Origin of the sequence: Carboxylicivirga taeanensis (assembly GCF_051851475.1) — a bacterium.
Lineage (GTDB): Bacteria > Bacteroidota > Bacteroidia > Bacteroidales > Marinilabiliaceae > Carboxylicivirga > Carboxylicivirga taeanensis.
Genome location: NZ_JBPUSJ010000015.1, coordinates 1 through 57671 on the forward strand (window position 1 = coordinate 1; position 57671 = coordinate 57671).

The 57671-nt window shown below is 39.1% G+C and carries 36 protein-coding genes (1 of these 36 running past the window's edge); all 36 read left to right on the forward strand.

The genetic code is table 11. The annotated features are described in order from the left end of the window. Positions 1–906 precede the first annotated feature (906 nt). Positions 907–1926, forward strand: a complete 1020-nt coding sequence (locus ACSX1H_RS16660) for a LacI family DNA-binding transcriptional regulator (RefSeq protein ID WP_439185368.1) — start codon at positions 907–909, stop codon at positions 1924–1926. A 35-nt stretch (positions 1927–1961) separates the two neighbouring features. Beyond that, positions 1962–3632, forward strand: coding sequence for a ribulokinase (locus ACSX1H_RS16665; protein WP_439185369.1), 1671 nt, complete (start codon positions 1962–1964; stop codon positions 3630–3632). Between the two features lie 11 nt (positions 3633–3643). After that, positions 3644–5431, forward strand: a complete 1788-nt coding sequence (locus ACSX1H_RS16670; protein WP_439185370.1) for an L-fucose isomerase — start codon at positions 3644–3646, stop codon at positions 5429–5431. 159 nt (positions 5432–5590) lie between these two features. Further along, positions 5591–6727, forward strand: a complete 1137-nt coding sequence (locus ACSX1H_RS16675; protein ID WP_439185371.1) for a DUF6786 family protein — start codon at positions 5591–5593, stop codon at positions 6725–6727. Between the two features lie 26 nt (positions 6728–6753). Then, on the forward strand, positions 6754–8049 hold the full coding sequence (fucP, locus tag ACSX1H_RS16680) for an L-fucose:H+ symporter permease (RefSeq protein WP_439185372.1): 1296 nt from the start codon (positions 6754–6756) through the stop codon (positions 8047–8049). Positions 8050–8065: 16 nt separating this feature from the next. Further along, positions 8066–10360, forward strand: coding sequence for a family 20 glycosylhydrolase (locus ACSX1H_RS16685; RefSeq protein WP_439185373.1), 2295 nt, complete (start codon positions 8066–8068; stop codon positions 10358–10360). 15 nt (positions 10361–10375) lie between these two features. After that, the gene (locus tag ACSX1H_RS16690) at positions 10376–12457 is read left to right on the forward strand and encodes an alpha-L-fucosidase (protein ID WP_439185374.1); all 2082 of its coding nucleotides are present in this window, start codon (positions 10376–10378) and stop codon (positions 12455–12457) included. A gap of 101 nt (positions 12458–12558) precedes the next feature. Beyond that, positions 12559–14622, forward strand: coding sequence for a transketolase family protein (locus ACSX1H_RS16695; RefSeq protein ID WP_439185375.1), 2064 nt, complete (start codon positions 12559–12561; stop codon positions 14620–14622). Between the two features lie 28 nt (positions 14623–14650). Then, complete coding sequence (locus ACSX1H_RS16700) at positions 14651–16711, forward strand: alpha-amylase family protein (protein ID WP_439185376.1); 2061 nt, start codon at positions 14651–14653, stop codon at positions 16709–16711. A 71-nt stretch (positions 16712–16782) separates the two neighbouring features. After that, positions 16783–18855, forward strand: a complete 2073-nt coding sequence (locus tag ACSX1H_RS16705) for a glycoside hydrolase family 172 protein (RefSeq protein ID WP_439185377.1) — start codon at positions 16783–16785, stop codon at positions 18853–18855. 420 nt (positions 18856–19275) lie between these two features. Continuing rightward, the gene (locus ACSX1H_RS16710; RefSeq protein WP_439185378.1) at positions 19276–20472 is read left to right on the forward strand and encodes a hypothetical protein; all 1197 of its coding nucleotides are present in this window, start codon (positions 19276–19278) and stop codon (positions 20470–20472) included. Between the two features lie 35 nt (positions 20473–20507). After that, the gene (locus ACSX1H_RS16715; protein ID WP_439185379.1) at positions 20508–21041 is read left to right on the forward strand and encodes an RNA polymerase sigma-70 factor; all 534 of its coding nucleotides are present in this window, start codon (positions 20508–20510) and stop codon (positions 21039–21041) included. Between the two features lie 212 nt (positions 21042–21253). Continuing rightward, positions 21254–22264: a hypothetical protein gene (locus tag ACSX1H_RS16720; protein ID WP_439185380.1), complete on the forward strand. Its 1011-nt coding sequence runs from the start codon at positions 21254–21256 to the stop codon at positions 22262–22264. 178 nt (positions 22265–22442) lie between these two features. After that, the gene (locus tag ACSX1H_RS16725) at positions 22443–23408 is read left to right on the forward strand and encodes a FecR family protein (RefSeq protein WP_439185381.1); all 966 of its coding nucleotides are present in this window, start codon (positions 22443–22445) and stop codon (positions 23406–23408) included. Positions 23409–23453: 45 nt separating this feature from the next. After that, on the forward strand, positions 23454–25970 hold the full coding sequence (locus ACSX1H_RS16730; RefSeq protein WP_439185382.1) for a TonB-dependent receptor domain-containing protein: 2517 nt from the start codon (positions 23454–23456) through the stop codon (positions 25968–25970). Positions 25971–25975: 5 nt separating this feature from the next. Next, complete coding sequence (locus ACSX1H_RS16735) at positions 25976–27217, forward strand: hypothetical protein (RefSeq protein ID WP_439185383.1); 1242 nt, start codon at positions 25976–25978, stop codon at positions 27215–27217. A 15-nt stretch (positions 27218–27232) separates the two neighbouring features. Next, a complete protein-coding gene (locus ACSX1H_RS16740) occupies positions 27233–27709 on the forward strand; it encodes a hypothetical protein (RefSeq protein WP_439185384.1) in 477 nt (158 codons plus the stop codon). 170 nt (positions 27710–27879) lie between these two features. After that, the gene (locus ACSX1H_RS16745; RefSeq protein WP_439185385.1) at positions 27880–28236 is read left to right on the forward strand and encodes a hypothetical protein; all 357 of its coding nucleotides are present in this window, start codon (positions 27880–27882) and stop codon (positions 28234–28236) included. A 9-nt stretch (positions 28237–28245) separates the two neighbouring features. Then, positions 28246–29727, forward strand: a complete 1482-nt coding sequence (locus ACSX1H_RS16750) for an alpha-L-fucosidase (protein ID WP_439185386.1) — start codon at positions 28246–28248, stop codon at positions 29725–29727. Positions 29728–29820: 93 nt separating this feature from the next. After that, complete coding sequence (locus ACSX1H_RS16755) at positions 29821–30150, forward strand: hypothetical protein (protein WP_439185387.1); 330 nt, start codon at positions 29821–29823, stop codon at positions 30148–30150. A 269-nt stretch (positions 30151–30419) separates the two neighbouring features. After that, the gene (locus ACSX1H_RS16760; protein WP_439185388.1) at positions 30420–30629 is read left to right on the forward strand and encodes a hypothetical protein; all 210 of its coding nucleotides are present in this window, start codon (positions 30420–30422) and stop codon (positions 30627–30629) included. A 13-nt stretch (positions 30630–30642) separates the two neighbouring features. Then, a complete protein-coding gene (locus ACSX1H_RS16765) occupies positions 30643–32274 on the forward strand; it encodes a beta-N-acetylhexosaminidase (RefSeq protein ID WP_439185389.1) in 1632 nt (543 codons plus the stop codon). Between the two features lie 173 nt (positions 32275–32447). After that, positions 32448–33416, forward strand: a complete 969-nt coding sequence (locus ACSX1H_RS16770) for a family 43 glycosylhydrolase (protein ID WP_439185390.1) — start codon at positions 32448–32450, stop codon at positions 33414–33416. A gap of 170 nt (positions 33417–33586) precedes the next feature. After that, entirely contained in the window at positions 33587–34492 is a 906-nt protein-coding gene (locus tag ACSX1H_RS16775; RefSeq protein WP_439185391.1) for a hypothetical protein, read from the forward strand. 511 nt (positions 34493–35003) lie between these two features. Further along, the gene (locus ACSX1H_RS16780; protein ID WP_439185392.1) at positions 35004–38180 is read left to right on the forward strand and encodes a SusC/RagA family TonB-linked outer membrane protein; all 3177 of its coding nucleotides are present in this window, start codon (positions 35004–35006) and stop codon (positions 38178–38180) included. An 18-nt stretch (positions 38181–38198) separates the two neighbouring features. After that, entirely contained in the window at positions 38199–39842 is a 1644-nt protein-coding gene (locus tag ACSX1H_RS16785; RefSeq protein ID WP_439185393.1) for a RagB/SusD family nutrient uptake outer membrane protein, read from the forward strand. A gap of 893 nt (positions 39843–40735) precedes the next feature. Beyond that, complete coding sequence (locus ACSX1H_RS16790) at positions 40736–41704, forward strand: hypothetical protein (protein ID WP_439185394.1); 969 nt, start codon at positions 40736–40738, stop codon at positions 41702–41704. Positions 41705–41722: 18 nt separating this feature from the next. Further along, a complete protein-coding gene (locus tag ACSX1H_RS16795; RefSeq protein WP_439185395.1) occupies positions 41723–44293 on the forward strand; it encodes a GH116 family glycosyl-hydrolase in 2571 nt (856 codons plus the stop codon). Positions 44294–44303: 10 nt separating this feature from the next. After that, positions 44304–45287 carry a glycoside hydrolase family protein gene (locus tag ACSX1H_RS16800; protein ID WP_439185396.1) on the forward strand — a complete coding sequence of 328 codons (984 nt, stop codon included), beginning with the start codon at positions 44304–44306 and terminating at the stop codon, positions 45285–45287. 508 nt (positions 45288–45795) lie between these two features. Beyond that, on the forward strand, positions 45796–46383 hold the full coding sequence (locus ACSX1H_RS16805; protein WP_439185397.1) for an RNA polymerase sigma-70 factor: 588 nt from the start codon (positions 45796–45798) through the stop codon (positions 46381–46383). A gap of 64 nt (positions 46384–46447) precedes the next feature. Beyond that, positions 46448–47443, forward strand: coding sequence for a FecR family protein (locus ACSX1H_RS16810; protein WP_439185398.1), 996 nt, complete (start codon positions 46448–46450; stop codon positions 47441–47443). Between the two features lie 188 nt (positions 47444–47631). Then, positions 47632–51057 (forward strand): SusC/RagA family TonB-linked outer membrane protein, encoded by a 3426-nt coding sequence (locus tag ACSX1H_RS16815; protein ID WP_439185399.1) that lies wholly within the window; start codon positions 47632–47634, stop codon positions 51055–51057. Positions 51058–51205: 148 nt separating this feature from the next. Continuing rightward, complete coding sequence (locus tag ACSX1H_RS16820) at positions 51206–52672, forward strand: SusD/RagB family nutrient-binding outer membrane lipoprotein (RefSeq protein ID WP_439185400.1); 1467 nt, start codon at positions 51206–51208, stop codon at positions 52670–52672. A gap of 57 nt (positions 52673–52729) precedes the next feature. Continuing rightward, positions 52730–53695: an IPT/TIG domain-containing protein gene (locus tag ACSX1H_RS16825; protein WP_439185401.1), complete on the forward strand. Its 966-nt coding sequence runs from the start codon at positions 52730–52732 to the stop codon at positions 53693–53695. Positions 53696–53882: 187 nt separating this feature from the next. Further along, positions 53883–56372 carry an RICIN domain-containing protein gene (locus ACSX1H_RS16830; protein WP_439185402.1) on the forward strand — a complete coding sequence of 830 codons (2490 nt, stop codon included), beginning with the start codon at positions 53883–53885 and terminating at the stop codon, positions 56370–56372. Positions 56373–56507: 135 nt separating this feature from the next. Continuing rightward, positions 56508–57671 carry the 5' end (the start) of a hypothetical protein gene (locus ACSX1H_RS16835; protein WP_439185403.1) on the forward strand. Its footprint extends 1248 nt past the window's final position, so 1164 of the gene's 2412 nt are visible here — the first part of the coding sequence; the start codon lies at positions 56508–56510; its stop codon lies off the right edge, out of view.

Here is a 57671-nt window from a genome sequence, read left to right on the forward strand (position 1 = left end):
TCTTTGCCCATGCATACTTTGAAACCCCATTTTTTTAGTGATTGAGCCACAAATGTCGCTGTTCCAAATTCACACCAGGCCGGTTCAGGATATTTATGAAAGAGGCGACGCCATTGAGTCATTTCTTCTTGTAAATCTTGGAAATATTTGGAAATGCTGCTCATCTTAAGCTTTTGTTTTGCGCCTAGACTCAGAAAATGTAACTGGTCCGTTTTTTTTCTGTTGTAATTAACTGATAGATAAAATAAAAGCCACTCTAAAAAAAGAGTGGCTTTGTGCCCAAGACTGGACTCGAACTATTTTTCTAATGCGCTTAAAAACAGTGTTTTGTAATTGTTGAAAATCAATAGGTCTCGTTAGGGTCTCACTAATACAATTTGACTATAATCAAAGGTAAGAAATTTATTTAAAATTGTTGACATGTAATTTGTATACGTTTGTTGCTCTAATGATGAATAGTAAATATCAGAAGGCTAGGCACACTGATTGAATTTTGTCTTAGAGTGAGATAGAGCATGTATTTTTCTGTATACCATGGAAAAATTATTTGTCAAGTACGGAGAGGTCAGCTCTTTGCTGCATAAATCTAATAGGTGATAAATCATTGGCAAGCTTATTCCTTACATATTAAAATTTTGTGTGGCCTGTAAGCGTCTATAAATAATATTATCGTTAGAGTAGCGATAAGGTTAGTTCTCCAAAAGCCAACGGTATTCATTTCAGTTTAGCCTTGACTTATCATATTTCATTCCATTCCAATTTGAGCTGCCTGATTGTTTTATGGTACAGATATGCAGTTGAATATATATTAGAATGAAGATTCAAACTGTAATTAAACCTAAAAGCTTAAACGATAAAGCAAGGTTTGAAAAAAATGTTTATATTTGGCCGAATAAACTATAAAAAATGGCAAAAAGCAGGGTTAAACTAGTCGATATTGCACAGGCACTGAATGTATCTGTTGGATTAGTATCATCCGTTCTTTCTGGTAAGTCAAAGGAAAACAGAATAAGTGAAGGCCTTACTAAGAAAGTAATTGAAAAAGCCAATGAGATGGGGTATCAAGCCAATCAAATGGCAAGAGGATTACGCACTGGTAAAAGTGGTATAATTGGAATTGTTGTGGCAGATATTGCTAACCCCTACTTTGGTAAGATGGCCCGATATATTGAAAATGAAGCTTCAAAGCTTGGTTATCAGGTGATGTTTGGCAGTTCTGATGAAGATGCCAACAAGCTGAAATCTATTGTTAATTTATTTATTTCTCGACAAGTTGATGGACTTATTATTGTTCCTGTTAACGGAAGTGAAGAGTATCTTAGGAAGTTAAAGAAACAGGCAATACCCTTTGTATTCATTGATAGATACTGTGAAAATGTTGAAGCAGAAACTATTTGTACTGATAATTTTGAAGGTGGTTATCAATTGACCAATCTATTGGTTGCAAAGGGGTGTAAAAAAATAGCGGCCTTTGTGTACGATACAAATGTGACTAATAATATAGAGCGGATTAAGGGGTACGAGGCGTGTTTAATAAATGCTGGTATGGATACCGATAAAGAGCCATTAGTTTATGAAGTCGGCTTTAAACACATGGAGCAACGCTTAGAATCTTCAATGAAACTGGCCTTGAAGAATAATTGTGATGCCTTTTTCTTTGCAAACAACGCATTAGGTGTGCACTGTGTGAAATTTTTCAATGAAATCTCTAAGGTTAATATTCCTGAAGATTTAAAAATTGTAAGTTTTGATAACCCGGAGGCGTTTCAAGTTTCAGTTCCTTCTATAACTTGTTACGAGCAGCCAGTTGAACAGATGAGTGCGCGGGCAGTTAAAGTTCTGTTTCAAAGAATTTCAAATACATTAGTAGGTCAAAATAGAACCTACTTGCTTCCAGGGACTTTAATTGTTAGGAATTCGATATAAAAATTTTTTACACAAAATGCTAAAACGATTAAGCAATGAAGAGTAGATATTCTATAGGTATAGATTTTGGGTCAAATGCAGTTCGCGTTTTAGTTCTTGATATAATCAATGGGGAGGTAATTGCATCTTCCTCAACGGGATATCAGAGAGCAAACGCTGGGGTATATACATCTATGAAAAATGTAGATGTGGCAAGACAAGATGCTTATGATTATATAGAATCACTCACTAGAACATTTATAGCATTAAAAGGGCAAAAGGTATTAACCAATTTTGATTGGCAAAGAGTTGTTGGAATTGGTGTAGATGCTACAGGCTCCACACCAATTCCAATTACAGAAGAAGTACTTCCATTAAATATCTTACCTGAGTTTAAGGATAACCTAAATGCTATGGCTTGGATGTGGAAGGATCATAGCTCAGAGGCAGAGGCGCAAAATATTACTCGGTTAGCAATGGAAATGAGGCCTGATTATTTACAGAAGTGTGGAGGTAAATATTCATCAGAATGGTTCTGGGCTAAAATTTTGCACTGTGCAAATGTGGCTCCTGAAGTTTTTAATGCAGCCTATACTTGGGTGGAGTTTAGTGATTATATTCCTGCCGTTTTAACTGGTGTCGAGCATGCAAATTATATTAAAAGAAACAAATGTGCCGCTGGGCATAAAGCTTTGTATAATGAAGCATGGGGGGGCTATCCAGATAAGGACTTTCTAAAACAATTGAATCCAGCATTATTAAAGGTTAAAGAAAGTCTTCCCGAAAAAGCTTATGCTGTAGACACACTGGCAGGTTACTTATCTCCCGAATGGGCTTCAAAGTTTGGTTTGCGAGAAGGTTTACCTGTAGCTATGGGTGCTTTAGATGCTCATGTAGGAGCAATAGGATCTGGTGTGAATAAAAACACACTTGTCAAAATTATTGGCACTTCATCGTGTGACATTATCGTTGGAAGCAATTCAGCTCAGGATATTCAAGGAGTTTCTGGTGTTGCAGATGATAGCGTTTTACCTGGATATCTCGGCATTGAGGCTGGTCAAAGTGCAGTGGGGGATTTATTTAAATGGTTTGTAGGGGACGTGTTAGGAGAGGATGAAAGCATACATAGCAAACTGAGTTCATCCGCTAAAGAAATACAGCCAGGGGAGTCGGGGCTATTGGCATTGGATTGGAATAATGGTAACCGAGATGTGTTGTCTGATTCTAACTTAAGAGGTTTAATAGTTGGTCAATCACTTCATACTAAGGATTATGAGGTGTACAGGGCTTTAATTGAGGCTACCGCATTTGGAGCAAAAAGAATAATTGATCAATTAGAGACTGGAGGCGTTGCCATTGATCACATCATTTGTTGTGGCGGAATACCGCAGAAAAACAGTTTGCTGATGCAAATTTATGCTGATGTTTTTAATCGTCCAGTTTTTATAGCAGAAAGTAATGAGACCGTTGCTTTAGGAGCTGCAATGATTGGTGCTATAGCATACTCTAAGGTTACCAACATGGATTATACTTTAGAAGATCTACAAAAGATATGCTGTAAGGTTAATCAGGTTAAATATGTGCCTATTGATTTAAATGTTAACACCTATGAGAAGCTATATGAAATCTATTTGCAGTTGCATGATGCTTTTGGAACATTGGATGGCAGTACAAACCTGTACAACGTTATGAAGCAATTGATTCAAATTAAAAATGGTATATTTTAAACTATAAAGATATGGCAAACAGATTAATAGGGGCTATACCCAAAGTGGGCATACGCCCCGTAATAGATGGACGTGAGAGAGGTATTCGTGAATCATTAGAACCTCAAGTGTTGGATTTAGCAAATGCCGCTGCTAAGTTTATAGAAGAAAACGTTCGAATGGCCAGTGGTGAAAAAGTAGAATGTGTGATTGCTGACACCTGTATTGGTGGAGTAGCCGAGGCGGCTATGTGCGCTGAAAAATTCCGAAAGGAAGGAGTAGGTGTTTCACTAACAGTAACACCTTGTTGGTGCTATGGGACAGAAGTGATGGATACTGACCCTCTTATGCCCAAAGCTGTTTGGGGATTTAATGGCACAGAACGGCCTGGAGCTGTATATTTGGCAGCAGCACTGGCAGGTTATTCACAAAAGGGATTGCCAACTTTTGGTATTTATGGCCGTGACGTACAGGATTCTGGAGATACGACAATTCCTAAAGATGTTCAAGAAAAGATTATTCGCTTTGTGAAGGCTGGTTTAGCTGTTGCTCAAATGAAAGGTAAATCTTATCTGTCAATTGGCTATTCATCCATGGGGATTGCTGGTTCCATGGTAGATAGTAATTTCTTTCAGGACTACCTGGGTATCCGTACTGAGTTTGTGGATTCAACCGAGGTATTACGTCGCATTGATGAAGAGATTTACGATAAGGCAGAGTTTGAGAAGGCGATGGCCTGGACCCGTCAGAATTGTAAAGAGGGGAAAGATTACAACAAGCCAGAACATCAAGCCGATGAAGCTCGTAAAAAAGAGGAGTGGGAGATTGTTGTGAAGATGACCCTAATTTGTCGCGACATGATGATTGGTAATCCGAAATTAGTAGAAATGGGTTATCGTGAAGAAGGCCTGGGACGAAATGCTATTGTTGGTGGGTTTCAGGGGCAGCGTCAGTGGACAGATTATCAACCCAATGCAGATTTTACAGAGGCTATCTTAAATTCATCGTTCGACTGGAATGGGATTAGACAAGCTTTTATTTTTGCGACTGAAAATGACAGTCTCAATGGTGTCTCAATGCTTTTTGGCCATCTGTTATCAAATACCGCACAGATTTTTTCTGACGTCAGAACTTATTGGAGCCCAGAGGCAGTGAAACGTGTAACAGGAAAAGAATTAAGCGGTAAAGCCAAAAATGGAATTATTCACTTGATTAATTCTGGTTCAACAACCCTAGATGCTACAGCCCAGCAGAGAGATATAGAAGGCAAGCCAGTTATGAAACCCTATTGGGACATTACTGATGAGGAAGTACAAAAGTGTCTGGATAATACCTTGTGGCCTCAGGCTGTCCGTGAATATTTCCGTGGAGGAGGTTACTCATCGCAATTTAGAACTGCAGGAGAGATGCCAGTAACGATGTCTCGAGTGAACCTGGTAAAAGGAATCGGTCCAGTATTGCAAGTTGCAGAAGGCTACACCGTTGAACTGCCAAACGAAATTCACTCAATCCTGGATGAGAGAACCAATCCAACCTGGCCAACAACTTGGTTTGTGCCAACTCTTACTGGTCAAGGAGCATTTAAGGATGTTTATAGCGTGATGGCCAATTGGGGAGCTAACCATGGAGCGATTAGTTATGGACATATAGGTGCTGATCTTATCACCTTGGCATCAATGCTTAGAATTCCAGTTTGTATGCACAATGTGGATAGTGAAAAAGTATTTAGACCAAGTGCATGGGCCTCGTTTGGAGAAGACAAAGAAGGGGCAGATTACAGAGCCTGCGAAACGTATGGGCCGCTGTATGGCATTAAATAATAAATTCTTACAGGCTTCACTGTTTTTTTGGAGAAGCCTGTAACTCTTAAAATCGGCAATATGACAATCCTTAGAGTATCTTTTATATCCTTCTTTCTTATTGTTTTATTCCTATTAGGATGTAAATCTTATTCATCAAAAAATGATAAATCAACTGATATGAAAAAGGGAACATTGGGCTATGATAAGCAGTTTCTGACCAAATACTATAAAACCATTGAATTAAAAGATGATGGTGCTACAGTGCTTATAGTGCCTGATTTGCAGGGGCGTGTAATGACCTCAGGTTGTGAGGGTGATGGGGGCTTTAGCTTCGGATGGATTAACTATGAACTTATTAAATCTAAAAGAAAATTGGCTCATTTTAATCCCTTTGGAGGAGAAGAGCGCTTTTGGATTGGGCCAGAAGGAGGACAGTATTCTGTATACTTCGAAAGTGAGGAAAACTTTGAATTCGAAAATTGGTATGTTCCTTCAGCCATCGATACCGAGCCTTTTATCCTGGAAAGAAGTAGTCAAAAAGAAGCTACGTTCAGCAAGGAAATCCAATTGATAAATTACTCAGGTACGCCGTTTCATCTTAAAGTGGAAAGAACTGTAAGCCTGTTAAATAAAAAACAAGTTTTTAATAGGCTAGGTCTTCAGAATAACAACGCAGCTGTGGTTGCTTATCGATCAGATAATACCATTCAGAATACAGGAAATTTTGATTGGGAAAAGAAAAGTGGGCTTCTGTCTATCTGGATGTTGGGAATGTTTACTCCTTCTCCAGAAGTTACTGTTGCCATTCCGGTTAAGACCGGGGAGGAGTTTTTGTTAGGGCCAAAGGTTAATGATAATTATTTTGGTGAGATTAGTAACGATCGTTTAAAAGTGATAGATGATGTTGTCTATTTTAAAGCCGACGGTAGGAGTCGAGGGAAAATAGGTATTCCACCTTTACGAGCTAATCAATTTATGGGAAGTTATGATGCCCAAAACCAAACTCTGACAATTCTGGAGTGTCAACTTCCAGAACAAGTGACAGACTATGTCAATTCAGCCTGGGAGATCCAGGAAACCCCTTATGGAGGTGATGCTTTTAATTCATATAATGATGGACCTCTCGAAGATGGAACACAAATGGGGCCATTCTATGAACTGGAAACTTCTTCACCAGCATTGGATCTAAAAACTCAAGAAAGCTACACACATACACAGCATACTTACCATTTTAAAGGTACTAAAAAGGCATTGAATCAGATTAGTGAAAAAGTGCTTGGAGTCTCAATACAGACACTTGAAGGGGTATTTTAAGAAATTATGAATAAAATCCATTAATTGTGAAAAATAAAGAAAAAGTAGTATCCAAAGAGTTACTCCTACCATTTATAATGATCACCTGCTTGTTTGCTTTGTGGGGATTTGCCAATGATATAACTAATCCGATGGTGGCCGCATTTAAGACAGTGATGGAGATCTCTAATGCTAAGGCATCCATGATTCAGTTTGCTTTTTATGGTGGATATGGAACCATGGCTATACCGGCCGCACTGTTTGTAAAGCGTTATTCCTATAAAAAAGGTGTATTATTAGGGTTGATTTTGTATGCAATAGGAGCCTTGTTGTTTTATCCTGCAGCTCAGTACGAAATGTTTGGTTTCTTTTTAGGTTCGCTATACATTTTAACATTTGGTTTGGCCTTTTTGGAGACCACTGCAAACCCATATATCCTTTCAATGGGAGATGAATCAACTGCTACCCGTCGTTTAAATTTGGCACAGTCGTTTAATCCCCTGGGATCTATATTCGGTATGTTTATCGCCTCCAAGGTTATTTTGGCTTCGTTGAAGTCAGATGCGCGTGATGCAGCTGGTAATCTTTTGTTTGATAGCATGAGTGTCGCTGAGAAAGCGGTGGTTCGTACCCATGACCTAACCGTCATTCGTAACCCATATGTCATGCTTGGTTTTGTGGTGTTGGTTATGTTTGTCATTATTTTGGTATCTAAGATGCCGGAGCGTCAGAATGCGGACCATACCGTTCATGCCAAAGATTCGTTTAGGCGACTTTTCAAAAATCGTAAATACCGTGAAGGGGTAATTGCTCAAGTGTTTTATGTTGCCGCGCAGATTATGTGTTGGACGTTTATTATTCAATATGCCGAAAACTTGGGGTATGATAAGGCCACAGCACAGAATTATAATATTGCAGCAATGGCACTGTTTATTATCAGTCGTTTTATTAGTACTGCTATGATGAAATATGTGAATGCTAGAAAATTGCTAACAATTTTCGCGATGGCAGGAATGATTTCTACTACAGGAGTGATATTAATTGAAGGAGAAATAGGACTCTACTGTCTGGTAGCCACCTCAGGTTTTATGTCATTAATGTTCCCTACTATTTACGGAATTGCACTACATGGTTTAGGTGATGATGCCACAATAGGGGCAGCGGGTTTGGTGATGGCTATTGTTGGAGGTGCTCTAATGCCTCCTTTGCAAGGAGCCATCATTGATATAGGACAGGTTGGTTGGTTGCCGGCTGTTAATGTATCGTTCATCCTACCATTTATATGTTTTGTGGTGATTGCTATTTATGGCTATCGAACATTAAACGTTTTTTCAGAAGATTAACACAAAAAAATACAGTATGAACTTTAAATTAGGAAGCATGGCCATCTTGCTGATGGCATTATTGGCATGTAATGGGCCAAAGGTCGAGAAGACATATAACAGAGGGATTAACCTGACCCCTAAGCCAGCCAGATTAGTGCAGGGTAATGGAGTTTTTCAGCTTAATAAGAAAACTGTTTTCGTTGCAGAAGGTGAGCAGCTTTCTGAAGTAATTGCATTTTTCACTGAAAAACTACAAGCATCAACGGGCTATGAACTCGCTGTGGTGAATTCAAAACCTAAATCTGACTATATCAATCTGATAATTGATGCGCAGCAGTTTGATAATAATGAAGCTTATAAATTAAATGTGACTTCAAGGGGCATTGAAATAATTGGATGTGCACCCGAAGGTATTTTTTACGGTTTACAAAGTTTACTTCAGTTATTACCTGCTGAGGTGGAAAGTTCGAGTCTAGTCACAGATGTTTATTGGGAAATACCTATAGTTGAGATTGAGGATGCTCCTCGATTTAAATACCGAGGCTTGCACCTGGATGTATGCCGTCACTATGTTTCGGTTGATGACATCAAGAAGCATCTGGATATGATGGCTATGTTCAAAATGAATAAATTTCACTGGCATTTGACCGAGGACCAGGGATGGCGTATTGAGATCAAAAAATACCCCTTGTTAACAGAAATAGGATCGATTAGGGTTAATGGGGATGGCACGGAGTATGGTGGTTTTTATACGCAAGAAGAAGTTAAGGAGATTGTTTCCTATGCTTCTGAACGTATGATTGATGTTATTCCTGAAATAGAATTGCCAGGACATGCATTAGCAGCTTTGACAGCCTATCCGCAGTTTTCCTGTACTGGTGGTCCTTTTAAAGTACGCAATATCTGGGGGGTTGAACCAGATGTGTATTGTGCAGGTAAAGAAGAGACTTTTCAGTTTTTGGAAGATATTATTGATGAAGTAGTAGAGCTTTTTCCTTCAGAATATTTCCACATTGGAGGTGATGAGTGTCCCAAAACCCGGTGGGAAAGTTGTGAGCTGTGTCAGCGCCGAATGAAAAAGGAAGGTTTGAAGGATGAACATGAGTTGCAGAGCTATTTTGTTCAACGCATTGAGAAAGTGCTATTGGCACATGGAAAAAAGATGATTGGTTGGGATGAAATTTTAGAAGGAGGATTAGCTGAATCTGCAGCTGTTATGTCGTGGAGAGGAGAAAATGGAGGGATTGAAGCAGCTACGCATGGTCATGATGTGGTTATGACTCCTGGTAATTGGTGTTACTTAGATCATTATCAGGGAGATTCAAGGATTGAGCCTGTGGCGATTGGTGGTTATACAACACTTGAAGAGTCCTATTCCTATGAGCCTGTACCTGAACAATTAAATAAGGAAATGACAAAACATATTTTGGGTACGCAAGGAAATGTTTGGACTGAATACATGTATACTTCTGACTTAATAGAATATCGCGTTTACCCAAGGATTATTGCATTGGCAGAGGTAAACTGGACTCTTAAAGAGAATAAAAATTTTGAGGATTTTGCTAGACGAATTGAGAATTTGTGTGTACGAATGGATATGCATGATATTAATTATCACATTCCATTGCCAGAAGGGCCATGTAATAAGGTGGCTTTTATTGATTCAACGAAGGTTGAGTTTTTTACAACGCGTCCTGTTAAAATGGTGTACACGCTGGATGGCAGCAAACCTACTGCTAAGTCGGCAACTTATAAGCAACCATTCACATTCTTTGAAAATGCAGAGATAAACATTGCGTCCGTGTTGAGCAGCGGTCGAATGAGTAAGGTACGCACCGTGATTGTTGAGAAACAATCGTTTAAGCCAGCTGTAGAAGTTAACACTAAAGGTAATGGATTAAATGAAAGGTTTACCAAGGGTGATTTTATATATGTATCTGATCTGAAGAAGGTAAAGGATTGGACGGAAACAGCCAATGATGTAAACTTGAACCGAGCTTATACGAAAGCACAGATTGATGAGCCTTCAGCGTCTATATTGACAGGTTATATTGAAATGCCTGAAGATGGTATTTATGAGTTCTCGACCAATGTAGATCAGTTCTTCCTAGGAGATGAATTACTCATCAATAATGATGGGGAAGTGAAACGCTTTTCAAGAAATAATTCATCTATTGCTCTAAAAAAAGGGAAGCATGCGGTGAAGATTATCTATCTCAACAATATTATAGGTGGCTGGCCACAGGCATGGAATGGTCCAAGGGTTGAATTTAGGTTGCAGGGTACTGACAACTTTACAACAGTTACTCAAGAAATGTATAGTTTTTAATAAAAAAATAAGAAGATGAAATATAGGAATGTTGGACTTTGGGTCTTGATTTTAGTACTCTTTACTTCGTGCAAGCAGCTGGACCCCCCGCAGGCTGTAGGACCAGTTCCTTCAGAAGCACAATTGAAATGGCATGAAATGGAACAATACGCATTTGTGCATTTTAGTATGAATACTTTTACGGATATTGAGTGGGGCTATGGAGATAAGAGTCCGGAGCTGTTTAACCCAACTGATCTGGATTGTCGACAATGGGCCAGAGTTTGCAAAGAGGCCGGATTGAAAGGGATCATTATTACGGCGAAACATCACGATGGATTTTGCTTGTGGCCTTCTAAATACACCGAGTATTCAGTAAAGAATTCACCATGGCGTGATGGTAAGGGGGACCTGTTACGCGAACTGTCTGATGCCTGTAAAGAATACGGCTTGAAGTTCGGAGTTTATCTGTCTCCATGGGATCGTAATCATGCTGATTACGGTAAGCCTGAGTATATTACCTATTTCCGTAATCAATTGAGGGAATTGTTGACTAATTATGGTGAGATTTTTGAAATCTGGTTCGATGGAGCCAATGGTGGCTCAGGTTATTATGGAGGTGCTAACGAACACCGAAATGTGGATCGTAAAACCTATTACGATTGGGAGAACACCTACAAAATTGTTCGCGAATTACAACCCAATGCGATCTTATTTAGTGATGCAGGACCGGGGTGTCGTTGGTGCGGAAACGAAGAGGGATGGGTTGGTAAAACCAACTGGAGTATTTTGCGCAGAGATGAAGTGTGGCCTGGTTTTCCTGACTATAAGGAGTTGCAATACGGTCACGAGGATGGCACCCATTGGGTACCGGCAGAAGTAGATGTTTCTATTCGTCCAGGATGGTTCTACCATAAGTCAGAAGATCATAAAGTGAAAACCTTGCCACACCTGTTGGATATCTATTACCATTCTGTTGGCCGTGGCGCCACTTTACTGATGAACTTTCCAGTTGATCCTCGTGGTCTGATTCATGAAAAAGATGTTGAACAGATCTTAAAGCTATCTAATGCCCTAAAGGCTGATTTTGCTGAGAACCTGGCTTATGGGAAAGAGGCAGGGGCAACTAATACGAGAGGAATTTCACGAAGATACAGGGCGTCTAACGTGACTGATGGTGATAAAGAGACGTACTGGGCTACGGATGACCAAGTCTCAGAAGCATCTCTAATGATAAATCTAGAAGAACCTACTGAATTCAACCGTTTTCTGATTCAGGAGTACATCCGTTTAGGGCAGCGCGTTCAGGAGTTCACATTAGAGGCGCTGGTCGATGGTAAGTGGAAGACACTGGCTAATGAAACAACCATTGGGTACAAAAGAATACTTCGCTTGCCAACCATTACGGCAACAGAAGTGCGTGTGACCATTAAAAAGGCGAAAGCTTCACCATTAATTTCTAATGTGGAACTTTATAAAGCTCCAAAGGTATTAACAGCTCCCATCATCAGAAGAGACCAGGAAGGGATGCTAAAAATTGAATCAGCAGATCAGGAAGTAGAGGTATTTTTCACAACTGACGGTAGGGAGCCAAGCAGTCAGTCACATAAATATGCAGCTCCATTTGTCCTACCAAACAAAGCAGTAGTAAAGGCCATTGCTGTCGATCCTATTTCGGGAAAAGGAAGTCCGGTGAGCACTGAGGCATTCGACATCGTTAAAAAAGAATGGAAAGTGGTTGGTGTAGATGATAAAAAAGCCAACCAAATGTTTGATGGCGATCCAATGACCGTTTGGCATCAGGATCAGAAGGAGATGCCGGTTGACCTGATAGTTGACCTGGGACAGGCACACCACATTAAAGGGTTTAAGTATTTGCCGGATCAAAACCGCTGGTCTAAAGGTATCATTTTTAATTACCAGTTTTTCACTTCAACCAATGGTCGTTCATGGAAATTGGTAAGTGAGGGTGAGTTCTCTAATATTAAAAACAGCCCCATCTGGCAAACGAAGTTATTTAGTGTGAGCAAAGCCCGTTTTGTGAAGCTAAGAGCTATAAACAACACAAGCAATAATACGGTAGCCAGTTACGCCGAAATAGATATTATTACTGAGTAGAATATGTTGAATAAAGGGCAGGTGGATGTGATATCCGAAACCTGTCCTTTTTTTTTGTTTCCAGGCGAAAGCTAATGTATTAATAATCAGGATTTAAAAAAATGAATAATCAGATAGTAGATTTGGCAGCTAACAATATACGAATCTTATCGGCTGCTATGGTTGAGCAAGCAAAGTCAGGTCATCCGGGAGGCGCCATGGGAGGTGCCGACTATATTAATATTCTCTATTCCGAGTTTTTGAATTATGATCCCAATGACATGACCTATCCTCATAGGGATCGTTTTTTCCTTGACCCGGGGCACATGTCACCAATGTTATATAGCGTGTTAGCCTTGGCAGGTAATTTTTCGATGGAGGAGCTTCGAAATTTCCGACAGTGGGGCAGTGTTACACCAGGTCACCCGGAAGTGGATGTGTTGAGAGGAGTAGAGAATACGTCCGGACCATTGGGACAAGGGCACGTCATGGCTGTTGGTGCAGCTATTGCTGAGCGTTTTTTAGTTGAGCGTTTTGGCGAATGGATGTCGCATAAGACTTATACCTTCATATCAGATGGGGGGATTCAGGAAGAAATTTCGCAAGGCGCTGGACGAATTGCAGGTTTTTTAGGTCTGAGTAACCTGATCATGTATTACGATTCCAATAATATTCAACTTTCCACAAAAGTAGAAGAAGTTTCTAACGAAGATGTGGCTAAAAAATATGAGGCGTGGGGATGGAGAGTTATTAGTATTGATGGAAATAGTGCAGCAGAAATAAGAAATGCATTACAAATGGCCAACAGTGAGAAAGAGCGCCCAGTTCTGATTATTGGTACAACCATCATGGGTAAAGGGTGTGTGGACATTGATGATAATAGTTACGAAAACAGAACTTCTACGCATGGACAACCTATCTCAGCTGCAGGAGCTAATTTTGTAAAAACTATTAAAAATTTAGGTGGGGATCCCGAAAATCCATTTCAGATTTTCGCTGAAGTGGAAGAGCTATACGCTTCACGTCGTAAAGTGTTGCAACGGTGGAGTGAGACAAAAAGAGAGGAAGAGAACGCATGGGCGGATAAGCATCCCGATTTGGCTGCTAAACTGGAGAAGTTTTTAACCGGCGAGTTGCCTGCCATCGATTTTTCGTCCATTCAGCAAAAAGCAAATGATTCAACCCGAAGTGCATCGGGAGCTGTGTTATCTGTTTTTGCCGATGAGGTTGAAAACATGATTGTGGCGTCTGCTGATTTGGCAAATTCTGATAAAACGGATGGATTTCTGAAAAAGACTACGGCTTTTCAAAAAGGAGATTTCTCGGGTGCCTTTTTGCAGGCCGGCGTATGTGAGCTGACCATGGCGGTTATCATGAATGGAATGGCGCTGCATGGCGGTGTTATTCCTGTTTGTGCCACATTCTTTGTCTTTTCTGATTATATGAAGCCAGCTGTGCGCCTGGCTGCATTGATGGAATTACCTGTTAAATATGTGTGGACGCACGACTCTTTCCGTGTAGGGGAAGATGGTCCTACGCACCAGCCGGTAGAACATGAGGCACAGATAAGGTTGATGGAGAAGCTGAAAAATCATAGCGGACAGAACTCGGTATTGGTGCTTAGACCTGCCGATGCCATAGAGGCCAGTGTGGCCTGGAAGATGGCTTTGTACAATACACAAACACCTACCGCACTGTTGTTGTCACGGCAAAATATCATTGATTTACCGGCAAAGAGTAACCGCTTCGAGGAAGCTGTTCAGGCTGAGAAAGGTGGATATATCGTAAAAGATAGCACAGAAGCCCCCCAGCTAGTATTATTGGCGAGTGGCTCTGAAGTATCTACACTTGTTCAGGCGGGAGATTTGCTGGAGAAAGAACACGGAATGAAAGTTAGAGTGATCTCCATCCCGAGTGAAGGTTTATTCAGAAGTCAGCCTAAAGCGTATCAGGAACACCTGTTGCCAAAAACGGCTGTCAGAGTTGGATTAACGGCCGGTTTGCCTGTAGCATTGGAATCGTTGGTGGGTGAAGATGGAATGGTGTTGGGCCTCGAGCATTTTGGTTATTCCGCAAAGGCTGAGGTGCTGGATGAGAAGTTTGGTTTTACGCCGCAGTTGGTTGTTGAAAAGGTGGTTGCTCATGTCACAACTCTGAATAAGCAATTCATTTCCCAAGAGGCGTAAGTTAGTTAGTAATTCAAAATAAAAAAGCATGAAGAAATTAAAAATCAAGCAATTTGCCCTGTTGTTAAATCTGGTCATTGGTTGTACTTTAACCAATGCCCAGGAAGAAAAAATAATTCCTGAAGGATCACGTCAGGTTCACCTAGATTTCCATACAACCGAGAAACTGGACGATATTGGAAAAAACTGGACCAAGGAGGAGTGGCAGCAGACCCTAAAAGAAGGCCATGTCAATTCCATCAACATCTTTGCCAAGGGACATCATGGCTGGTGCTATTACGATACCAAAGTGGGAAAACGTCACCCCAACTTGGATTATGACTTGTTTGGGGCTCAGTTGGAGGCCTGTCATGAGATAGGAGTAACTGCCCAGGCTTATGTTACTGTTGGGTGGAATGTACTTGATGCCAGGGAGCATCCTGATTGGGTATCCACTGATAAGGATGGCATCGATAAGTTTGCCGAGATGGAATCTAATGCTAAACCAGGAGAACATTTCCCCTGGGGTTGGCCCACCATGTCGCCCGAAGGCCCTTATATGGAACATCTCCTGAAGCATACCGAGGAGCTGGCCAAAAACTACGAAGTAGATGGATTCTGGTTCGATATTGTTCCAGTTGGTAGCATTAACTACAATGAGTGGAGCAAGAGGGATATGGAAGCCCATGGTGTGGATTGGAACAATGAAGAGGAAGCTTGGAAACATCATTGTAAAAAGATGCATACCTACTTCCAAAAAACCAATGCCATCATCAAGAAATACAGACCCAATGCGACAATCTATTACAACTGGACCACGCCTATCAGTGGTGCCCGTATCATGAAAGAGGAGTACCATCAGTACAATACCAAGCAAGATTTGGAAGATCTTCCCACTACCTGGCACGGATACGATGTATTTCCCGTAAGAGCCAAGTACTACGCCAATACCGGCAAGCCGATCGTGGCTATGAGTGGTAAATTTCATTCCGCCTGGGGAGAGTTTGGAGGGTTCAAGCACAAAGATGCGATATGGTACGAGGCAGCTGCCATGATGTCTTTTGGGGCCATGGCAAATTTTGGCGATCAACTGCATCCTACAGGAAAGCTGGAGAAAGCAACTTACGATAACATCGGGTATGCCTACTCCTACGTGGAGAAGATTGAGGATTTCAGCAAGAATGCCTGCCATAAGGCTCGGACTGCCATTTGGTTAAGTTTTACGGGAAGAGATAACGACTTGACCAAGATGTTACTGGAGAACCAGGTCAATTTTGTAGTGGCCAATAACCTAAATGAATGGGATGATCTGGAAGTATTGATTCTACACAGCGATGTACGCCTAGATGATGCAGAAACAGCCCGCATTAAGTCATACCTGGATAAAGGGGGTAAACTCTTAATCATCGGTAAAGGAGCATATGAAAATGGAACTTGGAAGTTTGATATTGGTGCCACAGGAGCAGCCGAAGCCACCTATAGAAACGACTATACCTACGTGGGCGATAAACTGACTACTGACCTTGTGCAATCTCCCTTTTTAAACCGCACACCGGCCATGCGTGTAACCCCAAAGGAGGGAACTGAAGTACTGGCACAAATTTATGAGCCTTATTTTAATCGGACTGTAGAGCACTGGACTTCCCATGATAACGTACCTTATCAAACCAAGCCAGCAGCTCACCCTGCCATAATTAAAAATGGAAACATTGTATGGTGTGCACACAACCTGGAACGCATTTATGCCAAAGAGGGGTCTCGGGTACACCGTCAACTGTTCTACAATGCGCTGAAGCAGCTATTGACCGAGCCGCTTGTGGAAGTAGAAATGCCCAGTTGTGGACGGGTTAACTTATTGCACCAGCCACAGGAGGACCGATATGTAGTGCATTTAACCTACGGTACGCCTCATCAGCGAGGACGTGCACAGGTCATTGAGGATTTGGTGCCATTGCATAACGTGCCAGTAACTGTTGATTTTGATGAGAAAATCAAAAAGGCATATACCATGCCCGAAAAGAAGTTGTTGAAAATTAATAAAGCAGATGGTAAATTACAGGTGGTGGTGCCTGAATTTAAATGCCATACTGCGGTGGTTTTTGAGTATTAGATTAGTCAGAGTATGGATAATCTGATTGTTTTTACGGTTATCCATACTCTTCATGAGAGTAATAAAAATACATGATGCTACGTAATTTTATAATGGTTGGCCTTTTTCTTTGTGTTGTCACTACTGTGGTTGAAGCCAAATTAAAGAAAAATGGTAAGAAAGGGGAAGTCTCCTTTCGAACTTTATTAGAAGAGATGATCGATCGTGATGTGCTGACACGCTACCCTGATCCGTATTATACCTTTAAGCAGTTTAGTAGTTACGATCGCCGTTCCACTGCCATTAATGATTCTACCTGGTTTGCCAATTCCGATTGCGACCAGTTTATCAGAGTGGAAAACAACTGTGGGCGCGAAGAGAGTGTGTTAATGGATACCAATGGTGCCGGCTCTATCGTTCGGTTTTGGATAACAGGAAACAATCATGGTGCAGGTACATTACGTATTTACCTCGATGGTAATACGGAGCCGGTAATTGAAACCAAACTCATCGATTTTATCAGTAAAAATGAGGTTGGGATGCCGTTAAGTTCATCAGTGTCTCCTAAAACCAGTTACATGCGGCGTGGACATAATCTTTATCTACCCATTCCTTACGCCAAAAGCTGCAAAGTGACTTATGAGATGCGATCAGTAAATAGCGACGAAACTTTATACTACTGTATCAATGCTCGTGAATACGCTAAAGGAGCAAAGGTTGTGAGCTTCAGTCCAAAGGAGTTGGAGCAAAATAAGGCACTGATTCGGCAAGTGAATGAAGTTCTGAGTTCAAATGGAACAGCAGTGGCTGATGGAAAGGTATTTGACTTGCAATTGCCTATCGGAAAAGAAGCTTCTCTTAAATTGGTTCAGGAAGGTTTGGCGATAAACAGTGTAAGTGTGAAAATTCATGGCGATAACCTCAAACGGGCATTGCGTGATATCATCGTGAAATGCACGTTTGACGGTGAGCAAACCGTTTGGTGTCCTATTGGCGATTTCTTTGGCACTGGGTATGAACTTCATCCCTCGGAAACTTTTTATACAAAAGTGGAGGCGGATGGAAATATGACGGTTTACTGGTTGATGCCATACCTGAAAAACTGTACCATAGCATTCGAAAACATTGGAAATGTTGCCTACAGGTTAACAGGGAATGTTACCACTCAGTCATACGAATGGACTAAAAACTCCATGTATTTTCATGCCAGCTGGAAGCAGTATACCGCGCTATCTACAGGTGAGAACAAAGCGCGTATTGGGTATGGCGGTTGTTTCGATATGAACTTTGTAACCCTGAGTGGCAAGGGGGTTTATGTGGGTGATGTGATCACACTTTTCAATACCTCCTTAGGCGGTCACTGGAAGAGCTGGTGGGGCGAAGGCGATGAGAAAGTTTACCTGGATGGGGAAGAATTTCCATCGGTTATTGGAACAGGTACTGAGGATTACTACGGATATGCTTGGTGTGAATATGCACCCTTTAACCATCCTTACTTGTCACAACCCATTGGAGGCGGCAACTTTAAGTTCGATATGACAGTGAATATGCGCTATAGAGGGCTGGACGCCATGCCTTTCGCTAAATCACTTAAATTTGATATGGAGATGTGGCATTGGACCAAGACCAGACTCAATTTTGCACCTACTACGTTCTATTATCTGTTACCCGGGGGTAGCAGCAATATCGAACCTGATTATGATGGAGCCAAAGCCAAGCTGGCCTTTGACCGTTTTGACATACTAAAAGCGGAAGCGGAAGATGGTAAGCTGGAAGGCGAAAATTTGCGTGTTATTGGAGTCGATAAAAATACCTATGGCTTTTATCACGATAATGTATCAGGAGGTGTTGGTTTGATGTGGCGAAACGGAGAGCTTGGGGAAACCCGTACTTTTGAGTTTGATGCGGATACCTATTGTGTGTTAAGTCAGTTGGCTTTGGCATCTTCTATTCCTAATGGTGTTTATGAAATTGCTCTGAATGGGGAAATAATACTCGAATGGAGCAGTACAGACTGCAATAAGATGCCTCAATTAGTAGAATTGGGTAAAGTAAAACTGCAGCGGACCAATACTTTGAGAGTGAAATTACTATCGAAGAAGAATGATGATGAAAGCTGTGATTTTATTATTGACTATTTACTGATTGATGAGAAAGCAGAATAGTTGTTGTTGAGTTGAGTATGATAGTTTCGCTATTTTTAAGGAACTGGCAAAAATTAGATACTTATATCATTTTTTACACAAAAAAACAGTTGGCAAAAACTTAATTGGCATAATTCCGTGACAGAAAATAAAATCAGTTGAACTGATTTTTTTAATACTGTATCACTATAACGATTAAGCAATGCGAAGAAGTTAGAACTGACAGGATAGAAATCAAATAAGGGACAGGAGCAAGCCCTGTAAAGAAAATAGGAACTTTTAGTTTGCAGCGGATTATTTCAACACTGAAGAAGAGATGGGGAATAGTCGGTTAAAAGTTTTGTGCAAAAGGGAGAAGCACATACTTCAGTTTTTATTCATCGGCGATGGATAAAGCTGGATGTATGTGCTTTTGTGTAATAATTTATTAAACAGTTAATAATGAAGAGAGTTCGTTTCATGATTGTAATGGCTATGGTATTAGCCCTGTTTGCGTGTAGTAAAGAAGAGTCGACAGCCTTAGTGCCACAACCAACCGGAAAATTAGATGCTGAATTGGGAATAGAAGCTGTACCTTTATCCATGGGCAGGGCTTATACAAAAAACTTTAACCGTTACACTAAAGTAACTACCCCCAATGGTGGTGTCATACATATTGTGGCCCAAAGCAATATAACCAACGAACAGATTGTGCGTTGCAGAAGCATTCTAGAGCATTACTTGCGCAATTATCCGGGGTCGAAATATGGAAGCGATAAAAGTGCAGTGGCCAACAAGATGGCAGCCAACAAAGCGATATTAACCCTGTTGAATGGGAGTGATGATGGTAAGAATCCTGTTGAAATGGCTGGCCAGCCATTGTACGAAAACGAGATACAGGTGGAAGGGCAAGCCTGGTATGTGAATCAGAATTATAACAATCATCGGGATGCCGCCTTTGAGGAGATCCTGCACCTGGTACACGATTATGGAATCGGGATCGATGGAAGCAATGGCAGTGTTGGGGCTGCTCCGGAGCTACAAGCTGAGATCAGGGCTGCCCAGAAAAATGCCTTATCCAATAAGATATGGGGATTAGGAGCCGGGAATGCCGACTGGATTAAAGAACTGACCAAGGAGAACAGCTTGTCGCAGGAGTACTTGGCGTCGTTGGTTGACTCTTATTATGGACTTTGGGGGGCTTGGAAGGGCAATGATAATAAGGGGATGTGGGGGATTTACAAGGCCAAAAACAGGGAGGAGATCGCAAAGGAAGATCCAATGGGCCATGCTGTAATGAACAATAAATTCTTTCACCCCTACCTGACCTATAATGCACGGATTGATGCCGGGTTTGCAGGAACCTTTTCTCTGAAGTTTGATGCTTCGCGACCTTATTCGCACCACTCGCGCTACCTGAAGGATATAACCCTTCTGGGCAATAACGATACTAATGTGCGGGTGAACGAACTGGACAACGACATCACAGGAAATGCCGGTGTCAACACCATCATTTTCTCGGGCAACAAGGACGAATATACCATTACTACTAGTGATGAAGTAGTGACAGTAAAAGATAACACAGTCAATCGCGATGGTAAAAACAGCTTACGAAAGGTGGAGAAATTGCAGTTTGCCGACTTTGATGTAACTCTTTAAAAAGGAGTCTTTTATTTGAATAGTGGAAGTGTAGGATGAAAGTTGTGAAGTATATAAACGGAGAAGAATTCAAGTCGATATTTGAGGAGTATTACAATCCTCTGTGTAATTACGCATTTCGGATTACGGGTAGTGAAGAGGCTGCAGAAGATATCGTTCAGAATTTATTCATTCAATTATGGGAGGAAGATAAACTGTCAGCTGTGGCAAAGCCGGAGCGTTTTCTGTTGCGTAGCACAAAATTTAAGTGCATCGACTATTTAAGAAAGCAAAATACCTTAAATGAAGTTTTATGGTTTGGGGAAGTTGATTCTGAATTTGAGGAACATTCTGAATTGGAAGAGGAGGACGTAGAGCCGTTGTTGAATTATTTTGCTGCTAAACTTCCGGCAAAAACACGTGAAGTATTTTTATTAAGTAGAAAATCAGGGCTTACATATAGTGAGATAGCCGAAGAAGCCAATATTTCGACGAAAACGGTGGAAGCGCACATGAGTAAAGCTTTGAAATTGATGCGAAAACTATTGAAAGAGCAAGGTTACTTTAATTTACTTCTTTTTCTTGGGTGATTAAGTGTCATTTAATCGGTGAATAAAAAACTTAAATCACATAATTATTGTGATTTAAGTTTTTTTTGATTTCAGACTAAGGGTGTTCCTTTTTTCTTACGACATATTTCTGTAAGCCTATTAAAATATGGATTTCGCTGAAAATACAGTGATTTCCACTAAGTAGCCAACGATAGATAATTTTGAATATAAATTTGCTAAAATAGATAAAAATGAAGATGTTAACCGATTTGACTAAATTGATTGTAATTGTACTGGGAATCGTAACAATTACCACTGCCTGTAGTAAAGAAGAAGATGAGTTTGCATTGTTGGAGAAGAAAAAAATCTTCTCCGTTGTTGATGATCAAACGATACTTTTAAATGGAGTTATTAATTCTAAGTCACTTAATGAATTTAATGAGTTGTATGAGAAAAATCCCGGAGTAAAACAGGTAAACATCCAGCAATGCGATGGTTCCATAAATGATGAAGTAAACCTGGAATTATCTAAACGGGTGCATGAATTAGGATTAAGCACGCATCTAATGGACAATGGTCTGATTGCTTCAGGAGGAGTTGACTTCTTTTTGGCAGGACTTACCAGAACTGCCGGAAAGAATACTAAAATAGGAGTTCATGCCTGGGCCGATGGAGGTAAAACGGCTAAAGATTTTCCGAAAGGGCATGCCTATCATCAGTCTTATATTGATTATTATAAAGCTATTGGATTTTCAAATAAAGAGGCAGAGGATTTTTATTACTTCACAATTAGCGCTGCACCGGCTGATAAAATTCATTGGATGACAACAGAAGAGATCGTTTTTTATAAACTTCTGGTTGCAGAATATACTCTAGATCAACTACAAGGTACCTGGTTACTAACTAGTTCAACCGATACAAATCATCTGCCGGAAGTTGAAATTATCGATAATGTTTTGAATTTCGGTGCTTTTAAAAAGGTATCAGGTCAATGGAGTTGGTTGGCACCGGATGGGATGAATTCATTTGCGATTACATTAAAGAATAATATCCTGTCAGGTAGGTTGATGTTGTCTAATGGGGCCATCGATCGTTATAGGGCGTTAAATTTAAATAAAGAAATGATTGACTTGGCAGAAGCATGGTCTAAACAAGAGCGCGAAATTTTTCAGGTTTTAAGTGTGGATGCAAAGCAATTGGTAATAAAAGCATTGTCCCGTGATGGACAGTACTATTTTAGTGTAACATTAACTAAAAAGTAGTCATCAAACAATAATAAATATTGGGTCGTTGAAATTATTTACGGCCCTTATTTATACTACCTAATCGGGATTCAATCCAAATTTTCGCGTTCAATTGCTCAAAGTTTTTTTCTATTTCAACTAAGGGTATCACTTCCATTTTTCGACATCTCCATATAAAGCATTAAGAGAAGGTGAAATGAATGAATCATACATACTATTATTAAAGCATTTTCTAAGAGAAACAACTTCAGAGGAAGAGATGCTTATTGAAGAGTACAAAGAAGTGCACAAAGCCGAATATGAGGTATTCAAAAAGATTTGGTCAACAGGCGGGGGGCAAATCGATGTGAGGCAGTTTGACACCCAAAAAGCTTTGGCCAGGGTAGAGCAGGCCGTTACCCAAAGAAATAAACCTCAACCGAAACTCATTTCGCTCCTGACTCGCTTCAAAAGGGTTGCCGCTGCTATTGTTGTCTGTATTTTATCTGTTACGGCTTATTTGATGGTGGCACACTTCACATCGACAAAAACACTAGTTGTAGATTGTACGATGAGTGGCCCGGAAAACAATGTGGTTCTCTCTGATGGGACGACAATCTGGCTCAATAAGGGTGCGAAATTAACATATCGAAAAACTTTCGGCAGCAAAGAAAGGGTTGTTAGCCTGTCTGGGGAGGCTTTTTTTGAGGTAGCCAAAGATAGCCTGAGACCTTTTACTGTTAAAATGCAAACAGCCGATGTACGTGTGTTGGGAACCTCCTTTAATATTAAGGAGTTGGGAAACAAAACAAGCGTAACTGTAGCAACCGGAAAAGTAAGTGTAAAGGCCAATCAGCTAGATAAGTCTGTGGTTCTTATCCCGGGGCAAACGGCGGAAGTAAACCACAATTCTTTAGATTATTTTGATACATGGAATAAAAACTATTTGGCCTGGAAAACGGGCGTTTTTGTATTCGAAAATACACCATTACCTCAGGTGATAAGGGATTTGAATACTTATTACGATACTAAAATCGAGTCAATACCTTCAGGTGGCAACTCCTGTTTATTAACAGCTAACTTTAACCAAAAGCCATTGGCTGAAATTATTGAAGTGTTGAGTCTCACTTGCGACGTTAATTTCAAAAAAGAAAGTAATACCTATCGGCTCTCTGTTCAATAGGTGTTCACATCTCTTCTAAATCAATATATTAATATAATTAAATCAATGAGAAAGATAGCAATAGTAGCGATGCTACTCATTGTATACAGCCATCTGTATGCCCAAAAAGGTGATAAAATAACGATTTCTTTTGATGATGTTTCAATTGAAACTGCCTTGAAAAAGCTCGATAATCTATTAACAGAGACAGATTTCTCTTATAACAGTAAATTGCCAGCCTTAAAGGAAAAAGTGACCCGATCGTTCCATTCAATGTCATTAGATAGTGTTCTTACCGATGTATTTAAGGGACTTCCGCTCACTTATAAAAAAGTAGGAAGTACCATTGTCATTATCAATAAGAAAAAGGAAAACGTTAATGGAAGGCAAACTGTATCAGGGTTTGTTTATGATAAAACAACCGGAGAGTCACTTATAGGGGCAACTATTTCAACTGCAGACAGCAGGTTGGGAACGGTGACGAACCAGTATGGTTTCTATAGTTTGACTATGGATGAGGAGGTAACAACAATTGCCGTGAATTATCTGGGGTATAAGGAAGAGAAGATCCTTACTACAGGTAAAAAGAGGCTGGATGTGAAGCTTTCACAGGATATGAATAGTTTGCATGAAGTAGTTGTGCAGTCTGATCGAGCAAGTGAAGAGAAACAGTTTGCCGGAGTTGTTAGTTTAACACCCAAAGAAGTCAAACAATTGCCACTTTTTATGGGCGAACCTGACATTCTAAAAGCGATACAGCTGCAAAATGGTGTTAAAACGGTGAGTGACGGTGCTTCCTTTTATTATGTGCGAGGCGGAAATTTCGATCAAAACCTCGTGTTAATGGATGAAGCGCCGGTTTACAGTCCCTCGCACATCATGGGACTGGTTTCGGTGATAAACGGTGATGCCATAAAAAATACCAATTTTTATAAAGGGTATTTCCCAGCTCAATATTCAGGACGTCTTTCATCCGTTTTAGATATTGCTACAAAAGATGGAAATAATCAATCGTTTCAACTTGCCGGAGGTGTTTCAACCATTGGAGCCCGACTCGTAGCTGAAGGCCCTTTGGTAAAGGATAAGGTGAGTTACATGATTTCAGGTAGAAGAAGTTGGATTGACAAAATTATGAAGGGGAAGAATATGGCTTCTCCCGCTTATTATGATGTGAATGCCAAATTGCATTGTAAGCTGAATGCCAATAATAAACTGTACTTCTCATTGTATCAAGGGAAAGATAACTTTGCCTCAGATGGAACAGATTATCGTTCTGATTGGGGAAATACGTTAGCAACAGTTCGATGGAGTCACATTTTTAATGAAAAGTTGTTTGTCAATACATCCGTAATATATAATCACTTTAGAAGCTTTGTTTCATTTTCGACAACTCAGAATTCATGGGAAACTGAGGTTTCCGAAATCAGGTTGAAGCACCAGTTATCCTATTATCTCAATGATAGAAATACGATAACGGCTGGAATAAAAATGGGGCGTCATATTTTCCAGCCAGGACGGTTGAAGGCTTTAGACATTGACTTGGGAAAAAAGCAACTGCAGTCGTTCGATCTGTATGCTTTGCACCAATGGCACATTAGTGAGCCGCTAACCTTAAACTATGGCCTCAATCTAAATGTAACAGGAGCGCTAGGGAAGACCGAACTGTATACTCTAGATCAAAATTACAATATTGTTTGTACGGAGAAAAATAAGGGGGGCGTGTACAAAACCTGGTTTGGCGTAGAGCCTCGTGTCAATCTGCAATACAAGTTCAATGATCAACATCGTTTGTTTGCTGCCTATTCGCGTATGCAGCAATTTGTTCAGTCTCCTTATCCATATCAGAATGATTTTGATATGCTGAAAATGTGGATACCGGTATCTAATAATGTGAAACCTTTAAAAAATGATATTTTTTCTGCCGGATATCAATACGGAAGTAAATATTTCAGTTTTAGCTTGGAAGGGTATTATAAGCGAATTCAAAACCAGTTGGATTTTGCACCCTACCCCGATGTGCAAAGCATTACCTACGAGCAATATTTACGTAGGGGGAAAGCCACATCTTATGGATTAGAAGCAGGGGTGGGGTATAAAACAAATAAAGTAAATCTTAAAATTGACTATTGTTATGCCAAAACACGGGTGAAAGTGCCCGAGATTAATAACGGGCGAGCCTATGATGCAAAATTTGATATTCCACATCAGGTGAATGTGATAGCCTCCTACCAGTTCACCAAAAGATGGGGGATCTCTACCTACTGGAAGTATAGCACCGGAAAACCCTATACCTTACCGGTAGGTACTCAGTTATTAAATGGAGGAAGAACCATTGTGCCTTTGTATGGCAATATTCATAATGCCCGCTTTAAAGATTATCATCGATTGGATGCCATGTTAACCTATCGCCATAAAAAGATAAAAGACAAATGGCAAGGTACCGTCAATGTGGGGGTTATTAATGCCTATGGCCGGACGAACCCTGTTTCAGTCAGCTATAATTACGAAATTATGGCATTTAAGCCATCCACTGAAACTTTCTATAAATACCTGCCCATGTTATCCTACAATTTTAAATTCTAACGATTATGATTGTGATGTTTCGAAAATTTAAGGTCATCCTTTTTAGCATTGTTTGGTTGGCACTACTTCTCACTTCTTGTTCAGATTCTCTGGATTTGACAGATTTTGTAAAAGATTATTCTACATCGGTGAGATACGTCATTGAAGCTCAGATAACCACTACTCCATCCAAACACCATGTGATAATCACACGCCCGGCAGGGATCAATCAGCCTCAGGATTTCCAAGGAGTCTCCGGCGCCAAAATTACATTGTCAGATGGTGAAAATACATATCACTTTAAAGAGCTGCCATCAAAGCATCCCAAATATGAGGTGTTTAATGCGCCGTATAGTGCGAAGATATCAAACGGAATTTACGAAAGTGAAACCTATTTTGCCGGAAAAGAAAAAGGGGAGTACACTTTAACAGTTGAGATGGATAGTAAAACGTATACAGCAAAGCAAAGCATGCCGGTGGCTGGAGCAATGACTCCGGATGAATTTACTGTTTGGCAAAATACCGGTTGGTATACTACCGATGTTTTTGGACAATCAAAGTCATCCATTTGGGAAACAGGTCGGGCTTCGTTCGATGATGTAGAAATTGTTTTAGAAGGACGCATGAACTTTCATAATCGATACAGGGTTGATGAATATGCTGGATACAATAGCAAGGATGAGCTGCTAAGCTCAGAAGGCACCATACTGCGCAGATACACGATGACTTCGGGGTATGAAGCCTACGTATGGTCGGTCTTAAGTGAAACTCGCTTACAAAGCCTTAATAACGTTCGTCCGGTTAGTCTGCCTTCAAATTTTGACAGTGATGAGATTTCTGGTTATTTCTCAGCCGTCAGCTGTAAGGAGTATGAGGCTAACCCGGAGTCCTATCAGGCGCGCGATTTAAGCCTGTTTAATTCGAGCAAATCGTTTGGGACTCAATATGAGAAGGATAAGTATTCTAGAGATGGAAGGATGAAAATTGAGTTTTCACCTTTAGGCGATTGCGAACTGGTGAGTAGTTCCGGGAAGCTATATGGAGCTTATGAAATTTTGAATCACAAACAGATTCTGGTCTATTTTACGGATAAATACCAGGAGGTGCCAACTGATCTCTATTATTTCTATGATGTGATTATGAAGGATGCTGAGGTGATTGAGACCGGATTCGGCACAGTTCATCGAGCTGGTAAATATGCAGTTATGGAAATTAGAAGTACCGATTCGTTAACAACAGCAGATGGTAAAGTCTGGTCATTATTATAAATTAAAATCAGAGATATGAAAAAGTTAATTACTTTAATTGTATTCAGTTTGCTTGTTTTTTCCTATGGAAAAGCACAAACTGTAGAAGTGAAAAATGTATTAGGCGTTTGTAAGTTAGAGCAAGCTGGGAAAAAATTCAAGTTGAAGGACCTGGAGCCTGCCTTTAAATTCGACCAAGAAGCGCTAGGTTTATTGAAAAAGACCAGGAGGCAGAAAGTGGGCTTGTTTTTTCTTGGTACTGCTGCCGGTTCGGCTGTTGGTATCCCTGTTGGAATGGCTTTGGGGGGAGAGAAGATGGATTGGACCTTGCTGGGTGTAGGCCTTGGCCTTACTGCGATTACTGTGCCACTTTATTCAAAATACAATAAGCGAATAACACATTTGGCCAGTTTGTATAATGAAAAGAACATAGGTGCATATAAAAATCGTTTTCAACCTCGTATGGAATTGGTAGCAAGTACGAATATGGCTGGAATAAAGATATTTTTCTAGCAATTAAGTAAGAATTATTATTAACTTTTTACAGCCCCATCTGGATGGGGCTGTTTTGTGATTTACAAGATAAGAATGCATGAGTTGGCTAAAAATACTGATTTAATACCAATAAGTTAATTTGAAATATTATATTTGACGAGCTAAAACGATTAAGCAATTCAGTAGGAATGAAAACAAGTATCCCAATATTGTTGGTTGTAAGCTTGGTCATGCAGGGATGCGGTTCAGGCATAAATGTATACTCCAAATTGTTGCATATTGGTAATGTGGCGCTGGAAAAACTGGGGTGGCAAGCCCGTATGGTCAGTAGTTACGATTACAAAGGAGCAGATGATGATGAATTCCTCGGTATTAACTCTCAACTAATGGTGGAGAATGGAAACATGGAAAGTTATAGATCAATTCTTGCAGGCTGGCCTGATAGCTTTAAGAAGTTTATTTATGCAAGTGAGGAATATGTTACCAACAATACCATAGTGGCAGATTACAAAAGTGTGGCGTTTTACTATTTTAAAAATCAATAATTTACAATTATGAAGAGCACGTTGTTTTTAACCTGTATGTTAGTTGCATTGCTAAGTTCAAATGCAACCATGGCTCAGGAAAAAAAGTACGAACCAAATTGGGAATCCATTGACAGCCGTCCTGTGGCATCCTGGTTCGAGGATGCAAAACTGGGTATTTTTATCCACTGGGGGCCATACTCGGTGCCAGCATGGAGTCCTAAAGGAACCTATTCGGAGTGGTACCAGTACTGGTTGCAAAGCAAATCCCTTTTCGGCAATGGTAATTTTACCGGAACAGAGGTGTATGACCATCATGTGGAAACCTATGGGCCCCATTACAGCTATTACAACTTTGGCGATGATTTCACAGCCAGTGATTTTGATGCCAAAGAGTGGGCCAAGCTTTTTGAAGATGCTGGAGCGAAGTACATGATGATTACCTCCAAGCACCACGATGGTTTCTGTTTGTGGCCTAGTGAGACTGCCAATAAAACCTGGGGATTTCCATGGAATGCCAAAGATGTTGGAGCAAAACGCGACTTGTTGAAAGAATTGGAAGTGGCCGTGAAAGCCACCGATGTGAAATTTGGAACCTACTATTCGCTTTACGAATGGTTTAACCCGCTTTATAAAAAAGATGCCGCTAAATTCGCGCTAGAGCACATGCATCCTCAATTTAAGGATCTGGTAGAGAATTATAAACCTGAATTAATTTGGTCAGATGGTGATTGGGATCAAACTCCGGAGACTTGGCAGTCAAAGGAACTATTGACGTGGTTATTTAACGAATCTTCAGTGGGAGAGACTGTAGTTATCAATGACCGTTGGGGAAAAGATTGTCGTTTCAAGCATGGTGGTTATTTCTCTACAGAGTATCAATCAGGACTGGATGGTTCGCATCCATGGGAAGAGTGCCGTGGAATTGGTTTTTCGTTTGGATATAATGTGAACGAAGATGTGGATGACTATGCATCCCGTCGAACCTTGGTTTACCTTCTGTTGAATGTAGTGAGTAATGGGGGAAATCTATTGCTTGATATTGGCCCTGATGCAAAGGGAAATATTCCACCTATTATGCAGGATCGTTTGTTGGCTTTAGGAAAATGGCTAAAGGTGAACGGAGAAGCGATTTATGGAACCCGAAAGTGGGAGCGCGCCTGTCAGTGGTCGAAAAAAGGAAAGAAAGACTGGAAACCTGAAGGGACACATTACCTGCCCGCAGATTTCATTCTTAAACAAACCGTCGAACAGCAGCCGGGGTACGCTGTGCGTGAGATTTTCTTCACTAAAAAAGGTAAGGATGTGTTTGCGATTGTACCAAAGTGGCCAAAAGATCAATTGATAATCCGTGATATGAAGGTGAAGCCAAATACTCAAATTACTTTGGTGGGTACCGACATCAAGATCGATTTCGAGCAGAAAGGCAAGGATCTGATTCTGAAAGTACCTTACCTGACGCCGGACGAGCTGCCATGTGAGTATGCTTATTCCTTTAAGATTTCGCAGTAAAACTTATAATTGAAGATGACAGGTAGAGACGGTTCTATCTGTCATTTTTTGTAATACAGTTAAACCGTTTATGCCCAATAGAACAGTCTGATAATGAAAAAAAGGAGCATCATATTATCATACTTTTTACCCCTATTATTCATTGTCATAGGATGTAAACATTATAAAGAACGATTAGTAACTGTGGAGTCATTGTTAAAAGAGATGACGGACCGGGATGGACTTGCCAAACTAGCTCCAATACCATTTAAAACATTTCAGGCCAGTAGTTATTCCCGAAAATCCACATCTCCTGAACAGGAGGGCTGGTTCGACAATGCAGATGCCAGCCAGCTTGTTCGGGTAGATACAACTGAAGGGCATATCGAATATGTGTTGATGAATGTGGATGGCTCAGGGGCAATCATTCGGTTCTGGAGTTAGTGCCATGTCCACCAGCTTACCATGGGTGCATCCGGAGGGAGTCCAGGTTCCGGTGAAATTCACAGAACGATTTGAGGGGGAAGGATTCAATGTAGAGAAGAGCACAGGCGGAGAGGTAATTACCCGGGCCTTCCTGTCGTACGATTGGAGTGCTCGTAACCATTTGTTATGGCGGGAAATTCAAAAGGGAGATGAACTGGTGGCTGTCTTTTATTCCGAAAAAGAACGAAAGGGCCGGTTGAGCTGTATTTACCCAAGCTCCCGACTATGTGGTTGTAGATGTCTTGCTCAATGGAGAAATGATCTTCGAAAACCTGGATTTGTACAACAAAGAACTTGCCCTTAAAGAGCGATTTTTTAAGAATGGAAGCATTAATAAGGGAAAGAATATTCTTAAAATTATAGCAAAAGGTACTAATCCATCTAGCGTAAATGCAGATAAGATGGGATTAGATTACCTGATGGTTTCAATGAATTAAAGTTCAGATAATTATGAATATGAAATTAGTCAAATTAACGTTTTTAGTATTATTCGTATTCGCGAAGGGGGGGGCAGCCCAATCTGTGAAGGTTGTTCCGCAACCACAGGTTGTAGAGCAAGTTCAAGGTAAGTTCGTTATAGATTCGAAAACAACAATTATTGATGGTGATGAAAATGCTTTTAATGCAATTTACCTAAAGGGATTGCTTGCAAAAACATGTCAAATTGAGCCAGCAATCAAATCAAAGGGAAACAAGGGTATAATTCTAAAGGTTGATAAAGAATTAACGGAAGAATTAGGAGAAGAAGGTTATTTGCTTCAAGCTGAAAATAAAGCTTTAGTGATTAAGGCACCAACACAGGCAGGGGTGTTTTATGGAATCCAAACCTTGAGGCAGCTGATGATTAAAAGTAGGGATGGAAAAAGCAAAAGTGACGTATGGCATGTTGAAGGTGTGCGTATTAAAGATAGACCACGATTTAAGTGGCGCGCTTATATGCTTGACGAGTCTCGATATTTTATGGGAGAAGAATTTGTGAAAAAAGTATTGGACCAAATGGCTTTGCTTAAGATGAACGTTTTTCATTGGCACTTAACCGACGATGCCGGGTGGCGCATGGAAATAAAGAAATATCCTTTACTTACAGAAATTGGAGCATATAGGCAGGATTCGGAAATTGGAGGTTGGGGTAGTGGCAAGACTGCTGGAGAACCTCATGGTGGATTTTATACACAGGAACAAATGAAGGATATAGTAGCTTATGCAGCCGAAAGAAATATTACAGTAGTTCCTGAGTTTGAAATGCCTGGACATTCGAGTGCGGCTATTGCTGCATATGCATGGTTAGGAACAGCAGGTAAAGACATTGATGTCCCTGTAAAATTTGGAAGGCATTATGACAATTACGATGTAACTAAACCTGAAGTAGTGCAATTTGTAAAGGACGTGTTATTAGAGATGTTTGAAATTTTCCCTTCCGAAGTTATTCATATTGGAGGTGATGAGGTTGGTTACAAGGTGTGGGAAGATTCAGAACATGTGCAGGAGTATATGAAAGATAATGGACTGAACACCCCAGCTGATTTGCAAATTAACTTTACCAATAAGATTTCCAAATTTATTGAAAAGAATGGTCGACGCATGATGGGGTGGAACGAAATCATGGGAAAAAACATACATCATGGTTTTGAAGAGAAAAAGAATGATAAAGATGCCGAAACATCTTTGGCTCAAAATGTTATTGTTCATTTTTGGAAAGGAGATGTCAAGCTTGCCACAGAAGCTGCAAAAAAGGGATATGGTATTGTGAACTCCCTGCATTCAAACACATATCTTGATTATGGCTATAAGTCTATCAGCTTGCAAAAGGCATATACATTTAATCCAATTCCTGAAGGATTAGATGAGGAGTTTCATACTAATATTTATGGTCTAGGATGTCAAATGTGGACTGAATGGACTCCAACTAATGTGGATGTAGAAAGACAAACATTCCCAAGAATAGCTGCTTATGCTGAAGTTGGCTGGACAAGAAGCGAACGAAAGGATTATAAAGTATTTCGAAATAATCTGAATCAGTTATTAAACTATTGGGAAGATCTGGAAATTAAGTTTGCCACAGAATTTGAAGCAGAAGATTAATAATGAATCAAAAGGTTTTGAAGGGACTTCTCTCAATTTCATTGGTTCATTCTTTCTTAAATTCATTCAGCCTAACGAGTGTGAATTCAAGAGTGAGGTTTCTCAATACGGGATTTTATACAGCTAATAAAATAGATTAACAGGGTATTGATTACCAATATAAATTAAATTGTATGAAAAAGATATTATACATTTTTGTGTTAGCATACCTCATTTATGGATGCAATACAAGGGAGCAAAATAAAAAGCATGCTGTCATTCAAGTTCCCGAAATAGTAGGAGAGTGGCAGCATATTTTTAATCCCAACGATACACGTTCGGAAATTGATACCACTTGGTACACTAACGATCATTGTTTTGCCAAAGGTCCAGATGGCGATTGGCATGCTTACGGAATCATCGGTCACAAACCCATCAATCCATGGACCGGTGAAAACAAGCTTTTTCACATTTCGGCCAAAACGTTTAAACAGAAAAAATGGGACGATCACGATTATGCTTTAAGGGTGAAACCTGGTGTGGAGCGCGTGCTTTGGGCCCCTCATGTCTTTCAAGAAAATGGTAAAAGCTACATGTTTTACAATATTGGTAACATGCAGCAGAATGCTCCCAACTATGCCAGCTGGGGACAGTTGTGCCTTGCCGAATCGGAGGATATGTTTGATTGGAAAAGGCACGAATTTAATCCCTTATTCAGCGATCCCGGTCATGCACGCGACTCCTATATCTTAAAGGATAAGGGCATTTATTATTTTTATTATACCCGAACCTTTAATGAAGTAGATTTGCGTTCTTGTGTGGCAGTGCGTACCAGTCCTGACCTCAAACATTGGAGCGGGCCTAAAATTGTGCATACCCAGGCTTATGAAGTAGATTGGGGTGGTGATGCGGAAAGTCCGTTTGTGGTGAAGAAGGATGGGGTGTTCTATCTTTTCGTGTGTCGCGCCATGACTAAATACAACCAAACCCATGTTTATTGGTCAGAAGACCCAATGAATTTTCCTATTGAAAACTTTGTTTGTGAGTTACCTACACATGCTTCAGAAGTCATAAAAGTATCAGAAGGTGAGTGGTATATTTCTAACACAGGCTGGGATAAGAAAGGTTTGTATGTGGCGCCGTTAAAATGGCGTGTACAGTAAAATTGATAAGTTTTAACAGCAACAACCTGGTCGATTGTAGTTAACAGGCATTAGATGCTTATGGTGTATTAATTATTAAAATGAATATGCGAAATTTAAAAGTTCTATTAATTTCACTGCTGATAATTTCGTGCGCTGCACAAAAACAGGATAGAAATAAAAAACGAAGCTTGGTCGAGCTAGCTGAAATTCCATATTTAAAAGGTGAAAGTATAAAAGCATTTGATGCCAAACCCTCATTTGCATTAGATGATAATAACTGGTTTACCAACGATCATTGCTTTATTGAAGATAAGGATGGAGCCCTGCATTGGTTCGGCATCAATAATCCTTATCCGCCCGAAGGAAAAAGTTTGTACCGCTATCATCCATACTTGGGGCATTTGAAAAGCACAGATCCAACAAAAGAATGGGAACGCCTTCCAATGGTGATTGATGAGGCAAATGGCACAGAGTATGTTGGAGCACCGTATATTGTTTGGCACGAAGAGTCAGAACGTTGGGTAATGGTACTGGAAACTTTCTTAGACGGTAATCGGAGAATGGAAGTAGCCTGGTCGGATGATCTATATAATTGGGAACGGACATACAAAGCTATTCTACCTGATATGTTATGGCTGACCAGTAGGGATCCACATATTACAAAGGGGAAAGATGGGAAATATTGGATACACTTGGTGAGTGTTGACAGTAGCGTAACACCATCCTTATCACAGGTCGTACGCCTCAAAACCAGGGACTTTGTGACTTTTGAAGGGCCACAACCCATTATGAGCATTGCCGATGGTGTTAGTTGGAGTGGAATCGAATCTCCCTTTTTAATTGAGCGCAATGGACTTTGGTATCTATTTTTCACCTATGCGCATCGCCGATATACCGAAACAATTGTTGTGGTTTCTGATGATCCTGAATATTTTAATTATGAGAGTAACACACTGACAACTTTGTTTGGTCATGCTATGGAAATTTTTACGTATAAAGGAAAAACTTATGCGACCTCTTGTGGGCCAGAAGATCAGCACTATCTGAATCATCAATCGATATCTATTACTGAGCTTGGATGGTTAGAGCAATAGTAATAACAGTAAAGTATCTGTATTTTATGAATTTAAATTGCGTTCAAACGTTATTAATAGGGTTTAGTTTGGTGGTTTGCCCGTTGAATTGAATTCATAATTATTCTAAATAAGTATGTTTTTTTGTCATTTTAGAAAAAGCAATTATTTTTGCTGAATCGATATAGCAGCAATAACATGATATCACGAATATTGAAGAGTATTATTAAAATGTCAGGTTATATTGGGAGTTAACAGGTTTTGCAATTGATAGAAGGAGAGTAGATATTTTTACTATGAAACTTAGGAGAAAACTCTCAAGTATAATAGTATTTCTATATTATGTCCTTTGTTTGATTTATTCATGGTGCAGAGATTGGCTAATATAGATTGAATAGTCCTAATATTTTTTTTAATTATTGCTAAAACGATTAAGCTTTTAAATATACGCTACTTACTATGAATAGGGAGCTTAAATAGATTGGTCAATCAAAGGATTGATTTTTTTAACACTAACTAATAATTAATTATTATGAAAAGAAATCTAAGTGCAAAACGGCGTTTATCAAAACTACGCCGGCTTGGAAGTGCAGTGTTGACATTTATTCTAATATTGTTAACATCTGCAAATTCTTTTGCCAAAGAAGACGGGGAAGAATTTGGGTCTTTTAAACTGGCAAAATCGGATATTCAACAGCAGAGTTCTGTAAAAGGAGTGGTAGTTGATGCGAAAGGTGAGCCCATTCCAGGGGTTAATATTTTTGACAAGCAAAATCCATCTAATGGAGTGATAAGTGGTATTGATGGTTCATATTCTATTGAGCTAAGTAATTCAAATTCAGTTTTGGTATTTTCTTTCATTGGATTTGAGGAGCAGGAAATTAGTGTTGCAGGTAGAAAAGTCATTAATGTTACAATGGCTGAACAATCTATAGGACTTGATGAAGTTGTGGCCATTGGATATGGTAGTAAAAAGAAAGTTAACCTTACAGGATCAGTGGATGCTGTAACAGCAGATGTAATTGAATCAAGACCAGTGAGTAATACTCTAGACGCCATACAAGGAACTATGCCGGGGGTAGTTGTAACGCGTGGGAGTGGTCAACCAGGTGGTGGAGGATATAACATTAAAATTCGCGGCTCTGCATCTGTGAATGATAATAATCCATTAGTATTGGTTGATGGTATTCCGGGCTCATTGAGTACGGTTAATCCAAATGATATAGAAAGTTTTACTGTATTGAAAGATGCATCGGCAGCTATTTATGGAGCTAGAGCAGCTGGTGGTGTAGTTTTGATTACTACTAAATCGGGAAAGAAAGGGAAGCCTACAATTCGAATTTCCTCATATGGTGCGATTAAAAAGCCACTAAATATTGTTGAGTATCCAGATATGTATGAGTTTGCTTTAATGGATAATGAAGGTAAACGAAATAATGGTCAGCCAATATTTTGGACTGCTGATCGATTGGAAAAAATCAAAAACGGTGCTGCTCCAGAGATTTATCCTGGTGATCAATCCGGTAATTTGTATTTGTTTTATGGAACAACAGATTGGATGAATGAAGTGTTGGGGAATGGATTTCAACAAAATCATAACGTTAATATTTCTGGTGGGGGAGAGTATACCAATTATCTTTTTTCACTAGGCTATTTAAGTGAAGATGGCTTAATTAAAAATGCACCAGATAAGAATGAACGCTATAATATGCGGATGAATTACTCTTATCGATTATTCGATAGGTTAACTGTTGACACAAGGGTTGCCTATGAAAAGGAATTAACTAAGGAAGTTATTAATTTGAACCGTGTTCTTGCTGGGGCTCATGATACACCAATTAATTTTCCTGTCAAAACGCCAAAAGGTAATTGGTTTAGTCAGTGGGGATATGCAAATCCTGCAATGATTGCTAAAGAAGGGTCACCCAAAGTGTATGATCTTAATCGCTTACGTACTAATATCAAATTAGACTTAGATATAGCTGAAGGATTGAAGTTAATCGGACAATCAGGTATTGATTTCACTATATACGACACTAAAACAGAGGTGCGTAACTTACCTCAATACTTTTATAGTGATGTCTTATCCGGATATGATTGGAACACTAATCCTAATTGGGCTGAAAATACATTTTTCAAGTCTACATATAAGAATTTTTCTACAATGTTGGAGTACAAAAAGTTGTTCTCTGATAAACATGACCTGGGACTCATGGCTGGCGCATCACACGAAGAATATGATCGCGAACGTTTTGGTGCGAAAAGAGATAATTTTATAAGTAATGAGTTGTTTGCTTTAAATTTAGGAGACACAAAGAATCAAACAAACTGGGGAGATGGATATCATTGGGCTATTGAATCACTCTTCTCTCGATTCAATTATTCATTCAATAGTAAATATCTCTTTGAAGCTGCTTTCAGGTATGATGGAAGCTCTCGCTTTTCTCCAGAAGAAAGATGGGGACTTTTCCCAAGTGTTTCAGCCGCCTGGAGGTTATCAGAAGAAAACTTCATAAAAAATTTGGGTGTTTTTGATAATTTAAAACTAAGAAGTAGCTGGGGTCAAACAGGTAACCAGGAAGGGGTTGATTTGTATGATTATGTGCAACTCATAGCTATTTCTGGTATTTATCCATTTGGAAATGGTGAAAAGGCTCAAAAAGCTTATCTAGATGGTATGGTTTCGAAGTCAAGGACATGGGAAACCGTTGAGAACTTAAATTTTGGTTTGGATGCAACTTTCCTTAATAGTCGGATGGATATGAGTTTTGATTACTTTATCCGAACGAATAAGGATATGCTTATTGGAGTATCATTGCCAAAGGTATTAGGTGACAATCCTCCATTTACAAATAATGGAGAATTAGAAGTAAAGGGTTGGGAATTGTCTTTAGGTTGGAATGACAAGGTCAAAGACTTTGAATACTCAGCTGCTTTTGTTGTTAGTGATTATAAAACAGAGGTTGTTAAGCTGGGAGGTGTTGATGCAGCAAAAGAAGGTTGGGTAAAAGCACGACAAGGTTATGCTATGAACTCTTATTTTGGATACGTTTTTGATGGTATAATACAGACAGAAAGCGAACTTGCAGAATACAAAAAGTTGGAAGGAGTTCCTGGGTATATTGGCGTGGGTGATGCTAAATATAAAGATTTAAACAACGATGGGAAAATATCCTTAGTTGATGAAGAGGGTAAAGATGCCGACATTAAGTATCTTGGAACAACCGATCCGCGATTTAATTTTGGTCTTAACCTAAATGCTAAGTATAAAGGGTTTGATTTAGGCGTTATGCTGCAAGGAGTTGGTAAGCGAACATCTTTCTTTGAAGGAAATGCTCAAATACCTTTTATAAATTTCTGGAACCGACCACATAAGATGTACTATGAAACTACTTGGACTCCTGAAAGGACAGATGCAAAGTATCCACGTATTAGTCAAGGAGATATTCGATGGTGGAATTATAGAAGGTCGACAAATACTTCCGTTAACACTGCTTATATGCGCTTAAAGAATCTTCAAATCGGATATACTCTTCCAAAATCAATTTTTACAGGAACACCAATTGAGAAAGCGAGAATTTATTTCAGTGGACAAGATTTGTGGGAGATCCATAGTATGCCTGGTGGATTAGATCCGGAGGATAATTCATATGGCACTAATTACCCATTCTCAAGAGTGTTTGCTTTTGGTGTTGATATCACATTATAAATGAAAAGGATAAAGAAGATGAAAAAATATATTATAATTCTGATAAGTCTGATCAGTTTCGTGAGCTGTGAAAAAGATTTGGATCTTTTCCCTAAAGATCAACTATCTGATGGTTCTTTCTGGAAAACAGAAAAGGATTTCCAACTAGCCGCAAACGATTTATACTCAGCTTTATTAGCTCCAGGGTATTATGATAATAGTTCAGATATATCTTTTGGTCAAAATGGGAACTCAAGAAGTAATGGCTCTTATTTAGCTCCACCAACGTCATCTCTTTGGAATGACTCCTATAGTGAAATCCGAGGCGTAAATTACATAATTCAAAAAGGTGCTGAATTTGAGTCCGATAATGGAATTCAAAGGTATGTGGGAGAAGCCTTGTTTTTTAGAGCATATCATTATTTCAATTTAGTAAGAGAATTTGGTGATGTGCCATTGATAACCAATGTACTTGATATTAATTCAGAAGAGTTATTCGGAGGTAGAACTTCTCGTGCTGAAGTAATCAAATTGGTTTTGAATGATTTGGAACTTGCATCCTCAAAACTACCTAAACATGGTGAATTACCAGCAAGTGAAATAGGGCGAATTACTGAAGGTACAGCTTTGGCACTTAAATCCAGAGTAGCCTTATTTGAAGGTACCTGGCAGAAATTCCATAATGGTAGTGCTGCCACTGAATATTTAACATCAGCCGCTGATGCAGCTAAAAGAGTAATAGATAGTAAGCAATATGATGTCTATACAGCATATGCAGATAGTAGTTATAGGATGTTATTTATTGATGAAGGTGAGGATTGTAATGAAGTTATTTTAGCACGTAGATATAATAAAAAGTTACAAATCACTCATAATTATACTCGTTGGTTAGATCTTGGAGTATATGATCCTACAAAATCAATGGTTGATTCCTATCTTTTTACGGATGGCTTGCCAATGAATAAAACTAGCCTGTTTGAAGGTTATGCAACAATGACATCTGAGTTCGCGAATCGAGATCCTAGACTTGAATTATCAGTTTTTAAGCCCGGTACTTTTTATGTATCAGCAGATACAGAAGGTCCCCGTTATCCGATGTTTGAAGGAAATGGCGCTACCAAGACTGGTTATATGATTAGAAAGTTTCGCTCTAGTGATAAAGATGCATTATTAGGTCAAGCAAACTATGATTATATAAATATCAGATATGGTGAGGTATTATTAAACTATGCCGAAGCACTTTTTGAGTTAAATGGTGAAATTTCAGATGCTGAATTGGATTTATCAATAAATAAATTGCGGGCTCGCGTTAAAATGCCTCGTTTAACAAACGCATTTGTAGCAAATAATGATCTTGATATGCGAGAGGAAATACGCAGAGAAAGAAAGGTTGAATTAGCCTTTGAAGGATTTAGGTTTTGGGACCTGATGAGGTGGAAAGTGGCAGAATCTGTATTGCCCAAAGCAATGTTGGGAGTTAAGTTTGAAGGTACAGAATACCAAGAAAAAAATCCAACTGTTGCTATTGGATCAACAATTTTTGTAAATCATGAAGGTTTTATAATTGCAGAGCCTGCTGCAAACAGAAATTTTGATCCACAAAAAAATTACTTAAGGTCGATTCCACTACAAGAAATTAGTAAGAATCCAAATCTATTACCTAATAACCCCGGATGGGAATAAGTGTGGATGTTAGTTTGTAAGAGGAGACAACCTATCACTTTTAGTGATAGGTTGTTGTTATTTAGTGAATTAAGTTATTTGTTAAATTATATTCTTTGTTAAATTTTTATAGAACTGAAATTGATTTTAGGACACGTTTAATTAACATTTCTGTTTATTTAATATTGATATATGTTTATGTAGGCTGCAATAGGATGATTATCTGATATTGAGTTTGTTTCTATTATTTATACGTGGCTTATTATGTACTAAAATTATAGTATATCTGCATACTGCTGTTGCAAGGAGGAGAATCATGAGATTTGTGGGAAGGAATTTATTAAGGTATGAATTATAGGAATGTATGGGACAAAATGTCAATCGTATTTAAAGGTTATTATCAAAACAAAACAATTGAAGTAATAAGGCGAATCGGTTTAAGTTATAACCTAAACTTTAAAAAGGTATTAATTCTATGTGTGCTAATGTTGTTATTGATAGTTAATAAGTCCTATGAACGTATCTTAATGAAGATGAAAGGTGTAGCGATAGAATTTAAAAATGGAGAGGATAAGTTGCTAAATAATTGTAGTGGTCGCTATCGAATTAGTACAAAAATGCCATCCCATTTGCGTCTCAGGAAGTAGAGTATCCTGTTTGTGATGCTGGATTACAAAAAATAATAAGTGATGTATCCACAACTTATATAAACAAATTGATTAACTGTTGAATAGGTAAATGGCAATATCAATTTGTCAATTTGCAATAGTTGATAAGCAATGTTAAACGTGTTTCAACTAATAAAAATAGTTTTTCGAATGTTTTCCAGGTAATTAATATCGGTTTAGAAGCATCATTGGAAACTATTAAAAAGACGTTGATTAAGAAATTCAATTAATAAATCTAAAGAAACAATGAAGAACATTTTATTTTTTGCATGCACTTTATTTGCAGTTGTTGCCTGTAAACCTAAGGAAAGTACAAATAAAGAAGTAGAAGGAGCAGCTGTCCCTTACATTAAGGGAGAGAGCAAATTAATGATTGACCCAAAGCCATCGCCCGATTTTGACGATAATAGATGGTTTACCAACGATCACTGTTTTATAGAGAAAGATGGGGTGTTGCACTGGTTTGGCATTAACAATCCCTATCCGCCTCAAGGCAAGGATTTGTACCGTTACCATCCTTACCTGGGTCATTGTACCACATCTGGCACTATTGAAGAGTGGAAACGAGAACCGTTTGCCATCGATGAAAGTAAAGGAACAGAGTATGTCGGTGCCCCTTTTGTTGTGTGGCATCAAGAGAGTCAGCGTTATGCCATGGTGGTAGAAGTATGGCATGAAACAAGACGCTTACAGGTGTATTGGTCAGATGATTTATACGACTGGAAACCACAGGAAGGTTATATACTGCCGGAGACCTTATGGATAGGTACCCGGGATCCACACATCATGAAAGGGACAGATGGAAAATACTGGATACATGTGGTAGGTACTGGTAATAAAGGTGTCAAACAGACACAGGTGATCCGCATCAAAACAAAGGATTTTGTTAATTTTGAGGAGCCGGAAACCATTCTTGGCATTGATGACTGTACTTGGGCAACATTAATTGAATCTCCGTTTTTATTGGAGCGAAATGGCCTTTGGTATCTTTTCTTTACTTATGCCCATCGCAGGTATGCTGAAACGTTAGTAGTTGTTTCAGACAATCCCGATCATTTCAAGTATGAAAAAAATACTATTACCACCTTGTTTGGACATGCGGCTGAAATATTTGAATACAAGGGTAAAACCTATATTACCTCTTGTGGTCCTGAAGATCAGCACTACCTAAATAGTCATGGCATAACGGTTGCTGAACTGGGGTGGACTAAGTAATCATAAAGGATTGAAGTGATGAAGAAAATCTTAGGAATTTTAGCTCTGTTGTTGGGCACTTTAGTGGCTAAAGGCGCTGATGATGAGTTGAAATACATTGGCATGCCTGTAGGTGGTATTTGCGCCGGCCAGGTATATCTGGGAGGTGATGGTCAACTGTGGTATTGGGATATTTTTAATGTGTCACAAATTAATCCGGGTGGGCCTGGAGATAGGTATTACTTGAATCCACTCACCCAGGAAAAAAAGTTCGAAAATGGATTTGGATTAACAATCAAAGAGGGTGAGCGTATACATCAGAGAGCCCTCAATAGCACTGGGTTTTCCGATATTCAATTTGAAGGGCAATATCCGGTAGGAAAAGTGAGTTATGCTGATCCGACCTTACCTGTAGCTGTATCTTTAAAGGCCTATTCGCCATTCATACCGGGTGATGCAGAGAATTCAGGCTTACCGTTGACGGTTTTGGAATATACCATCACCAATGAAGACGCAAAGGAATTAGATGTTGAGATTTCGGGGTGGTTACAGAATATGGCTGGGTTTCAAACCGGAAAAGGTCAGAGTGAAGTGCATGTGAATAAGGTTGTTGCTGATATGAAAAATCCTCAACTGATGTGCCAAATGGGAAGTGATAAATACAAATCACAGTTAGCAGATTGGGGAAGTATGAGCCTGACCTTACTTGGAGAAGGGAAGGCGTATGCTAAAGCAAACCGAACAAAGGGGCTGAGTATTTACGCTGGTAATTCTGATAACTCGTCAGAAGAAGTTCCTCTGGGAGAGGTATTAGTGGGAAATGTTACTGGTAAAACTATTTTAAAGAAAGGAGAGAGCAAAACTTTCACTTTTCTGTTAAGCTGGTATTTTCCAAATATTCACCTATGGGATGGCGCTCATCATTGGAAGAATATTGAGAATCTGCGTCATTACTATTCCTCGAAGTTTACCGATGCTGCAGATGTATGTAATTATGTTGCTAAAAATGACTGGTTGTTAGAAACAACCAAAAGATGGAATGAGACCTGGTATAATTCAACTTTACCGAATTGGTTTTTGGATCGTACATTCTTAAATGTGAGTACATTGGCAACAACAGCATCTATTCGATTTGATGATTTAACAAATAATCCAGAAAATGAAGGACGTTTTTATACAATGGAGGGTGTGTATCTTGGGGAAGGAACCTGTACCCACGTTTTTCATTATGAGCAAGCTTTAGGACGTGTGTTTCCAAACTTAGCACGTCAATTACGCGAACAGATTGATTTAGGTTTATCATTCAATGATGGTATAATAAAATATCGAGGTGAGTTTAGTGGAATGGGGCGCCATGATGGGCGTGGTTTTGCAATTGACGGGCATGCTGGAACAATTATGCGTATTTATAGAGAACATTTAATGTCTTCTGACAGTAAGTTTTTATTGCAAAATTGGCCAAAGATAAAAAAAGCTATTCAAGTCATGATTGACCAGGATAAAGCTAAGACAGGAAGAGCTGATGGAATTCTGGAAGGCAAACAATATAATACACTCGATCGAACCTGGTATGGTAAAATAACGTGGATAAGTGGTCTTTATGCTGCATCATTAAAAGCTGGTGCTGAAATGGCCAAAGAGGCTGGTGACGCAAGATTTGCAAAAGAATGTAATGCTATTGCAAAAATGGCATTTAAAAATATTTCGACTGAGTTATTTGATGGTGAGTATTTTATTCAGAAGCTCGATCCTGAACACCCTGAGGCTCCTAATACTAATTTGGGTTGTCATACCGATCAGTTGCTCGGACAATATTGGGCCAGTCAGACAGGTTTGGAACATATTGTGCCACAGAATCAAGTGAAAAAAGCACTTCAATCAATCATGAAGTATAACTTTGTTGATCATTACGGTGCATATATTGATACAGCAGCTATACCAATTAAACGTTGGTATGCAGATGATGATGAAGCCGGTATAATTATGTGTACTTTTCCAAAAGGAGGTACTAATAAGGCCCCAGGTTTGATTGCGAATGAGTGGGAAAAACTCGTGATCGGATATTTTAGTGAGATCTGGACGGGACAGGAGCATCAATTAGCTGCTACGCTAATTTCTGAAGGATTGGTGGATGAGGCAATGAAGGTGGAGAAAGCCCTTCATGAACGTTATTCAGCAGCAAGACGTAATCCATACAATGAAATTGAATATGGAAATCATTACACACGTGCTATGAGTGGTTATGCACCTTTTATCGCAGCCAGTGGTTTTACTTATCATGGACCTAGAGGGGTAATTGGTTTTGATCCTAAAATCAATCCTGAAAATTTTAGATCAGCGTTTATCACAGCTGAGGGGTGGGGGACTTTCTCTCAGGAAAGGACAACTGGACTCCAAGTTTATCACCTTCAGGTGAATTATGGAACTCTCAACCTATGCCAGCTAAAGCTACAGACCAAAGATTCAGATAAAATATCTAAAATAGAAGTATTGAAGAATGGAAGTAAGTTGAATGTGAAGGTTTCTCAAAAGGAACAGTTAATCATGGTAGATATGAAGAATATTACCTTGCACTGCAATGATAAAATAGATATCAAAATAACAAATTAAAAAGGTTTGGATGAAAATACCGTTAATATTGTCCATAATGATTCCCTTTATGCTGATAGCATGTAAGGGAGCAAAAAGAAGTAATGAGGATGGGGATATGAAGATTATGAAACCAATAATAAGCAGTGATTGGCAGCATATTTTTAATCCAAACGATTCTCGTTCGGAGATTGATACAACCTGGTATACCAATGACCATTGTTTTGCTAAAGGGCCTGATGGTAAATGGCATGCGTATGGTATAATTGGGCATAAACCCATTAATCCATGGACCGGTGAGACCCGTTTTTTTCACATCTCTGCTGAAACGTTTAATCAGAAAACATGGGCTGATCACGATTATGCGTTGGAAGCAAAAGCTGGTGTAGAGCGTGTATTGTGGGCACCGCATGTATTTCATGAGGCGGGAAGTGATACTTGGCAGATGTATTATAATATTGGTAATCGCCAGCCTGATGCACCTAATTATGCCAGCTGGGGGCAGTTGTGTAGGGCCGATTCCAAGGATATGTTTAATTGGGACCGTTATCCGCTAAATCCGCTTTTCAGTGATCCCGGGCATGCACGCGATTCCTACATTTTGAAAAGTAATGGTCAATATTACTTTTATTATACTCGCACGTTAAACGAAGTAGACCTCAGATCGACCGTGGCAGTCCGTACTAGTCCGGATTTAAAGCATTGGAGTGGTCCAAAAATTGTGCATACCCAACCATTAAAATGTGATTGGGGAGGTGACTGTGAAAGTCCATTCGTGGTTGAAAAAAACGGTATATATTATTTATTTATATGTAGGGCAATGACAGCATACAATCAGACACATGTATACTGGTCAAAAGACCCGATGAATTTTCCAAAGGAAAACTTTGTATGTGAATTGCCAACTCATGCTTCCGAAATAGTAAAAGTATCAGAAGATGAGTGGTATATATCTAATACAGGCTGGGATAAGAAAGGAGTATATATCGCGACTATGGAGTGGGAGGAGTTGTAAGTTCTTTTTACTTAATATCAAAAATCTTGCGCGTGTCAGTTAATGGCACGCGTTTTTTTATTAGAAATTTTCTGAATAAGTAGAAAGGTTGAAGCCTTATTTTCTTACGTTTTAGGACGAAAATTTTGATAGCAAATAATGCAAGAGTACCGATTGCGTAATTCATACATTAGTAACTCGTAAAATGCTACTAATTGATATGGTGTTCGTTGTTTAAATGGCGCCATACGAATCGTTTGATGTGATAGGTGCTTTTTGGGAATTAATGTGATGCGACAATATGTATCCCTGCAGGATAGTTATGAACCTTTTGCATCTACAGAGGTGAAGGTGTGTCAGGATTATATAGATAATTAAATTATTGCATGCTGAAACAACTAGTTATTAGTCATTATAATTTCAGTCTTGTTTATTAAAGCTATTTTATTTGCTAAAACCTTTTAGCTTTAAATATTTATCTTTTATTTTACACAAATTCAGGTTAGTTAACAAGTCTAAGCTTCGGTACATGAAAGATGAACAATTACAAATTTTAAGGCTAATTAAAGGAGATAAAAAGGCCTTTAATACAATCTATCGAGAGTATCATCAAATGCTATATTATATTAGTATTCAATATCTAAGAAGTCATGAGGATGCTTTAGAAGTTGTTCAAGAGGTATTCGTTAAATTATGGGAAAATAGAACGGATATTAGGGAATCAGCAAAGTTACGTAATTACTTATATACATTAACAAAGAATAATTGTCTGGATATATTAAAGATGCGTGAAAGGCGAATGCGAAAAAATGAAGAGATTCGTTGGGTGGAGATGCACTTTCAATATGAAGCAATGCTAAGGTTTTCTTTTACTCCAATTGAATTTGATGAGCTTAAGCAAAAAGTGGATGAGGCGATAAGTAACTTGCCAGAGCATGGCCGTGTAGTTTTTAGGATGAGTCGATTTGAAGGTCTTAAGAATAAAGAGATAGCCGAAAAACTAGGCGTCTCAGAAAAAACTGTAGAAGCACACATGACTAAATCACTCAAAAAACTTCGAGAAGAATTAAGATGGTACTTACCAATACTATTGTTTCTAAATCAAAACTTTTTGTAAAAACTAATTTTCTCATTAGGGTAAAAATACTTTCGGTCGTAAAGTATATAAATGCAGAAGAATTATGAGCTTGGATAAGACGGATATAATTGACAAGGTATTGAGAGATGAGCTTTCTGAGTCTGATTTACGCCTTTTCTATGAGGAGTTAAAAGATGATGAGCAATTGCGAGTTCAATATTATATTCAGAAAAGTTTGTGGGTTAAATTAGGAATATGTCAAATTGAGCCATTGAACAATGCATCTGTCAATATAGCGGATGTCTGGCAGCGAATTAGGGTACGAAGGGGGAGACGAATTCTAAACCATATAAAAAAATATGCTGCGACTCTTTTAATTGGATTATTGATCGGTTCAGTTGTGGCTCATCTTACAGGTTTATGGCCGCGAGTTATGAAGAAAGGATCAGAAGCAGCAGTCTTTTCCTTTACAACGGGAGATAAAAGTTTTAGCACGCTTAAACTGCCAGATGGATCAATGCTCACATTAAATGCCAATTCAACTGTGACCTATCAGGACAAAAATCAAAGGTATGTTACACTATCTGGAGAGGCCTATTTTGATATTTATCATGATCCAAACAAACCATTTGTGATTGACTTTGGCAGAATGCAAGTAGTTGATTTGGGGACAAAATTCAACATAAAAGCAGATGAACAGAGTAATTTGATTGAGACCACGCTACTTGAAGGTGATGTAGATGTTATTGTTGATGAAGACAAGATAACAAGCTTAGAACCCGGACAAATGGCAACCTATCATAAGATAAACAATACGGTTGTTTTGACTCGGGCAGATTCGACAGTAGTCATGGGGTGGAAAGGAAAGCGATTTGTATTTAAAGGGCAGACCTTGCAGAGTATAATGGATGAACTGGGTGCCTGGTATAATATAGAAATTGAATGGGCGAGTGAAAAGAGTGCAGCGGAAAGGATTTACTTGAATATTGAGCGTTACGAATCAATTGATGACATATTAGAAGTAATCGCAATAAAATTTGATTTAAAATTTGAGTATGAAAAGAATAACGAAGGAAAAAACAGAATTGTAATTAGATAGTATTTATACAAATCTAGAAGGAAACAGAATAGTGACATAAGTAAAGCCGGATATGGCTGCAACCATACCCGGTTAATTGAAGGTGAAGCAAAATGCTTCAACAAATTTAATATCAGCACAAATTTATGAAAAAAAATCATCATGACTCAGGTTCATATCGATCCTGGAGTAGAAAAGTTGTATTGTATATGAAACTTACAACCTTGTTTATAATACTATCAGTGTGGAGTGTCTCTGCTAGCAGTTTAGCTCAAGGTAAAAAATTAAACCTTAGCTTAACTAATGCTTCAATACTTGATGTATTTGAGAAAATTGAACAGCAGTCTGAATTTGGCTTTGTGTTTAAGGCAAGTGAATTAAACCTTGAGAAGCGCTACAGCATTAATAAGAAAGGAAAGACTTTAACAGAATTGCTCGATGCTCTGTTTGTTGATGAATCAATTAATTATAAGATAATTGAGAATAGTGTAATAATTATAAAAGAATCTGCAGAGAGGGGAGTGATACAACAATTTAATGTGGGTGGTAAAGTCACTGACATGCAAGGAGAACCTCTTCCTGGAGTGAATGTGTATGAAAAAAACAATCCGCAACATGGGGTGATTACAAGTGTTGATGGTTCATATATAATTGAGGTTGACGGTCAGGATGATGTTTTGGTATTTTCATATATTGGTTTCGAGAAGCAAGAGGTTAATATTTCAGGCCGCAGTGTTATAAACATCTTTCTTAATGAAGAGGCAACAGGTTTGGATGAAGTCGTTGTAACTGCGCTAGGGATCAAGCGAGAGAAGAAAGCGCTCGGCTATGCTACGCAAACCGTTAGTACAGAGGAGTTAAAAAAAGCAGAATCTCCGGATTTAGCATCAAAGCTTTCCGGGAAAGTCGCAGGATTACAAATCAATACTGCAGCAACTATTGGAGGATCATCCCGAATTGTTTTACGAGGTGAAAGCTCTTTAAGTATGGGTGGTAACCAAGCGCTTATTGTGGTTGATGGTGTCCCAATTAATACAGAAGGTTCTGTGGCTGGCGGTATTGACTGGGGAAATGGATTTTCGGATTTTAATAGTAACGATATAGAGTCTATTAGCGTATTGAAAGGTGCTGCGGCTGCGGCTTTATATGGTCCTGCCGCTGGTAATGGTGTTTTGTTGATTACAACTAAGAAGGGAAATAAAGATAAAGCCTTCACGGTTGAGTATAATTCATCATTAATGTTTGAGAGCATACTAGCATACCCTAATACTTATCAGTATGAGTATGCTGTCGGAGAAGGAGACACAAGAGGCTTATATGATCCCGTTACGGGTAACTACAACCCTGCTCCTCGTGATGAGGCTTGGTCAAGTGAGAAATATAATCCCAATAAACTAATTGAATGGTGGTTCTCTCCAACAGAAAATGGTTACAGGGCAGCTGATACAGGAATTCTGAATAAAGGTGAAGCACAAAAGCTTCCATTTGTTTCTACTGGTAAAAACAATTATGAGGAGTTTTTTGATGTTGGGCGAACAATTTATAACCAAGTGGCTATTTCAGCATCTGGTGATCATGTAACATCAAGGTTCTCTGTTGGGGACATGAACCAGAAAGGTATGCAACCTGGGACTGATTTAAAAAGAAGAAGTTTAGCAGCAAGTTTTAATGCAGAATTATCCAAACGAGTTAAGCTTGATTTTGCTATTAACTATGTTAAAACAACAAGTGGTAACCGTCCCCGACAACATTGGGGACCATTCTCTATCAATTATGTTTTATCATGGATGATGCCTGGGGTACACATGAATGAGCTGAAGGATTATTGGCAACCAGGTTTAGAAGGTACTCATCAGATTAATTGGAGATCAAATCATAATAACCCCTACTTTTTGGCACATGAAGTGAAGGCGAGTTTAGCAAGAGATCGTTTCTTTGGTAATGTGTCACTTAATTATGAGATTAATGATCAGTTATCATTTATGTTACGCCATGGAGATGATCTGACTATGGCTACTACTACAGATATGTATCCATTTGGAGGTGTAGTTGAGTTACCCAGATTGACTCGTTCAAAATCAGACACAAGAGTATCGAATACAGACATTTTACTAACCTTTAATAAGAATTTTGACGACATATGGAATCTGGATGTTAGTGCTGGTGCAAACCGAAGTAATTCAACAGGAGAATCATTAACGGGCAGTTCATATGAATTACTGGTACCAGGCCTATACTCCCTAAATAACTCTGCAATCGCAACTGGTGTGGGCGAATATTTTTGGAATAGCAGGGAATATTCGCTGCTTTCAATGGCTAATGTAGGGTATAAGAATCGAGTTTACCTGGCTTTAACAGCAAGAAATTCCTGGTCTAGTACCTTACCGTCGAAACATAATAGCTATTTCTATCCATCAGCTAGTATAAGTGTTTTAATGAATGAGATTTTAGAACTTTCAGATAAGGTTTCATTATTAAAGCTTAGGGCAGGTATTGCCCAAGTTGGAAAAGGAACAGGAGCGCATAACTTAGTTACAACCATATCAAGAGATGGTCAATATGAGGGTTTCATTGGGTCTTCAGTTGCCAATGGGTTGAAAAATCCGGATTTGAAGCCTGAGCTTTCCACATCGTATGAATTTGGCCTTGAAAGTAGCTTCTTTAATAATCGCCTCAGTTACGACCTAACCTACTATGCCAGTTCAACAGTCAATCAGATTATAGGAATTACATTACCGCAATCAAGCGGATTCACTAGTCGTGTTGCCAATGCAGGTGAGATACAAAATAGTGGTATCGAGATGACTTTAAGTGGTAGTCTAATAAGAAAAGCCAACCTTGATTGGAATGTTTCAGTTAATTTTTCAGCGAATAGAAATAAGGTCATTAGCCTTGCTGAGGGTATGGACCAATATGAGCTTGCTGGATACGGTGATAGTGGAGAGAAAATTATGGCTAAAGTTGGCAAGCCAATTATGGGCGTATATGGTTATAAACAGGTGACTGTTGAAGATCCAACTAGTCCGTATTATGGTCAAAAGGTATTTTCACCAGGAGGTACTCCAATAAGAAAGAATGATGTTGAATATCTAGGACAGGCCAACCCTGATTTTATTGTTGGGCTCACTAATAAAGTGAGCTATAAGAATCTTAGTTTAAGTTTTGTTTTGGATATGCGTCACGGTGGTGTTACCTATTCTAACGCAACAAATATCATGTATGGCGGAGGCTTCAACAAAGAAACAGCTGAATGGAGAAATAATGGATACAAAGGAGATGGCGTCATTGTGAATACAGATGGTACTTATAGACCAAATGATGTAGTGATAAAAGGGGATGATGTAAAAGCCAAACTAATCACCAACTGGCGTGACATAAGTACCAATAATATCTTTTCATCCAGCTATGTAAAAGTTCGAGAATTAAGTCTTGCATATAATTTGCCTACTAGTATGCTTAATAAAGTATTTATCAATCGAGCCTCGGTCTCATTGGTAGGGAGAAACTTATTTGTCTGGGATAATGTACCTAACCAAGATGCTGATGTATTCCATAATGGAATACCAGGTTATACAGGAGGTTACACTTATCCGACATCTCGCACTTATGGATTAACTCTTAATGTTTCATTCTAGAATAGATAGGAATCAAAAGATTCACAAAGGTTATGATAGCGAGAGAGTGTGTTTGGTGTCGTGTTGCTTACAAAGGCATATGCAATCTTTCAAGATGATATCAAAGCGTGTGGGTTTTTAAGAGCCTAAAACAGAAAAATACAATCATATGAAATATTTCAAATATCTATTAATCATTCCATTGGTTTGTTTTTTTGCCTGTGCAGACGAACTCGAAGATGTGAATGAAGATCTCAATAACCCTACAGATGTACCAGTTAACAGGTTGATCATGGGAATAGAAAGAGACTTGTCAAGTGAATATGCAGTTAGTTCTTATGATTTGACTAACAAAATGCTCAATTATACAGAATACCCTCTTAAGCAATGGGATCACTTTTTACTGATAAGAGATGCTAATGAGGATTGGTGGGAACAACACTACGATGAGCTGGCTAATGTTGACTATATCATTAATAAGGCAAAGACTGGTGAAGAAAACGTAAAAGGTGTTGGTCTGGTATTAAAAAGCTGGATGTATTATATCACTTCTTCTTTATATGGAGATTTACCTTATTCTGAAGCGGGACAGGCTGATAAAGGAAATAACCAACCAGAATATGACACGCAAGAGGTTATATTCAATGGGATTCTTAGCGACCTTGATCAAGCTAATCAACTGCTTGGCACAGGAGCGTTTGCTTTGCAAGGTGACTTTTTATTAGGAAATGATATTCAGAAATGGAAAAAATTTGCTAATTCTTTAAAGGTAAGGGTTTTGATGGCGATGTCAAATCAGATTAATTCCAAAGTTGAATTACAAAAAATGATTAATGATCCGGTTACTTATCCACTGATGGAAAGCAATAGTGATCAACCTGCATTTACCTATAATCAGGAAGTTTATTATCCAAGGAACAGAGATGGATTGTTTTTCGTCAATGATGTGTATATGTGTAAGGATTTTATCGATAGCCTGCTGGAGTTGGGAGATGAAAGAATTAAAATGTATGCAGCCAAAGCTGAGAGGCCTGTCAACGGAGATTATGTTGGTGTTCCTTCCGGGACGACGAAGAACCCATCTGGTGATGTTTCGAAAACATCTGACTTAATTTTTGACTCAAGAACAAATTTTGCCCTACAGACTGTATGGATGAGTTATGCAGAACTTCAATTTTTGTTAGCCGAGGCTGCCGAGAAAGGTTGGATTGATGGAGGAACATCAAAGGCACAACAATATTATGAGAAGGGTATAGAAGCATCTTATAACTATCAAAAAGAACGCTTGGATATTGGTATAGACCAAGGGGCTAATTTGGATGCCATGTCGATTTGGGAGCCTGCATATCTAAAGCAGGAAGGAGTTGAATATGTTGGCACTCAAAATGAAAAGCTGGGGTTGATTGCAACTCAGAAGTGGTTAGCACTTTATTTAGATATGGAAAGCTATTTTTCATGGAGAAGAACAAAACTACCTGTCTTAACCTTCGATGCATCAACAACTAATAATGGTGTACCGCCTAATCGACTGAGATATCCGGTTGACGAACGTATTTACAATAAGAAGAATTACGAAGCTGCTATCGCCAGACAGGGTGCTGACGATTGGAATACTTTGATGTGGCTAATAAAATGATAGCAGAGTAGCTGAAAAGCTCATATTATATTAAAATCAATTAAACTAAATTTATTTATGATGAAAAAACAAATTAGAATGATGGGGAAAAAGATGATGGTTAGTATGATAAGTTGTATTGTATTAATGTCATCATTAACAAGCTGCGGTGGAGACGATGAAAAAGTAACTCCGCCGGCAGTAATTACTTCATTGAGTATTACCGAAGGGACAGCAGGAACTACAGTGACAATCGTTGGAACAAACTTTAGTGCAATTACCGCTGAAAACAAAGTGTTTTTTGGAGATAAGGAAGCTGATGTAACAGGAGGTACAACTAAATCATTAATTACAACTGTACCTATTGGAGCCTCATCTGGACCTGTATCAGTGCAGGTTGGCCAGGCTGAAAAAGTTGTTGGGCCATCATTTACTATTAAGGAGAATTTATTGACTATTCATTTGAAAAATGTCAATGATGATGCAGAGGAAGCGGAAGAAGCTTATTTAAGCACACCTGCTGGTTTTATGGAATTAACCAGTAGTGATTTGGAGTTATGCGATATTGATGGAGATTTTGGATATCAATATGTTGGTACCCGCTTTAGAGAAGTTAATATACCCAAAGGTGCCGTTGTGACAAAGGCTTATATTCAGTTTACTTGCGATGATACAGGAAGTGATCCTTGTAAAATGCGAATTTATGGTGAGGCGAAAGATTCAGGCGAATTTACAGATACACCATTTAACATCAGCAGCAGAACTAAAACAACAGCAAATGCCCTTTGGAATATTGCACCATGGACAGTAGTAGATGAACGAGGTGAAGCGCAAAGAACAGCAGATCTTACAGAGATTGTACAAGAGATTATAGATCATGCTGATTGGGTTGAAGGTGGCAATATGACCTTTATTCTTTCTATTGAAGAAGGCAAAGGAGGCTCAGGACGTGAGGCTGAAACATGGTCAGCAGAAGGTGATGAAGCTGGTGATGATGTAAATGCAGGAGAAGAGTCCGCTTCACTTATAATAGAGTTTAAATAAGTTAGGTGTTACAGTTGTTATATAATTAGATTTCCTAGTTAAGTAATAATAGGAAATAACGAGACTGGATAAGAGTTATTTAAATTTTATAGTTAAGTAACTCAATTCCAGTCTTTTTTTTAATGAACTTCAAAAGTAGAGAAAAGTATGCGTTGAATAAAAAGGGTTTGAAATTTAAAACCAGTTTATGACAAAAAGATTTACACAAATAAATATAATAAGTATATGTATGTACATCTTTCAGGTGTTTTCTATTGCAATTAATGCGCAGGATATTTCTACATTAACGCGTGATCAGATACTGCAAAGATACGCACCTGTGGTGCACATGGGTATAAAAGTTTCCCCCGAATATTATGATGGACAAGACATGTTGGTTAGAGTTGATCACGATAAAAATTGGGGAACCTATGATGATGACAATGATGTTTGGGCGAATAGCAGTAATTGGCCACGAACCACTTTGGCGAAAGATATAAGTAGCCTGAATACAACTATTGAGCATGATGTAACACCGATTGTATACGCTTCAATGCTTGAGTTAAGTGATTTTTATATCCTGAAGTATGGTATTTATCATACATACAATGAAATAGAAGGTGCTGCTGGAGATCACCTAAATGATATGGAAAGTATTGAGGTAGTGGTTGACAAGAATGGAACAGTTAAAGGTGCCCTGACAACCGTTCATGGCACCTCTACTTGGGGAACGCCGTGGGCAGAGGATGATGACATGAGTATCTTTGATACCTATTCATCATCGACTTACACTTTGCATTTACATGAAGGGACACACCCTCATGTTTGGGTTGGTTCTAATGGCGGTGCTAATTTACTGACACAGAGTCATGGGCATGCAATATTTGTACAAAACGAGTGGATGGATGACAGAGGAATTGATTATTATCCCTCAGGTGCTAATTATGGTGCCGACAAAGTTGATGAACCTCGTCAGGCAACCTCAGTAGGTTATGTGGTTAGTAACTGGGGCTATTCTTCCAATGGTGCATATTTATTGGTACCCATGGAAGAATTACTTGTCAAGGGGCAGATGGAATCTAATATAGACTTGATGTATCACATTGGGCAAAGTATGGGAGCCAGTGGTGGTAACTTTTGGGGAAATGGATGGTTTACATATGCTGATGAAGGGCATTGGAAAGACTCCAATAGTTTGCGGAAAAGATATAATGATTCATATGGCGGGGCTGATATGGGATATACCTATTTGTATAAGCCTTTGGCAGATATCGGAAATAAAAGCCTTTATTTTAAGTTAAACAATATTGGTGGATTGGCTTTACCAACTGATATTTCAGGTTTCTACAAAAGTACCTATGCCAACATTCAAGGAAGCGGTTATTTTGATAGCAATGGATCAAACAGTCAAGATTTGTTGAGTATGATGGAAGCTGTATCAGCAGGTAATGCATTTACCATCGAAGCCGGCGTAAGAAGAGTCGGTAAGCTGTGGTTAAATGAAAATTGGTATTCCAATCCATTTAATAAAAGCTATATCAATGGTACAGGACCAACCGGCGGCATCATGTTACGCGGTGGTCAAACCCAGGGGGATGACTTTGTGTACATTGGCTGGGCTCCAGAGCGGAATAAAATCGTATACATGCAACGATGCGCCTCGTTGAACAATGGTCAAACAACGGTGGAATACTTGAATATTTCAACGTTTAACAGGTTGTTTAAGGTCGCTAATGCAGCGAATGGAATCATTACCATCTATGCTAAAGATTACAGGAAACCTAATGATCCATGGTTGCAGATTAAACAGGTCGATGGTTTAGAATTAGGCTTGGATGGTAGTATATATGGTTCTTTGGTAACTCAAAGTGATGTAAATAGTACAGACAATTATTACTGGACAAACGGCGAATACGTTCATATTAAAACTACAGGTATTGGCTTTGATCCGATTGGAGAGCCTGGTTACTATAAGATAGTCAATAAGCACAGTGGAAAGGTGTTGGATGTGGCGGGTATCTCAAATACGGATGGAGCCAACATTTGTCAATGGGAGTATGTCAATGGTCAGAATCAGCAGTGGAGCATTGAACCACTTGAAAATGGAAGGTTTCGAATTGTTGCCAGGCATTCTGGGAAAGTGTTGGATGTTTATGGATGGAATCCTGATAATTGGGGGAATATTGTACAGTGGTCATGGTTAAACAATGACACCCAAAAATGGAGGATTGAATGGGTTCATGATAAGTATTATAGAATCATATCGGTGTTTAGTGATAGAGCGTTGGAGGTAGCTGGCGCTTCTTATGATAATGGTGCAAATGTGTATCAGATGTATTATCCAACAGCCAATAATCAATTGTGGGAGTTCATCAAGATAGGAGAATTGAAATCTGGGACAATGATGAAAGGCAAAAATTCTCAAGTTGAAGAAATGGAGCAAGGGGAACAATTGAAGGTATACCCAAATCCTATGAGTGATGGTTGCGGTACTATCCTTTTCGGGTGTAATGAACCATCCTCTGCTGTAATTAATATTTATTCAACTGCCGGGCAGCTGATATACAGCCAGAAATGTTCGGTAGAGAAAGGTGAAAATAAGATACCGGTTATGCTTGATAAAATAGTACCGGGATTATATCTGATTGAATTGACTACCGATTCACAGCGGTGTACTACCAGATTGGTTGTGAAGTAAGGCTAACATAGTGTTTTAGTTAGGTGTGTTAGGAGGAGCGGTTTGTTTTTATAAGTATGCATAAGCATTGTTAGCAGATCGCTTCTATATTTATTTTAATGAGTGATGAAACTTAGTAAAGGTTATTTAGAGAATATGAAGAATCATAGAGTGGCTATCCAGGTATTTTTATTTTGGACTGTGGTCCAAGTGATAACAGGTCAACAAACAGTTTTTCCCGGGGCCGACGAAACAACACCGTCCAGGGCACAGTACTTTTCTTGGATTAATAACACTAATGAGGGCGCAACTGAGGAGCATACCCTGATTAACCTGGATTTTTTTGAATGGTTGAAGACGGAATATGGTATGCATTTAGATATCTATGCTTTTGATGCGGGTGCTATCGACGGTGCAAAGTTTTACGGGAGTACCAAAAGTGAGCGATTTAAGAGGCAATTTCCTAATGGTTTTGATCCTATTTATGAAAAAGCGAAAAATCTGGGTACTCGATTGGGAGTTTGGGGCGGCCCCGATGGTTTTGGCAATACACCAGAACAGCGCCAAGTCCGCATTGATGAAATGGTGGAGCTATGTCGTAAGTACGAGTTTGAGCTCTTTAAATTTGATAAAGTGTGTGGCCCATTACCATTGGAAAAGGAAGAGGCATTCATTGAAATGATGAAAGAGTGTCGAAAGTTTAGTCCTGATCTGATCTTGCTGAATCACCGCTTAGGATTAAAAGAGGGTTTGCCATACGCAACAACTTTTCTTTGGGAAGGTATTGAGACATACACAGATTGTCATATCTGGAACGAAACGACGGCTCCTCACCATCGTGCAGGAGCGTTAACTCGAGGGTTTCCTCCAGGATTTAGTCGATTGACCGAAGATCATGGTGTTTGTATTTCATCCTGCTTGGATGCTTGGGACGACGAGCTCATTCTTCAGGCCTTTAACCGTAATTTGATTCTGGCGCCCGAGATCTATGGAAATCCCTGGCTACTGAATGATGACGAATATGCAAAATTGGCACGAATTTTCAACTTGCATCGTCAGTATCGTGATATAATGGTTAATGGAAAGATTCTGCCAAAGGAGAACTATGGACCTTATGCTGTTTCGCGTGGGAATGGACAAACACGTCTGATTACATTAAGAAATAACAGCTGGGAAACTACAACTTATACCATCTCGTTGGATGAGGAGATCGGTATTGCTGACAATAATGAAAGCGTGAAGGTATTTTCACATCATCCGAACGAATTTTATTATGGCTCATTTGAGTATGGTGAATCAGTCGACATTGAGGTTTTGCCC

Excerpts from the sequence above, each read along its gene's own strand:
- ACSX1H_RS16660 (WP_439185368.1), top strand. The coding sequence starts at position 907 with ATGGCAAAAAGCAGGGTTAAACTAGTCGATATTGCACAGGCACTGAAT.
- ACSX1H_RS16665 (WP_439185369.1), top strand. The coding sequence starts at position 1,962 with ATGAAGAGTAGATATTCTATAGGTATAGATTTTGGGTCAAATGCAGTT.
- ACSX1H_RS16670 (WP_439185370.1), top strand. The coding sequence starts at position 3,644 with ATGGCAAACAGATTAATAGGGGCTATACCCAAAGTGGGCATACGCCCC.
- ACSX1H_RS16675 (WP_439185371.1), top strand. The coding sequence starts at position 5,591 with ATGAAAAAGGGAACATTGGGCTATGATAAGCAGTTTCTGACCAAATAC.
- ACSX1H_RS16685 (WP_439185373.1), top strand. The coding sequence starts at position 8,066 with ATGAACTTTAAATTAGGAAGCATGGCCATCTTGCTGATGGCATTATTG.
- ACSX1H_RS16690 (WP_439185374.1), top strand. The coding sequence starts at position 10,376 with ATGAAATATAGGAATGTTGGACTTTGGGTCTTGATTTTAGTACTCTTT.
- ACSX1H_RS16695 (WP_439185375.1), top strand. The coding sequence starts at position 12,559 with ATGAATAATCAGATAGTAGATTTGGCAGCTAACAATATACGAATCTTA.
- ACSX1H_RS16700 (WP_439185376.1), top strand. The coding sequence starts at position 14,651 with ATGAAGAAATTAAAAATCAAGCAATTTGCCCTGTTGTTAAATCTGGTC.
- ACSX1H_RS16705 (WP_439185377.1), top strand. The coding sequence starts at position 16,783 with ATGATGCTACGTAATTTTATAATGGTTGGCCTTTTTCTTTGTGTTGTC.
- ACSX1H_RS16710 (WP_439185378.1), top strand. The coding sequence starts at position 19,276 with ATGAAGAGAGTTCGTTTCATGATTGTAATGGCTATGGTATTAGCCCTG.
- ACSX1H_RS16715 (WP_439185379.1), top strand. The coding sequence starts at position 20,508 with ATGAAAGTTGTGAAGTATATAAACGGAGAAGAATTCAAGTCGATATTT.
- ACSX1H_RS16720 (WP_439185380.1), top strand. The coding sequence starts at position 21,254 with ATGAAGATGTTAACCGATTTGACTAAATTGATTGTAATTGTACTGGGA.
- ACSX1H_RS16725 (WP_439185381.1), top strand. The coding sequence starts at position 22,443 with ATGAATGAATCATACATACTATTATTAAAGCATTTTCTAAGAGAAACA.
- ACSX1H_RS16730 (WP_439185382.1), top strand. The coding sequence starts at position 23,454 with ATGAGAAAGATAGCAATAGTAGCGATGCTACTCATTGTATACAGCCAT.
- ACSX1H_RS16735 (WP_439185383.1), top strand. The coding sequence starts at position 25,976 with ATGATTGTGATGTTTCGAAAATTTAAGGTCATCCTTTTTAGCATTGTT.
- ACSX1H_RS16740 (WP_439185384.1), top strand. The coding sequence starts at position 27,233 with ATGAAAAAGTTAATTACTTTAATTGTATTCAGTTTGCTTGTTTTTTCC.
- ACSX1H_RS16745 (WP_439185385.1), top strand. The coding sequence starts at position 27,880 with ATGAAAACAAGTATCCCAATATTGTTGGTTGTAAGCTTGGTCATGCAG.
- ACSX1H_RS16750 (WP_439185386.1), top strand. The coding sequence starts at position 28,246 with ATGAAGAGCACGTTGTTTTTAACCTGTATGTTAGTTGCATTGCTAAGT.
- ACSX1H_RS16755 (WP_439185387.1), top strand. The coding sequence starts at position 29,821 with ATGAAAAAAAGGAGCATCATATTATCATACTTTTTACCCCTATTATTC.
- ACSX1H_RS16765 (WP_439185389.1), top strand. The coding sequence starts at position 30,643 with ATGAATATGAAATTAGTCAAATTAACGTTTTTAGTATTATTCGTATTC.
- ACSX1H_RS16770 (WP_439185390.1), top strand. The coding sequence starts at position 32,448 with ATGAAAAAGATATTATACATTTTTGTGTTAGCATACCTCATTTATGGA.
- ACSX1H_RS16780 (WP_439185392.1), top strand. The coding sequence starts at position 35,004 with ATGAAAAGAAATCTAAGTGCAAAACGGCGTTTATCAAAACTACGCCGG.
- ACSX1H_RS16785 (WP_439185393.1), top strand. The coding sequence starts at position 38,199 with ATGAAAAAATATATTATAATTCTGATAAGTCTGATCAGTTTCGTGAGC.
- ACSX1H_RS16790 (WP_439185394.1), top strand. The coding sequence starts at position 40,736 with ATGAAGAACATTTTATTTTTTGCATGCACTTTATTTGCAGTTGTTGCC.
- ACSX1H_RS16795 (WP_439185395.1), top strand. The coding sequence starts at position 41,723 with ATGAAGAAAATCTTAGGAATTTTAGCTCTGTTGTTGGGCACTTTAGTG.
- ACSX1H_RS16800 (WP_439185396.1), top strand. The coding sequence starts at position 44,304 with ATGAAAATACCGTTAATATTGTCCATAATGATTCCCTTTATGCTGATA.
- ACSX1H_RS16805 (WP_439185397.1), top strand. The coding sequence starts at position 45,796 with ATGAAAGATGAACAATTACAAATTTTAAGGCTAATTAAAGGAGATAAA.
- ACSX1H_RS16810 (WP_439185398.1), top strand. The coding sequence starts at position 46,448 with ATGAGCTTGGATAAGACGGATATAATTGACAAGGTATTGAGAGATGAG.
- ACSX1H_RS16815 (WP_439185399.1), top strand. The coding sequence starts at position 47,632 with ATGAAACTTACAACCTTGTTTATAATACTATCAGTGTGGAGTGTCTCT.
- ACSX1H_RS16820 (WP_439185400.1), top strand. The coding sequence starts at position 51,206 with ATGAAATATTTCAAATATCTATTAATCATTCCATTGGTTTGTTTTTTT.
- ACSX1H_RS16825 (WP_439185401.1), top strand. The coding sequence starts at position 52,730 with ATGATGAAAAAACAAATTAGAATGATGGGGAAAAAGATGATGGTTAGT.
- ACSX1H_RS16830 (WP_439185402.1), top strand. The coding sequence starts at position 53,883 with ATGACAAAAAGATTTACACAAATAAATATAATAAGTATATGTATGTAC.